General features: G+C 51.7%; 45 protein-coding genes and 2 pseudogenes. 25 read left to right on the forward strand and 22 right to left on the reverse strand.

All coding sequences use genetic code 11. From position 1 onward, the window contains the following. Positions 1 to 69 precede the first annotated feature (69 nt). The 3 genes and pseudogenes from OQV04_RS13245 to cueR form a co-directional block, all read left to right on the forward strand. Positions 70 to 1,779, forward strand: a pseudogene (locus tag OQV04_RS13245) (type I secretion system permease/ATPase); the annotation flags it as partial. After that, positions 1,776 to 2,951 carry an HlyD family type I secretion periplasmic adaptor subunit gene (locus tag OQV04_RS13250; RefSeq protein ID WP_032280420.1) on the forward strand — a complete coding sequence of 392 codons (1,176 nt, stop codon included), beginning with the start codon at positions 1,776 to 1,778 and terminating at the stop codon, positions 2,949 to 2,951. The pseudogene OQV04_RS13245 and the gene OQV04_RS13250, both read left to right, overlap by 4 nt. Continuing rightward, the gene (gene cueR, locus OQV04_RS13255; RefSeq protein ID WP_001026752.1) at positions 2,948 to 3,355 is read left to right on the forward strand and encodes a Cu(I)-responsive transcriptional regulator; all 408 of its coding nucleotides are present in this window, start codon (positions 2,948 to 2,950) and stop codon (positions 3,353 to 3,355) included. The genes OQV04_RS13250 and cueR overlap by 4 nt, the downstream gene beginning before the upstream one ends. 3 nt (positions 3,356 to 3,358) lie before the next feature. On the opposite strand, the gene OQV04_RS13260 is transcribed toward cueR, so the two are convergent. The 3 genes from OQV04_RS13260 to OQV04_RS13270 all read right to left on the reverse strand — a co-directional run bounded on the left by OQV04_RS13260 (position 3,359) and on the right by OQV04_RS13270 (position 5,083). Further along, positions 3,359 to 3,562, reverse strand: a complete 204-nt coding sequence (locus tag OQV04_RS13260; RefSeq protein WP_000664216.1) for a hypothetical protein — start codon at positions 3,560 to 3,562, stop codon at positions 3,359 to 3,361. Next, positions 3,559 to 3,981 (reverse strand): hypothetical protein, encoded by a 423-nt coding sequence (locus OQV04_RS13265; protein ID WP_032280421.1) that lies wholly within the window; start codon positions 3,979 to 3,981, stop codon positions 3,559 to 3,561. The genes OQV04_RS13260 and OQV04_RS13265 overlap by 4 nt, the downstream gene beginning before the upstream one ends. An 85-nt stretch (positions 3,982 to 4,066) precedes the next feature. Next, positions 4,067 to 5,083, reverse strand: a complete 1,017-nt coding sequence (locus OQV04_RS13270) for a YadA family autotransporter adhesin (RefSeq protein ID WP_032280422.1) — start codon at positions 5,081 to 5,083, stop codon at positions 4,067 to 4,069. A 366-nt stretch (positions 5,084 to 5,449) separates the two neighbouring features. Here OQV04_RS13270 and OQV04_RS13275 point away from each other — a divergent pair, with 366 nt between their 5' ends. Beyond that, entirely contained in the window at positions 5,450 to 5,812 is a 363-nt protein-coding gene (locus OQV04_RS13275; protein ID WP_001001644.1) for a hypothetical protein, read from the forward strand. Positions 5,813 to 5,914: 102 nt separating this feature from the next. Here OQV04_RS13275 and OQV04_RS13280 read toward each other — a convergent pair whose 3' ends face one another. Further along, positions 5,915 to 6,373: an NfeD family protein gene (locus tag OQV04_RS13280; RefSeq protein WP_000970331.1), complete on the reverse strand. Its 459-nt coding sequence runs from the start codon at positions 6,371 to 6,373 to the stop codon at positions 5,915 to 5,917. Continuing rightward, positions 6,370 to 7,287, reverse strand: coding sequence for an SPFH domain-containing protein (locus OQV04_RS13285; protein WP_274446675.1), 918 nt, complete (start codon positions 7,285 to 7,287; stop codon positions 6,370 to 6,372). The genes OQV04_RS13280 and OQV04_RS13285 overlap by 4 nt, the downstream gene beginning before the upstream one ends. A 145-nt stretch (positions 7,288 to 7,432) precedes the next feature. Between OQV04_RS13285 and fetA the strand changes: the two genes are divergently transcribed. Together fetA and fetB are read left to right on the forward strand one after the other, a co-directional pair. Next, positions 7,433 to 8,110: an iron efflux ABC transporter ATP-binding subunit FetA gene (fetA, locus tag OQV04_RS13290; protein WP_032280425.1), complete on the forward strand. Its 678-nt coding sequence runs from the start codon at positions 7,433 to 7,435 to the stop codon at positions 8,108 to 8,110. Further along, the gene (gene fetB / locus OQV04_RS13295) at positions 8,097 to 8,876 is read left to right on the forward strand and encodes an iron efflux ABC transporter permease subunit FetB (RefSeq protein WP_032280426.1); all 780 of its coding nucleotides are present in this window, start codon (positions 8,097 to 8,099) and stop codon (positions 8,874 to 8,876) included. Before fetA ends, fetB begins: the two co-directional genes overlap by 14 nt. A gap of 62 nt (positions 8,877 to 8,938) precedes the next feature. Here fetB and cnoX read toward each other — a convergent pair whose 3' ends face one another. From cnoX to tesA, 3 genes are read right to left on the reverse strand one after another with little or no spacing between them, the layout of a single operon-like run. Then, the gene (gene cnoX, locus OQV04_RS13300; protein WP_001295322.1) at positions 8,939 to 9,793 is read right to left on the reverse strand and encodes a chaperedoxin; all 855 of its coding nucleotides are present in this window, start codon (positions 9,791 to 9,793) and stop codon (positions 8,939 to 8,941) included. 60 nt (positions 9,794 to 9,853) lie between these two features. Further along, the gene (gene ybbO / locus OQV04_RS13305) at positions 9,854 to 10,663 is read right to left on the reverse strand and encodes an NADP(+)-dependent aldehyde reductase (RefSeq protein ID WP_000148959.1); all 810 of its coding nucleotides are present in this window, start codon (positions 10,661 to 10,663) and stop codon (positions 9,854 to 9,856) included. Next, positions 10,653 to 11,276: a multifunctional acyl-CoA thioesterase I/protease I/lysophospholipase L1 gene (gene tesA / locus OQV04_RS13310; protein WP_001295836.1), complete on the reverse strand. Its 624-nt coding sequence runs from the start codon at positions 11,274 to 11,276 to the stop codon at positions 10,653 to 10,655. Before tesA ends, ybbO begins: the two co-directional genes overlap by 11 nt. On the opposite strand from tesA, the gene ybbA reads away from it, so the two are divergent. Together ybbA and ybbP are read left to right on the forward strand one after the other, a co-directional pair. Beyond that, positions 11,247 to 11,933 (forward strand): putative ABC transporter ATP-binding protein YbbA, encoded by a 687-nt coding sequence (gene ybbA, locus OQV04_RS13315; protein WP_001110573.1) that lies wholly within the window; start codon positions 11,247 to 11,249, stop codon positions 11,931 to 11,933. The two genes, tesA and ybbA, sit on opposite strands and share 30 nt — an antisense overlap. Beyond that, positions 11,930 to 14,344, forward strand: a complete 2,415-nt coding sequence (ybbP, locus tag OQV04_RS13320; RefSeq protein ID WP_032288163.1) for a putative ABC transporter permease subunit YbbP — start codon at positions 11,930 to 11,932, stop codon at positions 14,342 to 14,344. The genes ybbA and ybbP overlap by 4 nt, the downstream gene beginning before the upstream one ends. 317 nt (positions 14,345 to 14,661) lie before the next feature. Here the strand turns inward: ybbP and dinQ are convergent, their stop codons facing one another. The 3 genes from dinQ to allS all read right to left on the reverse strand — a co-directional run bounded on the left by dinQ (position 14,662) and on the right by allS (position 17,246). Next, positions 14,662 to 14,817, reverse strand: a complete 156-nt coding sequence (dinQ, locus tag OQV04_RS25070; protein ID WP_001308457.1) for a damage-inducible type I toxin DinQ — start codon at positions 14,815 to 14,817, stop codon at positions 14,662 to 14,664. Positions 14,818 to 15,156: 339 nt separating this feature from the next. Beyond that, a complete protein-coding gene (mnmH, locus tag OQV04_RS13325; RefSeq protein ID WP_032280428.1) occupies positions 15,157 to 16,251 on the reverse strand; it encodes a tRNA 2-selenouridine(34) synthase MnmH in 1,095 nt (364 codons plus the stop codon). 68 nt (positions 16,252 to 16,319) lie between these two features. Then, positions 16,320 to 17,246: an HTH-type transcriptional activator AllS gene (gene allS / locus OQV04_RS13330; RefSeq protein ID WP_000460145.1), complete on the reverse strand. Its 927-nt coding sequence runs from the start codon at positions 17,244 to 17,246 to the stop codon at positions 16,320 to 16,322. 229 nt (positions 17,247 to 17,475) lie between these two features. Here allS and allA point away from each other — a divergent pair, with 229 nt between their 5' ends. The 9 genes from allA (at position 17,476) to glxK (ending at position 28,058) form a co-directional block, all read left to right on the forward strand. Continuing rightward, positions 17,476 to 17,958: an ureidoglycolate lyase gene (gene allA, locus OQV04_RS13335; protein ID WP_000776388.1), complete on the forward strand. Its 483-nt coding sequence runs from the start codon at positions 17,476 to 17,478 to the stop codon at positions 17,956 to 17,958. Between the two features lie 77 nt (positions 17,959 to 18,035). Continuing rightward, complete coding sequence (allR, locus tag OQV04_RS13340) at positions 18,036 to 18,851, forward strand: HTH-type transcriptional repressor AllR (RefSeq protein WP_000141275.1); 816 nt, start codon at positions 18,036 to 18,038, stop codon at positions 18,849 to 18,851. Positions 18,852 to 18,940: 89 nt separating this feature from the next. Beyond that, entirely contained in the window at positions 18,941 to 20,722 is a 1,782-nt protein-coding gene (gene gcl, locus OQV04_RS13345) for a glyoxylate carboligase (protein ID WP_001096881.1), read from the forward strand. 12 nt (positions 20,723 to 20,734) lie between these two features. Next, entirely contained in the window at positions 20,735 to 21,511 is a 777-nt protein-coding gene (gene hyi / locus OQV04_RS13350; RefSeq protein ID WP_032280430.1) for a hydroxypyruvate isomerase, read from the forward strand. Between the two features lie 99 nt (positions 21,512 to 21,610). Continuing rightward, positions 21,611 to 22,489: a 2-hydroxy-3-oxopropionate reductase gene (gene glxR / locus OQV04_RS13355; RefSeq protein WP_032280431.1), complete on the forward strand. Its 879-nt coding sequence runs from the start codon at positions 21,611 to 21,613 to the stop codon at positions 22,487 to 22,489. A 168-nt stretch (positions 22,490 to 22,657) separates the two neighbouring features. Further along, positions 22,658 to 24,112 carry an allantoin transporter gene (locus tag OQV04_RS13360; protein ID WP_000401139.1) on the forward strand — a complete coding sequence of 485 codons (1,455 nt, stop codon included), beginning with the start codon at positions 22,658 to 22,660 and terminating at the stop codon, positions 24,110 to 24,112. A gap of 59 nt (positions 24,113 to 24,171) precedes the next feature. Then, entirely contained in the window at positions 24,172 to 25,533 is a 1,362-nt protein-coding gene (gene allB, locus OQV04_RS13365) for an allantoinase AllB (protein ID WP_032280432.1), read from the forward strand. A 56-nt stretch (positions 25,534 to 25,589) separates the two neighbouring features. Then, entirely contained in the window at positions 25,590 to 26,891 is a 1,302-nt protein-coding gene (locus OQV04_RS13370; RefSeq protein WP_332642051.1) for a uracil/xanthine transporter, read from the forward strand. A 21-nt stretch (positions 26,892 to 26,912) separates the two neighbouring features. Beyond that, positions 26,913 to 28,058, forward strand: coding sequence for a glycerate 3-kinase (gene glxK / locus OQV04_RS13375; protein WP_000706350.1), 1,146 nt, complete (start codon positions 26,913 to 26,915; stop codon positions 28,056 to 28,058). A 227-nt stretch (positions 28,059 to 28,285) separates the two neighbouring features. Here the strand turns inward: glxK and allE are convergent, their stop codons facing one another. Genes allE through allD form a run of 3 tightly spaced genes read right to left on the reverse strand, consistent with a single transcriptional unit; the run spans position 28,286 to position 31,388 of the window. After that, positions 28,286 to 29,071: a (S)-ureidoglycine aminohydrolase gene (allE, locus tag OQV04_RS13380; protein ID WP_000540946.1), complete on the reverse strand. Its 786-nt coding sequence runs from the start codon at positions 29,069 to 29,071 to the stop codon at positions 28,286 to 28,288. A 10-nt stretch (positions 29,072 to 29,081) separates the two neighbouring features. Then, positions 29,082 to 30,317: an allantoate deiminase gene (allC, locus tag OQV04_RS13385; protein WP_028132645.1), complete on the reverse strand. Its 1,236-nt coding sequence runs from the start codon at positions 30,315 to 30,317 to the stop codon at positions 29,082 to 29,084. A 21-nt stretch (positions 30,318 to 30,338) separates the two neighbouring features. Next, complete coding sequence (allD, locus tag OQV04_RS13390; protein ID WP_000703913.1) at positions 30,339 to 31,388, reverse strand: ureidoglycolate dehydrogenase; 1,050 nt, start codon at positions 31,386 to 31,388, stop codon at positions 30,339 to 30,341. A 316-nt stretch (positions 31,389 to 31,704) separates the two neighbouring features. On the opposite strand from allD, the gene OQV04_RS13395 reads away from it, so the two are divergent. From OQV04_RS13395 to OQV04_RS13410, 4 genes are read left to right on the forward strand one after another with little or no spacing between them, the layout of a single operon-like run. After that, positions 31,705 to 33,372 carry an acyl-CoA synthetase FdrA gene (locus OQV04_RS13395; RefSeq protein ID WP_032280434.1) on the forward strand — a complete coding sequence of 556 codons (1,668 nt, stop codon included), beginning with the start codon at positions 31,705 to 31,707 and terminating at the stop codon, positions 33,370 to 33,372. Between the two features lie 9 nt (positions 33,373 to 33,381). Further along, positions 33,382 to 34,641 (forward strand): DUF1116 domain-containing protein, encoded by a 1,260-nt coding sequence (locus tag OQV04_RS13400; protein ID WP_032280435.1) that lies wholly within the window; start codon positions 33,382 to 33,384, stop codon positions 34,639 to 34,641. Positions 34,642 to 34,651: 10 nt separating this feature from the next. Further along, a complete protein-coding gene (locus OQV04_RS13405; protein ID WP_032280436.1) occupies positions 34,652 to 35,467 on the forward strand; it encodes a DUF2877 domain-containing protein in 816 nt (271 codons plus the stop codon). Next, positions 35,464 to 36,357, forward strand: a complete 894-nt coding sequence (locus tag OQV04_RS13410) for a carbamate kinase (protein WP_000855378.1) — start codon at positions 35,464 to 35,466, stop codon at positions 36,355 to 36,357. Before OQV04_RS13405 ends, OQV04_RS13410 begins: the two co-directional genes overlap by 4 nt. Positions 36,358 to 36,493: 136 nt before the next feature. Here the strand turns inward: OQV04_RS13410 and purK are convergent, their stop codons facing one another. The 4 genes from purK to ppiB all read right to left on the reverse strand — a co-directional run bounded on the left by purK (position 36,494) and on the right by ppiB (position 39,404). Then, complete coding sequence (purK, locus tag OQV04_RS13415; protein WP_247806756.1) at positions 36,494 to 37,561, reverse strand: 5-(carboxyamino)imidazole ribonucleotide synthase; 1,068 nt, start codon at positions 37,559 to 37,561, stop codon at positions 36,494 to 36,496. Continuing rightward, positions 37,558 to 38,067: a 5-(carboxyamino)imidazole ribonucleotide mutase gene (gene purE, locus OQV04_RS13420; protein ID WP_001295318.1), complete on the reverse strand. Its 510-nt coding sequence runs from the start codon at positions 38,065 to 38,067 to the stop codon at positions 37,558 to 37,560. Before purE ends, purK begins: the two co-directional genes overlap by 4 nt. Positions 38,068 to 38,184: 117 nt before the next feature. Then, a complete protein-coding gene (gene lpxH, locus OQV04_RS13425; protein ID WP_000212253.1) occupies positions 38,185 to 38,907 on the reverse strand; it encodes a UDP-2,3-diacylglucosamine diphosphatase in 723 nt (240 codons plus the stop codon). Positions 38,908 to 38,909: 2 nt separating this feature from the next. Then, positions 38,910 to 39,404: a peptidylprolyl isomerase B gene (ppiB, locus tag OQV04_RS13430; protein ID WP_000256002.1), complete on the reverse strand. Its 495-nt coding sequence runs from the start codon at positions 39,402 to 39,404 to the stop codon at positions 38,910 to 38,912. A 173-nt stretch (positions 39,405 to 39,577) separates the two neighbouring features. Here ppiB and cysS point away from each other — a divergent pair, with 173 nt between their 5' ends. Then, a complete protein-coding gene (gene cysS, locus OQV04_RS13435) occupies positions 39,578 to 40,963 on the forward strand; it encodes a cysteine--tRNA ligase (RefSeq protein ID WP_000912345.1) in 1,386 nt (461 codons plus the stop codon). Positions 40,964 to 40,998: 35 nt separating this feature from the next. Here cysS and OQV04_RS13440 read toward each other — a convergent pair whose 3' ends face one another. From OQV04_RS13440 to folD, 3 genes are all read right to left on the reverse strand, one after another. After that, on the reverse strand, positions 40,999 to 41,520 hold the full coding sequence (locus OQV04_RS13440) for a metal-dependent hydrolase (protein ID WP_001143547.1): 522 nt from the start codon (positions 41,518 to 41,520) through the stop codon (positions 40,999 to 41,001). 107 nt (positions 41,521 to 41,627) lie between these two features. Beyond that, complete coding sequence (gene ybcJ, locus OQV04_RS13445; RefSeq protein ID WP_000190288.1) at positions 41,628 to 41,840, reverse strand: ribosome-associated protein YbcJ; 213 nt, start codon at positions 41,838 to 41,840, stop codon at positions 41,628 to 41,630. Position 41,841: 1 nt separating this feature from the next. Next, on the reverse strand, positions 41,842 to 42,708 hold the full coding sequence (gene folD / locus OQV04_RS13450) for a bifunctional methylenetetrahydrofolate dehydrogenase/methenyltetrahydrofolate cyclohydrolase FolD (protein WP_000729155.1): 867 nt from the start codon (positions 42,706 to 42,708) through the stop codon (positions 41,842 to 41,844). A 470-nt stretch (positions 42,709 to 43,178) separates the two neighbouring features. Here folD and fimA point away from each other — a divergent pair, with 470 nt between their 5' ends. From fimA to fimD, 3 genes and pseudogenes are all read left to right on the forward strand, one after another. Beyond that, positions 43,179 to 43,721 carry a type 1 fimbrial major subunit FimA gene (gene fimA, locus OQV04_RS13455; RefSeq protein WP_032280440.1) on the forward strand — a complete coding sequence of 181 codons (543 nt, stop codon included), beginning with the start codon at positions 43,179 to 43,181 and terminating at the stop codon, positions 43,719 to 43,721. A 219-nt stretch (positions 43,722 to 43,940) separates the two neighbouring features. Beyond that, positions 43,941 to 44,633 (forward strand): type 1 fimbria chaperone FimC, encoded by a 693-nt coding sequence (fimC, locus tag OQV04_RS13460; RefSeq protein ID WP_000988364.1) that lies wholly within the window; start codon positions 43,941 to 43,943, stop codon positions 44,631 to 44,633. Positions 44,634 to 44,663: 30 nt separating this feature from the next. Then, a pseudogene (fimD, locus tag OQV04_RS13465) lies at positions 44,664 to 46,904 on the forward strand (outer membrane usher protein FimD); the annotation flags it as partial. Positions 46,905 to 46,920: 16 nt separating this feature from the next. Here fimD and OQV04_RS25075 read toward each other — a convergent pair. Next, positions 46,921 to 46,977, reverse strand: a complete 57-nt coding sequence (locus OQV04_RS25075; protein WP_003032489.1) for an IS1 family transposase — start codon at positions 46,975 to 46,977, stop codon at positions 46,921 to 46,923. Positions 46,978 to 46,980 lie beyond the last annotated feature (3 nt).

The following is a 46,980-nucleotide window of genomic DNA, read 5'->3' on the forward strand; positions in this document are numbered from 1 at the left end:
ATCGGCTCAAACATGAAGAAATGAAATGACTGAGTCAGCCGAGAAGAATTTCCCCGCTTATTCGCACCTTCCCTAAAAGACTGGCGGCGCTATGGCGATATTATGCTGGCGTCACTGGTGGCGAACGTGCTGGCGCTGGCAGCGATGATTTTCTCGATGCAGGTTTACGACCGGGTGGTTCCGGCGCAATCGTACCCGACGCTATGGGTGCTGTTCGCCGGGGTGATGATGGCGATCCTGTTTGAGTTCTGTATGCGCATGGTGCGCACGCATCTTTCTGATGTGATCGGCAAGCGGGCGGATCTGCGTATTTCGGATCGCGTTTTTGGTCACGCATTACGGCTGAAAAACAACGTGCGATCGAAATCCACCGGCTCGTTTATCTCGCAGATCCGCGAACTGGAATCGGTGCGGGAGCTGATTACTTCCACCACTATCGGCGCGGTGGCGGATCTGCCGTTCTTCCTGCTGTTTGTTTTTATTCTGTGGATGATCGGCGGCTGGCTGGTGCTGGTGGTTTTGCTGGCGCTGCCGTTGCTGGTGATCCCCGGCCTGCTGGTGCAACGCCCGCTGGCGCGGCTGGCGAACGAAGGAATGCGCGAGTCAGCGGTACGCAACGCTACGCTGGTGGAAGCCGTGCAGTCGATTGAAGATATTAAACTGCTGCGCGCCGAACAGCGTTTCCAGAATCAGTGGAATCACACCAACGATGTGGCCTCGTCCATCAGCATGAAGCAACGTTTTCTCACCGGGCTACTGCTCACCTGGACCCAGGAAGTGCAATCCATCGTCTACGTCGTGGTGCTGTTGGTGGGCTGCTTTATGGTGATGAACGGCGACATGACCACCGGCGCACTGGTCGGGACGACGATCCTGGCTTCGCGCACCATCGCGCCGCTGTCGCAGATATCCGGCGTGCTCTCGCGCTGGCAGCAGGCGAAAGTAGCACGTAACGGCCTTGATGAACTGATGAAGCGTCCCGTGGATCAGCCGGAACACGGCAAACTGGTGCATAAAGCGGTGCTGCACGGTAATTATCAGTTCAGCAACGCGGTGTTTTATTACGACGAAGAAGAGAAGATTGCCGATGTAGCGATTGGCAAACTCAACATTCAGGCTGGTGAGAAAATCGCCATTCTCGGGCGCAACGGCGCGGGTAAATCGACGCTACTGCAAATGCTCGCCGGAATGCGTATCGCCCAGCAGGGGCAGGTGTTGCTGGATAACATCAGTATCGGGCAGCTTGATCCGGCGGATCTGCGGCGCGACATGGGGCTACTCAGCCAGACCGGGCGACTGTTCTTTGGTTCGCTGCGGGAAAACCTCACCATGGGGATGCCGGAAGCCAGCGATGAAGATATCGAACGCGCGTTAACCCTCAGCGGAGCGCTGCCCTTTGTGCAGAAGCAGAAAAACGGTCTCAACTACATGATTCAGGAAGGAGGATTTGGCCTCTCTGGTGGCCAGCGGCAAACGCTGCTGCTGGCGCGGCTACTCATCTCTCAACCCAATATCGTGCTGCTCGACGAACCCAGCGCCTCGCTGGACGAAATGGCGGAAGCGTATTTAATCGAACAACTGAAACAGTGGATTGGGCATCGCACGCTGGTCATCGCCACTCACCGCACGGCGATGCTGCAACTGGTGGACCGCATTATCGTGATGGATCAGGGGCGGATTGTAATGGACGGCGCGAAAGAGGCCATTTTGCGTGAACAGGGCGAACCCACGGCGCGACGGGTGGTGTTGCAGGAAAAGAATAAGGGGTCTGCCGCATGAACGGACAACTGCAATATAACCGTGGCCTGACTGAACCCCGCCTGCCGCGTTCGGCGTTGGCGGTACGCGTTACTGCTGTGATGCTGTTTTGTTTTCTTGGCTGGGCGTGGTACTTCCAGCTTGATGAAGTCACCACCGGCAGCGGCACGGTAGAACCTTCCGGGCGCGAACAGGTGGTGCAGTCGCTGGAAGGCGGAATTCTGTATCATCTGAACGTGAAAGTTGGCGATATAGTTGAACAGGGCCAGCCGCTGGCGCAGCTTAACCGCACTAAAACGGAATCCGACGTCCAGGAAGCGATGTCGCGGCTGTACGCTGCGCTGGCAACCTCGGCGCGGCTGCGGGCGGAAGTGAGCAATAAACCGCTGGTCTTCCCTGACGAACTGAATAAATTCCCCGAACTTATCGAGTCGGAAACGGCGTTGTACAACACTCGCCGCGACGGGTTGAACAAAGCCACCACCGGGCTGACGCAGGGGAGCAGTCTGGTCAATCGCGAACTGGCGATGACCCAGTCGCTGGTAAAACAGGGGGCAGCGAGCAGCGTCGAAGTACTGCGCCTGCAACGCCAGGTCAATGAACTGGAAAACAAACTTAGCGACGTGCGCACGCAATACTACGTACAGGCGCGGGAAGAGTTAGCGAAAGCCAATGCGGAAGTGGAAACCCAGCGTTCGGTGATCCGTGGGCGTGAAGACTCCCTCACCAGGCTCAACTTTACTGCGCCAGTTCGTGGCATTGTTCAGGATATTGACGTCACCACAGTTGGCGGCGTCATTGCCCCCGGTGGTAAACTGATGACCATCGTGCCGCTGGATGAGCAACTGCTGATTGAGGCAAAAATCTCCCCGCGCGATGTGGCGTTTATCCATCCGGGGCAAAAATCGCTGGTGAAAATAACTGCCTACGATTACTCCATCTACGGCGGCCTGCCGGGAGAAGTAGGGGTGATATCACCAGACACCGTGCAGGATGAAGTGCGGCGCGATGTTTATTACTATCGGGTGTACATTCGCACTTTCAGCAACCATCTGGAAAACAAAAGCAAACAGCAGTTTCCGATATTCCCCGGTATGGTGGCGACGGTCGATATCCGCACCGGCAAAAAAAGCGTGCTGGATTATCTGTTGAAACCCTTTAACAAAGCACAGGAGGCGTTGCGCGAACGATGAACATTAGCGATGTAGCAAAAATTACCGGCCTGACCAGCAAAGCCATTCGCTTCTATGAAGAGAAGGGGCTGGTGACGCCGCCGATGCGCAGCGAAAATGGTTATCGAACCTACACGCAGCAGCATCTCAACGAATTGACCTTACTGCGCCAGGCGCGCCAGGTGGGCTTTAACCTGGAAGAGAGCGGCGAGCTGGTGAATCTGTTTAACGACCCGCAGCGTCACAGTGCCGACGTCAAACGTCGTACGCTGGAGAAGGTGGCGGAGATCGAACGGCATATCGAAGAACTGCAATCTATGCGCAACCAGCTACTGGCGCTGGCGAATGCCTGCCCCGGTGATGACAGCGCCGACTGTCCGATTATCGAAAATCTCTCCGGCTGCTGTCATCATCGGGCGGGGTGAAAATCAGTTAATTCCCGTTTGCACCGAAAGAATATGCTGCAAACTTTCTACCATAATGCGCCCCGACTGAAATAAGCCTTCCTGGATTTCATTGTTAACATTCACAGCGTGAACCAGGGAGGCTAATAATACTACTTGCAAGAAGGCAAAAATAAACGCACCGATAATCATAATATGCGTCAGGGGTATTTTCCTTTGTTCCTTCATTTTAAATAACCCACAAACTGGCCTTCTTTCATTAAGGCGACTTTTCCTGTGTGATGATAAACAATGACGTTATACAGACCTGACTGATAAACAGTGGCATCTTTATTGTCTTCATCAATTGCACATAATGAATCATTGAGATAAGCAAAGTTTTTACTGCTCATTCTAAAGGTCATGCCAAATCCTTTATAAATGGCTTTCTTTGCCGCCTGGGCGTGTTGTGCGGCTTCTGCATTTTTAAATGCCTGTGCCTCGGATGCACTTAAAATAGCCGCCTGACGCTGCTGTTCTGCGAGATAACAGGTGTCATGGCTGACGCCCTGCGCCTGGCAATCTGCGATGCGGGAAGCGGGTGAGCTACAGCCAGCCAGTAATATAACCGCCAGCAGGGAAAACGATTTAATGGAGCTATTCATCATTGTTAACCTTAAATAATGTACAAATTAATGAAGAGGTGAAAACCGGCAAGCTTCCTTGCTCTTATTTATATTGAGGATTGAAATATTAGAACGAATATCCCACGCCGACACCCGCGCCGAAATCAGATTGTGTATCCGCAGAGACACCGGCTTTAATCACGGTATGCGTTCCGGCATTAAAAGATGTTCCTACAGACACCGCAGATTCACCGTTGAAGGTTCCCGCTCCCGCTGACACCATCATCAAGTCACCGGTTTTCACCTGGGGTTGTGAGGCGATAGCGATGGCAGATGCAGTTCCCGCATTGGCTTCTTTACGATTATCCTCAACTTCGTTTTTCAGCGAACTGAAATGGTTATTGAGCGTGTTAATTTGCTGGCTGTTATCTGCAACCCGTTTTTGGGTGTTGGTTAACTGTTGGTGCGTTTGGGTTACGTCTTGTGACAGGCTGTCAATTTGTTCATGTGCCTGGGCAGACTCCTGCGCCAGACTTTGCATTTGTTTATCGTATTGAGTCCTTTCATTTTGCTGTTGTGCTGCCACATCGGTTGTCAGCGCATTCATTTTCTGCCCTTGTTCAGTGGTGGTGCGCTGATAAGCCTCATTTTGAGCCGCCAGTCTGGCATTAATCATCTCCTGATAATGCGCGGTATTTTGCGTATCTCCAGTCGCGGCGAGCGTTTTTTGTGTGGCTACGATCTGCGCCTGTTGCTCTGTAATTTGCGTTTGCTGGGCGTCAGTTACCGCAGACTGTCGGGCGTTGATCATGCTCTGATAACGGGCAGTTGTCTGTACATCACCTGTAGCGGCAACGGTTTTTTGTCCTGCGTCAGGATCTGTCTGGACAGTGGGAGTCTGAGTGGTATCAGGTGTTTCAGAAGGGATGTAGTGATGTTCAGTCAAATAGGTATACGCAGCGGGGCTGTTGTCTGTGCGTTCTAAAAAGCGGGTAATCTTCTGCTCAATCTCCGATTGCGACATGCCAGAGTTAATGGCTGAAAGCTCTGTTGCCGCCGCTTCAATGGTATCACCAGCTAAAACAACAGGGCTAGATGTTGCTGAAATTATGAGTGCCAGTAAAGCTACGTTTACAGTTTTCATTCATTTTCTCTTGTTCAAAATAAGTCGTATTAATGTTTCTATAAGAAACAAATAATATTGTTTTAAGAAATAAACTGCGTTGCAATTTGATCGAAATCTACGCCGCCATTTATGTGATGTAAAGCGCATTTTTGTTTGGTGTAAGCGTAAATACCACCAATAAGAAACAAAAATTGTTTCTTTTATAAATAAAAAAGGAAAACATTTCGTGCTCTTTCAATGTAAAAAAGAGTAAAGACTAGTTTTGATAAGCGAAATAAATTCTGTTTCTGGACTAAACGTGAAGCGGTTCCTGATGTGTGCTAAAATGCGTTTCTTTGATAAATCTCAATTTTTAAGAGGTTTACGCCAGGCAGGAAAATTTAAATGAATGAATTTGAGAAGATTTTTAATGAAATGAATCTGGACCGGGCATTGCTACCGATCCTTTTTCGTTCGAACCGGTCGACAGTGTGGAAGTATTTAAGCGGCGATAGTACGGCTCCTGCCTCTGCCATGTCGCTGATTATGCTGTTGCAGTTGATACAGAAACGAAACCCCGATCTGTTAGCCGAATGGTTAACGCTTTCTGATTTCACCATTCCGCCAGAAGTTTACCTGGACCAGCCTGATTACTGGAAAGGGTGGGTGTATACCCAACACAAGGTCAATAAAAACGTCCTGGAATATCTAAAAAAACACTATCCGGATGAAGACCAAAAAAGTATGGGTAAAGGCAGGGAAGAGTAATTTTGCCTCTACTCGGCTATATGCCGGATGCGGCGCAAGCGCCTTATCTGGCCTACGATTCGGGCATATTTTGTAGGCATGATAAGACGCGTCAGCGTCGCATCAGGCGATGACCGCACGGATGATCAGCGTTATCCCTTCTATCGCAATGACTTCAACATGCGTACCTGCGCCGAGATCCTCGCTGGCGCTGACAGGCCATGAACTGTCACCGACGCGCATATGACCGCGCCCGTTGACCAGCGGAGATTCCAGCACAAAACGTCGGCCAATCAGCTGCTGCCCGCGCTGGTTTAAATGACTGTCGCTGTGCTTTTGTTCGCGCACCCGCCGCGACAACCATTTCCACCACAGCCAGGCGGCGAGCAGCGTCAGGACGGCAAACATCACCCCTTGCCACTCCCAACCCAGCGGCACCAGCCAGACCACCAGGCCGGTAATCACCGCTGCCACGCCACTCCACAACAAATAACCATTTCCGCCCAGCATCTCGGCTGCTAGCAGCAACCCGCCGAGACTGAGCCAGAAAATATGTGGATGAACGACCATTAACTCCATCATTGCTGAGTCCGTTTGTTGGCGCTGTCTTTCACCAGCTCGGCAATCCCGGCAATCGACCCCATCAGGTTGCTGGCCTCTAATGGCATCATCACTACTTTGCTGTTACTGGAGGAACCGATCTGCTGTAACGCTTCGGTGTATTTCTGCGCTACGAAGTAATTCACCGCCTGAATATCGCCGGAGGCAATGGCTTCAGACACCATTTTGGTGGCGCGGGCTTCTGCTTCAGCGGAACGTTCACGCGCTTCAGCCTGTAAAAACGCCGACTGACGTTCGCCTTCCGCTTTCAGGATCTGCGACTGTTTTTCACCTTCGGCTTTGAGGATTTCCGCCTGACGGATCCCTTCCGCTTCAAGAATGTAAGCGCGTTTGGTACGTTCCGCTTTCATCTGCGCGTTCATTGAAGAGATAAGCTCTGCCGGTGGGCGCACGTCGCGAATTTCAATACGGGTGACTTTAATCCCCCACGGGTTGGTGGCTTCATCGACAATACGCAGCAGGCGTGAGTTGATGCTGTCGCGCTGAGAGAGCATTTCGTCAAGTTCCATTGAACCCAACACGGTACGGATGTTAGTCATGGTCAGGTTGATGATCGCCAGCTCCAGATTGCTGACTTCATAGGCAGCGCGTGGCGCGTCAATCACCTGAATAAAACAGACTGCGTCGATGGTAACGTTGGCGTTATCTTTCGAGATAACTTCCTGGGAAGGGATATCGAGCACTTGCTCCATCATATTGATCTTGCGACCAATGCGATCCATAAACGGCACCACCAGACTGAGCCCCGGCTGTAACGTTTTGGTATAGCGACCAAAACGTTCTACCGTCCATTGATAGCCCTGCGGCACGATTTTGACGCCCGCGCCGACAATGACCAGCGCGACAAAAATGAGAATCGGGATAAAGATAAGCATCGGAAAAACCTCCTGTTGTACCGTCCATAATCAGCAAAATTGCTGCTTGATTAAACAAATTATACCTGATTACTGAAAGAGAGTTCCCCCTTATTCCTGCGAAGGATAAACTGTTTTTAGTAAAAATCAGAAAAAGGGAACAGCGATGCAGGAAAATAGTCCTTTGCTTCAGCTACAAAACGTAGGATATCTGGCGGGTGATGCGAAGATTCTTAATAACATCAATTTTTCGCTGCGTGCTGGCGAATTTAAGTTAATTACCGGTCCTTCTGGTTGTGGCAAAAGTACGCTGCTAAAAATAGTTGCTTCATTGATCAGCCCAACCAGCGGAACGTTACTGTTTGAAGGGGAGGATGTCAGCACACTAAAGCCAGAAATCTACCGCCAGCAAGTTTCTTACTGCGCCCAGACGCCGACGCTGTTTGGCGATACGGTATACGATAACCTGATTTTTCCCTGGCAGATCCGTAACCAGCAGCCTGACCCGGCCATTTTTCTCGATTTTCTCGAACGCTTCGCTTTGCCGGACAGCGTTTTGACGAAGAATATCGCCGAGCTATCTGGTGGTGAAAAACAACGCATCTCATTGATTCGTAACCTGCAATTTATGCCGAAGGTTTTATTGCTGGATGAAATAACCAGTGCGCTGGATGAAAGTAATAAACATAACGTCAATGAGATGATCCATCGTTATGTGCGCGAGCAAAATATTGCCGTGCTGTGGGTGACACACGATAAAGACGAAATTAATCATGCGGATAAAGTGATTACACTGCAACCGCATGCCGGAGAAATGCAGGAAGCACGCTATGAACACGCATAATATTACTAACGAATCATTAGCACTGTCATTAATGCTGGTGGTGGTGGCAATCTTAATTAGCCATAAAGAAAAACTGGCGCTGGAGAAAGATATTCTCTGGAGCGTCGGGCGAGCGATAATTCAGCTGATTATTGTCGGCTATGTGCTGAAGTATATTTTCAGCGTGGATGATGCCAGCCTGACATTATTGATGGTGTTATTTATCTGCTTTAATGCGGCGTGGAACGCGCAAAAACGCAGTAAATATATTGCTAAAGCTTTTATCTCATCGTTTATTGCCATTACGGTCGGGGCGGGAATTACCCTGGCGGTGCTGATTCTCTCAGGGTCGATTGAATTTATCCCGATGCAGGTGATCCCTATCGCCGGGATGATAGCCGGTAACGCCATGGTAGCGGTGGGGTTGTGTTACAACAATTTAGGGCAACGGGTGATTAGCGAACAGCAACAGATTCAGGAGAAACTGAGTCTTGGCGCGACGCCGAAGCAGGCTTCAGCGATATTGATTCGCGACAGTATTCGCGCGGCTTTAATTCCGACGGTCGATTCAGCAAAAACGGTTGGCTTAGTGAGTTTACCAGGAATGATGTCCGGGCTGATATTTGCCGGGATTGATCCGGTGAAGGCGATTAAATATCAGATTATGGTAACTTTTATGCTGCTCTCAACCGCCAGCTTGTCGACCATTATTGCCTGCTATTTAACCTATCGTAAGTTTTATAATTCGCGCCACCAGTTGGTGGTGACGCAATTGAAGAAGAAATGATGCGATGCCGGATGCGCAGCATCGCATCCGGCGTTGTGGTTCATGTGCCGATCAACGGAATATCAATACAACAATGCATACAGCTGGCGGCGATACTTCGACGCCAGTGCATCACCCGTACCCAGCGCAGCGAGGATCTCCTGGAACGTTTTACGCGTCTGACCGTCTGCGGCGGTGAGATCTTTACGCAGATGCCCGAACAGCAACTCCAGCGCCTCTTCATTGCGCCCAACCTGATGCAGTTGCAGCGCCAGTTGCGTCGCCAGTGCGGCATCTTCTGGATTCTCCGCCACCTGCTGTTGCAACTGTTGAATTTCCGGCGTATCAGCCGCCTGCTTCAGCAGTTCGATTTGCGCCACCAGCCCCTGGTAGCGGGTGTCCTGATCCTGTAACGGAATGGTTTTCAGCACCGCTTCTGCATCTTCAGAACGGTTCAGCGCAATCAGCGTTTCTGCCAACAGCAGGCCGATCTCCCCGTTCTGATTCGACAACTGCCAGGCGTCTTTCAGCAATGGCAGGGCATCGGTGTAATTGCCTTCCTGCATCAGTTGCATCGCCTGCTGCGCTTTCAGCTCTTCTTCGCGCGGCAGCACTTTATCCAGCAGGGCGCGGATCGCCTCTTCCGGTTGCGGCCCCTGGAAGCCGTCTACCGGTTGCCCGTTCTGGAACAGATATACGGTCGGAATCGCGCGCAGACCAAACTGGGCGGCAATCATCTGCTCCGCGTCGCAGTCCAGCTTCGCCAGAATAAATTGCCCGTTGTACTGCGCCGCAAGGCTTTCCAGAATTGGGGTTAACTGCAAACAGTGCTGGCTACGTTCAGACCAAAAATAGAACAGCACCGGAGTGGTCATCGACTGTTCAAGAACCTGTTGCAGGTTAGATTCGTTAATGTTGACAATATTTTCTACGGACATGGAGTCGCTCTCTGTTGTCGATATTTTCTTTGACATGGGGGCTTAAGCGCGCGCTTCAACTCACCCCTGCAATATTTTGTCCATCACGCGCCCCGGCAGCAGGCGCTTAAGTACCATTACCGCCCAGGTCACCAGCGTTACCGGATAGCGCATCTTCGGCTTCTCGCTAATAAAAGCATGGCGCACTTTGTCCACCACCGCTTCCGGCCCCAACGTAAAGCGAGCAGCGATGCCGGGATTTTCGACTGGTTTATCACTTTGCGTCTGGTTGACGTTGTCGGTGAAGCGAGTACGAATGGGACCGGGTTCGATCAGGCTGACTTTAATTCCGCTGTGGCGTAGCTCCATGCGCAGCGCGTCTGACCACGCCTCCAGCGCATATTTACTGGCCGCGTAAGCGCCACGACCCGGCGTGGAGATTAATCCCATCACCGATGAGGTCATCACAATACGCCCTTCACCGTGCGGTAACATCGCGGGTAACAGGCGCATGGTGAGCTGGTGTGCGCCGAAAAAGTTGGCGGAAAACTGCTGTTCCATCTGCGCACGGCTGATGGTGGAAAGGGGGCCATACATGCCGAATCCGGCATTGTTAAAGATCCCATACAGACAATTATCGGTCAGGGCGATCACCTCGTCGGCTGCGCGATCAACACTTTCTGGTGAATCCAGATCGATCAACACGCCGGTAAATCCCATGCTGTTCATGCGCTCAACATCATCCGGTTTCCGGCAACCTGCCAGCACATGAAAACCCTGGCGTTTTAATTCGAGCGCGCTTTCCAGGCCAATTCCACTGGAACATCCGGTAATTAAGACCGATTTTTGCATAACTTTACCTGTCAGGATCTCCGTTGCTTTATGAGTCATGATTTACTAAAGGCTGCAACTGCTTCGCCATCCAGTCGGCAATAAACGGCTGGGCGTCGCGGTTGGGATGAATACCGTCATCCTGCATCCATTGTGGCTTGAGGTAGACCTCTTCCATAAAAAAGGGCAGCAGCGGAACATCAAACTCTTTGGCGAGTTTGGGGTAAATGGCGCTAAAGGCTTCATTATAACGGCGACCATAGTTTGCAGGCAGACGTATTTGCATTAACAATGGTTCAGCGTTGGCGGCTTTGACATCCTGCAAAATCTGACGCAGCGTTTGCTCGGTTTGCTGTGGCTGAAAACCACGCAAACCGTCATTGCCGCCCAGTTCAACCAGCACCCAGCGCGGCTGATGCTGTTTCAGCAGAGCCGGAAGGCGCGCCAGCCCTTGTTGCGAGGTGTCGCCGCTGATGCTGGCATTAACTACCGACGTTTTACTCTGCCACTTATCATTCAACAAGGCAGGCCAGGCCGCGCTGGCAGACATTCGATACCCGGCGCTCAGGCTATCACCCAGAATCAATAACGTGTCCGCTGCGGCGGCACGGAAGGTTAACAGGACCAGGAACAGGAAGGGCAAATGCCAGCGGAAAACATTGTTGAAGTTCATCATCTTAAGAAGTCCGTCGGTCAGGGGGAGCATGAACTCTCCATCCTCACCGGAGTTGAGTTGGTTGTCAAACGTGGCGAGACCATCGCACTGGTGGGCGAGTCGGGATCGGGTAAGTCAACCTTGCTGGCGATCCTCGCCGGGCTGGATGACGGCAGCAGTGGCGAAGTGAGTCTGGTGGGACAACCGCTACATAATATGGACGAAGAAGCGCGGGCAAAGTTGCGCGCGAAGCACGTCGGCTTTGTTTTTCAGTCATTTATGTTAATTCCTACCCTTAACGCGCTGGAAAACGTCGAGCTTCCGGCGCTGCTGCGCGGTGAGAGTAGCGCGGAAAGTCGTAACGGAGCGAAAGCGTTGCTCGAACAGTTAGGTCTGGGTAAACGTCTGGATCATCTTCCGGCACAGCTTTCCGGCGGTGAACAGCAACGAGTGGCGCTGGCACGAGCCTTTAACGGTCGACCTGATGTGCTGTTTGCCGACGAACCCACCGGCAACCTTGACCGCCAGACCGGCGATAAAATTGCCGACCTGCTGTTTTCCCTCAACCGTGAGCATGGCACCACGTTGATAATGGTGACCCACGACCTGCAACTGGCGGCACGCTGCGACCGCTGCTTACGGCTGGTGAACGGGCAGTTGCAGGAGGAAGCATGATTGCACGTTGGTTCTGGCGCGAATGGCGCTCGCCGTCGCTATTAATTGTCTGGCTGGCGCTAAGCCTGGCGGTGGCCTGCGTGCTGGCGCTGGGCAATATCAGCGATCGCATGGAGAAGGGCTTAAGCCAGCAAAGCCGTGAGTTTATAGCGGGCGATCGGGCGCTGCGCAGTTCGCGCGAAGTGCCGCAAGCATGGCTGGAGGAAGCGCAAAAGCGCGGCCTGAAAGTCGGCAAGCAGCTGACTTTCGCCACCATGACATTTGCAGGCGACACACCGCAGCTGGCGAACGTTAAAGCGGTGGATGATATCTACCCGATGTATGGCGATCTGCAAACCAATCCCCCTGGCCTGAAACCGCAGGCGGGCAGCGTATTGCTGGCCCCACGCCTGATGGCACTGCTTAACCTGAAAACGGGCGACACCATTGACGTGGGCGATGCCACCTTGCGGATTGCCGGAGAAGTGATTCAGGAACCGGATTCCGGTTTTAACCCCTTCCAGATGGCTCCGCGTCTGATGATGAATCTGGCGGATGTCGATAAAACCGGAGCCGTGCAGCCGGGGAGTCGGGTCACCTGGCGCTATAAATTCGGCGGCAGCGAGAACCAGCTCGACAGCTATGAGAAATGGTTGTTACCTCAGCTTAAACCCGAACAACGCTGGTACGGTCTGGAACAGGACGAAGGCGCGCTGGGGCGATCGATGGAACGCTCGCAACAGTTCCTGCTGCTTTCGGCGCTTCTGACCTTGCTGCTGGCAGTGGCAGCAGTGGCGGTAGCGATGAATCATTACTGTCGCAGTCGCTACGATCTGGTGGCGATCCTCAAAACGCTGGGGGCAGGGCGAGCGCAACTGCGTAAGCTAATCGTCGGTCAGTGGTTGATGGTGCTGACGCTTTCAGCCGTTGCCGGTGGGGCGATAGGCCTGTTGTTCGAAAACGTGTTGATGGTGCTGCTCAAGCCCGTTCTGCCTGCTGCACTACCGCCAGCCAGCCTCTGTCCGTGGCTGTGGGCGCTCGGCACCATGACAGTCATCTCGCTGCTGGTGGGGCTACGACCGTACCGCTTGTTGTTGGCAACGCAGCCTTTACGCGTATTACGTAATGATGTGGTAGCGAACGTCTGGCCGCTGAAGTTTTATCTGCCGATTGTCAGTGTGGTGGTTGTGCTGCTGCTCGCCGGATTAATGGGTGGCAGTATGCTGCTCTGGGCGGTGCTGGCGGGCGCGGTAGTACTGGCTTTGCTGTGCGGTGTGCTGGGCTGGATGCTGCTGAATGTACTTCGCCGCATGACGCTGAAATCGCTGCCTCTGCGCCTGGCGGTTAGCCGCCTGTTACGTCAGCCGTGGTCAACGTTAAGCCAGCTTTCGGCATTTTCGCTCTCCTTTATGCTGCTGGCACTGCTACTGGTGCTGCGTGGCGATTTGCTCGACCGCTGGCAGCAGCAGCTACCGCCAGAAAGCCCGAACTACTTTTTAATCAACCTCGCCACAGAACAGGTAGCACCGCTAAAAGCGTTCCTCGCGGAACATCAGATAGTCCCGGAATCGTTTTATCCGATGGTGCGGGCACGGCTGACGGCGATTAACGATAAGCCGACAGAAGGTAATGAAGATGAGGCGCTTAACCGCGAACTCAATCTTACCTGGCAAAATACGCGGCCCGATCATAATCCGATTGTCGCCGGTAACTGGCCGCCAAAAGCCGATGAAGTGTCGATGGAAGAGGGGCTGGCGAAACGCTTAAACGTTGCCCTCGGCGATACTGTGACTTTTATGGGCGATACCCAGGAGTTCCGCGCTAAAGTGACCAGCCTGCGCAAAGTGGACTGGGAAAGTCTGCGGCCTAATTTCTATTTTATTTTCCCTGAAGGGGCATTAGACGGGCAACCGCAGAGCTGGCTTACCAGTTTCCGCTGGGAGAATGGCAACGGCATGTTGACGCAACTCAACCGCCAGTTCCCTACCATTAGCCTGTTAGACATTGGCGCGATTTTAAAACAGGTCGGTCAGGTGCTGGAGCAGGTAAGTCGGGCGCTGGAGGTGATGGTGGTGCTGGTCACCGCCTGCGGTATGTTGCTGTTGCTGGCACAGGTGCAGGTGGGAATGCGTCAGCGTCATCAGGAGCTGGTGGTGTGGCGCACACTCGGTGCGGGGAAAAAACTGCTGCGTACCACGTTGTGGTGTGAGTTCGCCATGCTTGGGTTTGTTTCCGGCCTGGTGGCCGCAATTGGTGCGGAAACGGCACTGGCAGTGTTGCAGGCGAAAGTGTTTGATTTTCCGTGGGAGCCAGACTGGCGATTGTGGATTGTTCTGCCGTGCAGCGGTGCGCTGCTGCTGTCGCTTTGCGGCGGCTGGCTGGGCGCACGACTGGTTAAGGGTAAGGCGCTGTTCAGGCAGTTTGCGGGGTGATGACAGGTGTTAGATTGCCTGATGCGCTACGCTTATCAGGCCTACGAATATCGTGCAATATATTGATTTTGCAAGATTTTGTAGGCCGGATAAGGCGTTTGCGCCGCATCCGGCAGTTGTGCGGCGGTGCCTGATGCGACGCTGGCGCGTCTTATCATGCCTACAAAACTGCACTCAACCGTAGGCCGGATAAGGCGTTTACGCCGCATCTGGCATGAACAGTGTGCATTTTGGCAATAAATATGAAACCAACTGTCATGTCGGTTTTTTTAAAGGCCGAAGGTGGTAAACCTTCGGCCTTAGCGACGTTTCCTCAGTTATTCAATAAACTGACGGATCAGTTCCAGCAGCGCGATTAGCGCCTTAAGAACGATGAGAACTTTATCGAGAAAAGTTTTCATCCGTTGCTCCCTTAAGGGAGAAAGACAATCACAGCTTACCCTTACGTTGCCTGTAACTATGATTTTCTTCATGTGCTAGATGAGGACTGCCTCTCTCCAAATTAGAGCACCAGAATCAGCACCACCTGTATCCTGACCAGGACTTAAAAGTACTTTTCCGCACTGCGGTAATCCCTTGAGGCAGTATCACTACTAGCGTCGGGATTGTATCGCCAACATAGCTGTTTGAATATGTAGGCATCCTGACTTATAATTCACTTGCTAGATGAGGACTGTTTCATTTCTGCCCGGAACCACCAAGTCTTGGGCGGAAAAAATAAAAAAAACGACTGTCATGTCGGTTTTTTTATATCTGTATTCTGGTGCAACCATTCTGTTCTCACGACAATCGCCGTTTCAGAATACCGCCCATCACTGCGCCTTAACCCATTCCGCCACTTCCGCCCACTCACCGCGAAAGACAACTTTTTCCGCTTTTTTCTCAAGCTGATAGCGATACATTGGGTCGTAATACTCTTCAAGTAACGGCACCAGCCAGGCCAGATGACCGTCGGTGCTGCCGGTGGTGAGTTGCGTTGTCAGCGCTGCATCCAGCCTTGCAGCCAGTTCGTTATATCGCTGTAGCCCCAGCCGACGCTTAATAGCCGAAAGTCCGTGATGCAGGTATTCGCAATACTCCTGCCAGCCCTGTTCGTCGCCGTACGCGTGGGTAAAATCATGATGCATACGCAAGAAATACTCTTCGTTCAGGCGCTCAAGACGGATCTCAAACGGATCTTCTACCACCGCAATCGCCGCCTGAGTCATTCGCTCGCGCAGGCATTCCGGCAGGTGATTCGAACCGATCATCCGGCTTTCGTCTTCCAGCACCCACAGGCGCAAATTCTGACGGGCGTCGGTTTTTAGCATTTCGGCAGCCAGCAGGTTTTCAAAACTCGCCTGGCTAAGTTGTGGTTGTAAGGTGCGACCAAACGCCGAACCGCGATGACGCGCCAACCCTTCCAGATCAACACCGTTCGGCTGTTGCTGCACCAACAGCGTTTTACCGCTGCCGGTACAACCGCCAATCAGCACTATCGGTTTTTGTGTCAGTTCAATGGTCGCCTGAATCGCGGTCTGGCGCAGTGCCTTATAACCGCCTTCCACCAGCGGATAATCAATCCCCGCTGCATGCAACCAGCTTTGCACAATATGTGAGCGCTGACCGCCACGGGCGCAGCAGAGAATACCTTGCGGATTTTGCAGGCACGCTGCCCGCCAGGCGTCCATGCGCTGCTGACGAATTTCACCCGCAACCAGTTTATGTCCCAGCGCCAGCGCTGCGTCTGAGCCTTGCTGTTTATAGCAGGTGCCAACGGCGGCGCGTTCATCGTTATTCATTAACGGCAGATTGATAGCGGCGGGCATTGCGCCTTGCTCAAACTCTATAGGGGCGCGAACATCAATAATGGGCGTATCAGCAATCAGCAGGGCACGATAGTCCTGTTCCGTGTGTCTCTCTTGCATAGTTAAAAGTGAACCTCAAATCAGCTTGCGCGCTATTTTACGCGCCAACGCGCAAGGAAACTTGATTTTTAACTGCGTGGGTTGCCGAAAATTTCTAAAAATCCGCTGATTTCCGGCCTGCGCTGGGTAAACAAGGTCACAATATCTTCTACCGCTTTGCCGCTGCCAAATTTGCGCCATGCCAGACTCAATGGCGAAGGAGGGCGCATCGTTGGGATTACCCGGCTGACCAGTTGTTGATTATCGATCATTGACTGGCAAAGCGATTTTGGCAAAAAACCAATGCCAACGCCCGCCAGATGGGCGGCGATTTTCGTTTCCATATCGGGAACAATAATCTCTTTTTGACCCGGCAATCGCCAGGCGACGCGTTTGGTTAAGGTGCGGGCGCTGTCTTCAATATTGACCGCCGGAAAGCGCCGCAACTGCGCTTCTGTTAGCGGCTCTTCAACGTTCGCCAGCGGATGATCCGCCGCCATGACAAATCGCCATTGCACCGATCCTAAGGGATCAAGACTAAAGGTATTTGCCAGCGCCTCAGTTCCCGTGACGCCGATAGCCAGCGAAAAACCTTCGTACAATAGCGAGTCCCAGACGCCCATATAGATTTGTCGGGAGATGTGAAACTGGGTAAAGGGGTAACGCTCATTCAGCCACGCCAGCAACTGGGCGACGGCCTGGGGGTTATAGAGCAGGTTGTTGATGACAATATTCACCTGGCGTTCCACGCCATCATTCACCTGTTGCAGCTCGCTGGGCATACTTTCCAGCCAGCTCAGCCAGTCTCTGGCCTGGGAAAGTAGATGCTCGCCAGCCGCTGTCAACGTTACGCTACGAGTCGTACGGAAAAACAGCGCTACTCCGGTATTCTCTTCCAGAAGTTTAATGCGATAACTGATCGTCGCCGTGGTTTTACATAATCGTTCTGCCGCTTTTGAAAAACTTCCTGTTTCAGCAACCGCAATGAAAGTTCGCAAGGTTTCTGGATCGAACATCTTCAGGTATCCCCTTTTAAATCCGCAAGTTGCGTGATTTTCTTATCCTCTGATTTATCAGTATTTTTACATGATAACCCTGTTCAATTTGTGGACTAAATCTAGTTTTGGAAAAATATTCCAACTTTTGTATTGATGTTGTTCTCTTAAGGTTTTAGATTGCCTGTTATTGAAACCAAGCTGACCGGTCGGCGGTGGTTGAACGGAATTATGTTACAAGGACAAAAAGATGAAACTTCAGGTATTACCGTTAAGTCAGGAAGCCTTTAGTGCTTATGGCGACGTAATCGAAACGCAGCAACGGGATTTTTTCCATATTAACAATGGCCTGGTGGAGCGTTACCACGATTTGGCGCTGGTTGAGATTCTTGAGCAAGACCGTACGCTTATCAGCATTAACCGCGCGCAACCGGCGAATCTGCCGCTGACCATTCACGAACTCGAACGTCATCCGCTGGGTACTCAGGCCTTTATCCCGATGAAAGGTGAGGTGTTTGTGGTGGTCGTGGCGTTAGGTGACGACAAACCAGACCTGTCAACCCTGCGGGCGTTTATTACCAACGGCGAACAGGGAGTGAATTACCATCGTAACGTCTGGCATCACCCACTTTTCGCCTGGCAGCGCGTCACCGATTTTCTGACCATCGATCGCGGCGGCAGTGACAACTGTGATGTTGAAAGTATTCCTGAACAGGAACTCTGTTTTGCGTGACGCCTGCAACCGACTTGCATAAGATAAACTAATTGTTCATTGTTTATGCTCACTTGTAGGTCGGAGTTAACGTAGGTATGACGGAAGTTAGACGGCGCGGCAGGCCAGGACAGGCGGAGCCTGTGGCACAGAAGGGCGCACAGGCATTAGAGCGGGGAATTGCGATTCTGCAATATCTGGAAAAAAGTGGGGGAAGTTCGTCGGTTAGCGATATTTCTCTCAATCTGGATTTGCCGCTCTCCACGACCTTTCGCTTGCTGAAGGTTTTACAGGCAGCGGATTTTGTCTATCAGGACAGTCAGTTAGGCTGGTGGCATATAGGATTAGGTGTCTTTAACGTCGGTGCAGCGTACATCCATAACCGCGATGTCCTCTCCGTCGCCGGGCCGTTTATGCGCCGCCTGATGTTACTTTCCGGCGAAACGGTCAATGTCGCGATCCGTAACGGCAATGAAGCGGTATTAATTGGTCAGTTAGAGTGTAAATCGATGGTCAGGATGTGCGCGCCACTGGGCAGTCGTCTGCCACTGCATGCTTCCGGTGCGGGCAAAGCGCTGCTTTATCCGCTGGCGGAAGAGGAGTTGATGAGCATCATTCTGCAAACCGGTTTGCAGCAGTTTACGCCAACTACGCTTGTGGATATGCCCACCCTGCTGAAGGACCTGGAACAAGCGCGTGAACTGGGCTATACCGTAGATAAAGAAGAGCATGTTGTAGGCCTGAATTGCATAGCTTCAGCAATTTATGACGATGTCGGTAGTGTTGTTGCCGCTATCTCCATCTCCGGGCCTTCATCAAGACTGACAGAAGATCGTTTTGTCAGTCAGGGTGAGCTGGTCAGAGACACCGCCCGCGATATCAGCACGGCGTTGGGACTGAAAGCACATCCATAATGTCTGTCGCATCCCGCTCTGCGGAGCGGGTTTTTTTGACAAAATTTGAAAGTTGGAAAATTTTTCCAATTAATAGAGGTAGGAATAAAATGGCAAAAATGAGAGCCGTTGACGCGGCAATGTATGTGCTGGAGAAAGAAGGTATCACCACCGCCTTCGGTGTTCCGGGAGCTGCAATCAATCCGTTCTACTCAGCGATGCGTAAGCACGGCGGTATTCGTCACATTCTGGCGCGTCATGTGGAAGGTGCTTCGCACATGGCGGAAGGTTATACCCGCGCAACGGCAGGGAATATCGGCGTATGTCTGGGGACTTCCGGTCCTGCGGGCACGGACATGATCACCGCGCTCTATTCTGCTTCTGCTGATTCCATTCCTATTCTGTGCATTACCGGCCAGGCTCCGCGCGCCCGTCTGCATAAAGAAGATTTTCAGGCCGTAGATATTGAAGCAATTGCTAAACCGGTCAGCAAAATGGCGGTTACAGTACGTGAAGCGGCGCTGGTGCCTCGCGTGCTGCAACAGGCATTTCACCTGATGCGTTCTGGTCGTCCGGGTCCGGTACTGGTGGATTTACCGTTCGACGTTCAGGTTGCGGAAATCGAGTTTGATCCTGACATGTACGAACCGCTGCCGGTCTACAAACCTGCTGCCAGCCGTATGCAGATCGAAAAAGCTGTAGAAATGTTAATCCAGGCCGAACGTCCGGTGATTGTTGCCGGGGGCGGGGTAATCAATGCTGACGCAGCTGCACTGTTACAACAGTTTGCTGAACTGACCAGCGTTCCGGTGATCCCAACGCTGATGGGCTGGGGCTGTATCCCGGACGATCATGAACTGATGGCCGGGATGGTCGGTCTGCAAACCGCGCATCGTTACGGTAACGCAACGTTGCTGGCGTCCGACATGGTGTTTGGTATCGGTAACCGTTTTGCTAACCGTCATACCGGTTCGGTAGAGAAATACACCGAAGGGCGCAAAATCGTTCATATCGATATTGAGCCGACGCAAATTGGTCGCGTGCTGTGTCCGGATCTCGGCATTGTCTCTGATGCTAAAGCGGCGCTGACACTGCTGGTTGAAGTGGCGCAGGAGATGCAAAAAGCGGGTCGTCTGCCGTGTCGTAAAGAATGGGTCGCCGACTGCCAGCAGCGCAAACGCACTTTGCTGCGCAAAACCCACTTCGACAACGTGCCGGTGAAACCGCAGCGCGTGTATGAAGAGATGAACAAAGCCTTTGGTCGCGATGTTTGTTATGTCACCACCATTGGCCTGTCACAAATCGCTGCGGCACAAATGCTGCATGTCTTTAAAGACCGCCACTGGATCAACTGTGGTCAGGCTGGTCCGTTAGGCTGGACGATTCCGGCGGCGCTGGGGGTTTGTGCCGCTGATCCGAAACGCAATGTGGTGGCGATTTCTGGCGACTTTGACTTCCAGTTCCTGATTGAAGAGTTAGCCGTTGGCGCGCAGTTCAACATTCCGTACATCCATGTGCTGGTGAATAACGCCTATCTCGGCCTGATTCGTCAGTCACAACGCGCCTTTGACATGGACTACTGCGTGCAACTCGCTTTCGAGAATATCAACTCCAGCGAAGTGAACGGTTACGGCGTCGACCACGTAAAAGTAGCGGAAGGTTTAGGTTGTAAAGCGATTCGCGTCTTCAAACCGGAAGATATTGCACCGGCCTTTGAACAGGCGAAAGCCTTAATGGCGCAATATCGGGTACCGGTAGTCGTGGAAGTTATTCTCGAGCGTGTGACCAATATTTCGATGGGCAGCGAACTGGATAACGTCATGGAATTTGAAGATATCGCCGATAACGCAGCGGATGCACCGACTGAAACCTGCTTCATGCACTATGAATAAGGGAGATAAATAATGTTACGTTTCTCTGCTAATTTATCGATGTTATTTGGTGAATATGATTTTCTCGTCCGTTTTGAGAAAGCTGCGCAGTGTGGTTTTCGCGGCGTTGAATTTATGTTCCCTTATGACTACGACATTGAAGAATTAAAACAGGTACTGGCGAGTAATAAACTCGAACATACGCTGCACAATTTACCGGCAGGTGACTGGGCGGCGGGCGAGCGGGGTATTGCCTGTATTCCTGGCCGTGAAGAAGAGTTTCGGGATGGCGTAGCAGCAGCGATTCGTTATGCTCGTGCGCTGGGTAATAAAAAAATTAACTGTCTGGTCGGTAAAACGCCGACTGGTTTCAGCAGTGAACAGATTCACGCAACGCTTGTAGAAAACCTGCGTTATGCCGCGAATATGCTGATGAAAGAAGATATTTTATTACTGATTGAACCTATTAACCATTTTGATATTCCTGGTTTCCATCTCACCGGAACTCGGCAGGCGCTGAAATTGATTGATGATGTTGGTTGCTGCAATTTGAAAATTCAGTATGACATTTATCACATGCAGCGGATGGAAGGTGAATTAACCAACACCATGACTCAGTGGGCCGATAAAATTGGTCACCTGCAAATTGCCGATAATCCGCATCGCGGCGAACCGGGGACCGGAGAAATTAATTATGATTATCTCTTTAAGGTAATCGAAAATTCTGACTACAACGGTTGGGTTGGTTGTGAATATAAACCCCAAACTACCACGGAAGCCGGTTTACGCTGGATGGATCCGTACCGTTAAAACGTAACGCTGTTCAGGCAATGCTTTTTTAGGCCGCTAAGTTGGCAGGGGATCGTGTTGTCTGAATCCAGGAAAAGCAAAATTTAAAAGAGGTTAATTATGAAACTGGGATTTATTGGCTTAGGCATTATGGGTACACCGATGGCCATTAATCTGGCGCGTGCCGGTCATCAACTGCATGTCACAACCATTGGTCCGGTTGCTGATGAATTACTGTCACTGGGTGCCGTCAGTGTTGAAACTGCGCACCAGGTAACGGAAGCATCGGACATCATTTTTATTATGGTGCCGGATACACCACAGGTTGAAGAAGTTCTGTTCGGTGAAAATGGTTGTACCAAAGCCTCGCTGAAGGGCAAAACCATTGTTGATATGAGCTCCATTTCCCCGATTGAAACTAAACGTTTCGCTCGTCAGGTGAATGAACTGGGCGGTGATTATCTCGATGCGCCAGTCTCCGGCGGTGAAATCGGCGCGCGTGAAGGGACGTTGTCAATTATGGTTGGCGGTGACGAAGCGGTATTTGAACGTGTTAAACCGCTGTTTGAACTGCTCGGTAAAAATATCACCCTTGTGGGCGGTAACGGCGACGGTCAAACCTGCAAAGTGGCAAATCAGATTATCGTAGCGCTCAATATTGAAGCGGTCTCTGAAGCTCTGCTGTTTGCTTCAAAAGCCGGTGCAGACCCGGTACGTGTGCGCCAGGCGCTGATGGGCGGCTTTGCTTCCTCACGTATTCTGGAAGTTCACGGTGAGCGCATGATTAAACGCACCTTTAATCCAGGTTTCAAAATTGCGCTGCACCAGAAAGATCTCAACCTGGCACTGCAAAGTGCGAAGACACTGGCGCTGAACCTGCCAAACACCGCGACCTGCCAGGAGTTATTTAATACCTGTGCGGCAAACGGTGGCAGCCAGTTGGATCACTCTGCGTTAGTGCAGGCGCTGGAATTAATGGCGAATCATAATCTGGCCTGATACCCGCAATAAAAATGGCCGATATCAGAAAATGAATCGGCCAGCAATATTAAAAAAGAAAGCAGCCAAAGATGTTGCTTCAGTATTAAAAATAATATTTTTATTTTATTTGTTCCTCATAGCTAGATTAAAACAACGTTATTCGATACGTGAAATTAAGAGGGATTTATGGAACATCAGAGAAAACTATTCCAGCAACGCGGCTATAGCGAAGATCTATTGCCGAAAACGCAAAGCCAGCGGACCTGGAAAACATTTAACTATTTTACCTTATGGATGGGTTCGGTTCATAACGTTCCCAATTATGTGATGGTCGGCGGCTTTTTTATTCTCGGCTTGTCTACCTTTAGTATTATGCTGGCAATTATCCTCAGCGCCTTTTTCATTGCCGCGGTAATGGTATTAAACGGCGCTGCGGGCAGTAAATACGGCGTACCGTTTGCCATGATCCTGCGTGCTTCTTACGGCGTACGTGGCGCACTGTTTCCCGGATTATTAAGAGGCGGTATTGCTGCCATTATGTGGTTTGGCCTGCAATGTTACGCGGGGTCACTGGCCTGCTTGATTCTGATTGGCAAAATCTGGCCGGGATTTTTGACTCTCGGTGGTGATTTCACTCTATTAGGCCTTTCTCTACCGGGCTTAATTACTTTCTTACTCTTCTGGCTGGTCAACGTTGGTATAGGTTTTGGCGGTGGCAAAGTTTTAAATAAATTCACTGCCATTCTTAACCCGTGCATCTATATCGTTTTCGGCGGTATGGCGATTTGGGCGATTTCGCTGGTCGGGCTCGGTCCAATCTTTGACTACATTCCGAGCGGTATTCAGAAAGCAGAAAACAGTGGATTCTTGTTCCTGGTGGTGATTAACGCGGTAGTTGCGGTCTGGGCGGCACCGGCGGTGAGCGCATCCGACTTTACGCAAAACGCCCACTCGTTTCGTGAGCAAGCGCTGGGGCAAACGCTGGGTTTAGTTGTGGCCTATATTCTGTTTGCGGTCGCTGGGGTATGTATTATTGCCGGAGCCAGTATTCACTACGGCGCTGACACCTGGAACGTGCTGGATATTGTTCAGCGTTGGGACAGCCTGTTTGCCTCGTTCTTTGCGGTACTGGTTATTCTGATGACGACCATTTCCACTAACGCCACCGGTAATATTATTCCGGCCGGTTATCAGATTGCTGCCATTGCACCGACAAAACTGACCTATAAAAACGGCGTACTGATTGCCAGTATTATCAGCCTGCTGATCTGCCCGTGGAAATTAATGGAAAATCAGGACAGTATTTATCTGTTCCTCGATATCATCGGCGGAATGCTGGGTCCGGTAATTGGTGTCATGATGGCGCATTATTTTGTGGTGATGCGTGGGCAAATTAATCTTGATGAACTGTACACCGCACCTGGCGATTATAAATATTACGATAACGGTTTTAACCTCACCGCGTTTTCAGTAACTCTGGTGGCCGTTATTTTATCTCTTGGCGGTAAGTTTATTCCCTTTATGGAACCGTTATCGCGTGTTTCATGGTTTGTCGGCGTCATCGTCGCCTTTGCGGCCTACGCCTTATTAAAGAAACGTACAACAGCAGAAAAAACAGGAGAGCAAAAAACCATAGGTTAATTAATCCCGATATTGAACATTGAGTTAAAAACCAATCTGTATTTTACAAGGAGTTTGTTATGTCTTTTGATTTAATCATTAAAAACGGCACCGTTATTTTAGAAAACGAAGCTCGCGTTGTAGATATCGCCGTTAAAGGCGGCAAAATTGCTGCTATCGGTCAGGATCTGGGCGATGCAAAAGAAGTTATGGATGCGTCTGGTCTGGTGGTTTCGCCGGGCATGGTTGATGCGCACACCCATATTTCTGAACCGGGTCGTAGCCACTGGGAAGGTTATGAAACCGGTACTCGCGCAGCGGCAAAAGGTGGTATCACCACCATGATCGAAATGCCGCTCAACCAGCTGCCTGCAACGGTTGACCGCGCTTCAATTGAACTGAAGTTCGATGCCGCTAAAGGCAAGCTGACTATCGATGCGGCACAACTCGGTGGCCTGGTGTCTTACAACATCGACCGTCTGCATGAGCTGGATGAAGTGGGCGTTGTCGGCTTCAAATGCTTCGTTGCGACCTGTGGCGATCGCGGTATCGACAACGACTTCCGTGATGTAAACGACTGGCAGTTCTTCAAAGGTGCGCAGAAGCTGGGCGAACTGGGGCAGCCGGTGCTGGTGCACTGCGAAAACGCGCTGATCTGTGACGCACTGGGCGAAGAAGCGAAACGTGAAGGTCGCGTAACTGCCCATGACTATGTGGCTTCGCGTCCGGTATTTACCGAAGTGGAAGCGATTCGCCGCGTGCTGTATCTGGCGAAAGTTGCCGGTTGCCGTCTGCACGTTTGCCATATCAGCAGCCCGGAAGGCGTTGAAGAAGTGACTCGTGCACGTCAGGAAGGTCAGGACGTTACTTGTGAATCCTGCCCGCATTACTTTGTACTGGATACCGATCAGTTCGAAGAAATCGGTACTCTGGCGAAGTGTTCACCGCCGATCCGCGATCTGGAAAACCAGAAAGGCATGTGGGAAAAACTGTTTAACGGTGAAATCGACTGCCTGGTTTCCAACCACTCACCATGCCCTCCGGAAATGAAAGCCGGCAACATCATGGAAGCATGGGGCGGTATTGCCGGTCTGCAAAACTGTATGGACGTGATGTTCGATGAAGCGGTACAGAAACGCGGAATGTCTCTGCCAATGTTCGGCAAATTAATGGCGACTAACGCAGCAGATATTTTCGGTCTGCAGCAAAAAGGCCGTATCGCCCCAGGAAAAGATGCCGACTTCGTCTTCATTCAGCCGAATAGCAGCTATGTTCTTACCAATGACGATCTGGAATATCGCCACAAAGTCAGCCCGTATGTTGGCCGTACCATTGGCGCGCGTATCACGAAAACCATCTTACGTGGTGATGTGATTTACGACATCGAACAGGGCTTCCCTGTTGCGCCGAAAGGTCAATTTATCCTTAAACATCAGCAGTAATCTGGCCCCTGCAATGCCCGTCCTTGCGGCGGGCATTCTCCGGTTAAGGTGTGTTTATGTTCAATTTTGCAGTTAGCCGCGAAAGCCTGTTATCAGGATTTCAGTGGTTTTTCTTTATTTTTTGCAACACGGTTGTGGTTCCTCCTACGCTACTTTCTGCTTTTCAGTTGCCGCAAAGTAGCCTGCTTACGCTCACGCAATATGCTTTTCTTGCTACCGCACTGGCCTGCTTCGCTCAGGCGTTTTGCGGTCATCGTCGCGCTATTATGGAAGGGCCGGGGGGCCTGTGGTGGGGAACCATCCTAACTATCACCCTTGGCGAAGCATCGCGCAGGACACCGATCAACGATATCGCCACCAGCCTGGCAGTGGGGATTGCGCTCTCCGGCGTGCTGACGATGTTGATTGGTTTTAGCGGATTAGGCCATCGCCTGGCACGGTTATTTACGCCGTCGGTGATGGTCTTGTTTATGTTGATGCTGGGCGCGCAGCTGGCCACTATCTTTTTCAAAGGTATGCTCGGGCTGCCGTTTGGCATAGCCGACCCAAATTTTAAAATTCAGTTACCACCGTTCGCGCTCTCGGTGGCGGTGATGTGCCTGGTACTGGCGATGATTATTTTCCTGCCGCAACGTTTTGCCCGTTATGGCCTGCTGGTCGGCACCATAACCGGCTGGTTGTTGTGGGACTTTTGCTTTCCTTCTTCGCATTCGCTCTCCGGTGAGTTGCACTGGCAGTGGTTCCCGCTCGGCAGTGGCGGTGCTTTGTCTCCGGGGATTATTCTGACGGCGGTGATTACAGGTCTGGTGAATATCAGCAATACCTACGGTGCGATTCGGGGCACGGATGTTTTTTATCCGCAGCAGGGCGCGGGGAATACGCGTTATCGTCGTAGCTTTGTGGCGACCGGATTTATGACGCTGATAACCGTACCGCTGGCGGTAATTCCATTTTCACCGTTTGTTTCATCCATTGGTTTATTAACCCAGACTGGCGATTACACGCGGCGTTCGTTTATTTATGGCAGCGTTATTTGCCTGCTGGTGGCGCTGGTTCCTGCACTCACGCGACTGTTTTGCAGTATCCCTTTACCCGTGAGTAGTGCGGTCATGCTGGTTTCTTATCTGCCTTTACTCTTTTCCGCGCTGGTGTTTAGCCAGCAAATAACGTTTACCGCTCGCAATATTTATCGACTCGCATTGCCGTTATTTGTCGGCATATTTTTAATGGCATTACCGCCTGTGTATCTGCAAGACCTTCCATTAACGCTTCGTCCTCTGCTCAGTAACGGCTTATTGGTCGGGATTTTACTGGCTGTTCTTATGGATAACCTTATTCCGTGGGAACGCATCGAATAATTTGTTGAAAAAGGATTGATAATGAAGATTGTCATTGCGCCAGACTCTTTTAAAGAGAGCTTAAGTGCAGAAAAATGTTGTCAGGCAATTAAAGCCGGGTTTTCGACCCTCTTTCCCGATGCGAACTATATCTGTTTGCCGATAGCGGATGGCGGCGAAGGGACGGTGGATGCGATGGTCGCCGCGACGGGCGGCAACATCGTGACGCTTGAAGTCTGCGGGCCGATGGGCGAAAAAGTGAATGCTTTTTATGGCATTACCGGCGACGGGAAAACGGCGGTGATTGAGATGGCGGCAGCAAGTGGCCTGATGCTGGTCGCGCCTGAAAAGCGTAATCCGTTGCTGGCCTCCAGTTTTGGTACGGGGGAGTTAATTCGTCATGCGCTGGATAACGGCATTCGCCATATTATTCTCGGCATTGGCGGCAGTGCGACGGTCGACGGCGGTATGGGCATGGCGCAGGCGCTCGGTGTGCGTTTCCTTGATGCCGACGGTCAGGTGCTGGTGGCTAACGGCGGCAATTTAGCGCGCGTGGCAAGCATTGAGATGGAGGAATGCGATCCGCGTCTGGCGAACTGCCATATTGAAGTAGCATGTGACGTTGATAACCCGCTGGTAGGGGCACGCGGCGCGGCGGCGGTGTTTGGCCCGCAAAAAGGGGCAACGCCGGAGATGGTCGAAGAACTTGAACAGGGGCTGCAAAATTACGCCCGTGTTTTACAACAGCAAACTGAAATTAATGTCTGCCAGATGGCGGGCGGCGGCGCTGCGGGCGGTATGGGTATTGCGGCGGCGGTATTTCTCAATGCGGATATTAAACCGGGTATTGAGATTGTACTGCGTGCGGTCAACCTGGAGCAGGCGGTGCAGGGGGCAGCACTGGTGATCACCGGGGAAGGGCGCATTGACTCGCAAACGGCAGGCGGTAAAGCGCCGCTGGGCGTTGCGTCGGTGGCGAAGCAGTTTAATGTACCGGTGATTGGGATTGCTGGCGTATTGGGTGATGGCGTGGAAGTGGTGCACCAGTACGGCATTGACGCGGTATTCAGCATTTTGCCACGTCTGGCACCTTTAGCCGAAGTGCTCGCCAGCGGTGAAACCAATCTCTTCAACAGCGCGCGAAATATTGCCTGCGCCATTAAAATAGGTCAGGGAATTAAAAACTGACCCTTACCTTTAAAGCGGATGCTATTTATTTCGTATAAGAGCGCAGTGCTCATGCCGGATGCTGCATGAGCACTATATCCTTCCTGAAAATCGCGCAAATTCTATATATTGCAGAGATCATGTAGGCCTGATAAGCGAAGCGCATCAGGCAATGTTACAAAAAAAGCCACGGTATAAACCGTGGCAAAATCCAACATAGCTAAAAATAATCAGGCGAGTGGTATGACTTAAATCTCTACGTCGCGGTTGCAATCTTTCGAGTAAATATAGCTGAACGCTTCACCACGCCCTACGCCATAACCAGCCTGTAAAGAATAAGCGCCCATAAAGATGTAATCGCCTTTTTTCACCGGGATCCAGTTATTGTCGAGGTTATAAACCCCCTGACCGGAAAGAATATAGGCACCGTGTTCCTGAACGTGTGTTTCGATATAACCATGGCTGGCACCTGGTGCAAAAGAGAGGATATGCATGTTCATATCAAAACCTAACTCTTTGGGCAGAAAATCCAGCAGGATCACATCATCCATACCTTCATAGTGAATGCGTTCCAGTTCGCTGGCATTGCCAGAAACCAGCCACGGTGCATGGCCTTCTACCGGAACATAGCGGCGCTTATATAAAAAGATTTGGCTGTCTTCGGCCTGGGCGTTAACAAACGTCATTAAGGAGCCTGGCGGGCAATAAAGATAGCCACCTTCGCTTAAGGCAAATGTTTTGCCTTCGGCTTTGGCAGTGATATTTCCAGAGATCACATACAGGAACGTTTCAATGCCTTCGCCACCGAAGCCCTGTTGGTTGCCACCGTTTTGATGCAGTGTGACCAGATAATCAACAAAAGAGGCACCCAGCTTTGGCGTGGAGAGGATTGTCGCGTCACAATTTTCAAAGCCCGGAATAATATTTTTTACCAGACCGTCTGGTGTTAACAGTGCGAAATTACCGTGTTTCACAATCGCACGGTTAGCCAGTAAATCATCGCGGTAACCGGTGACGTTATTTAAATATCCCATTTATGACTCCTTATTTCTGCCAGGCAAGTTGATAAAGCATGAGTGCCAACGTTTTGACCCCTTCGGCAAGGTCGGTAATATTGGTGCGTTCCGCCGGGTTATGGCTGATCCCGTTGATGCTGGGGATAAAAATCATGCAGGTTGGTACGCGAGGCGCGAAAATTTGCGCGTCGTGCCCGGCACCACTGTGCATCACCCGGTAATTCAGTTTTTCACTTTCACACAATTCTGTCAGGGTGGCGACCAGGTCCTTATTCATCGGCACGGGTTCTTCGTCCATCCATAAATCGATATCAATACCAATGTCCATTTCATCGCAAATCGCCCGCATGTCGTTTTCTAACTGTTGGGTGAAATCACGCAGCACGGCGGCGTCGGTATGACGACAATCAATGGTGAACGTGGTTTTACCCGGCACCACATTCACCGTATTCGGGCGCGGCTCTACTTTCCCAAAGGTCAGAACCAGCGGATCGCCCATCTTTTTCGCTTTTTCGATCGACTGATGGCAAATGCGACTGAAAGCGTAAACCGTATCACGACGATAACCCATCGGCGTGGTGCCTGCATGGTTTGATTCGCCGTTCAGCGTCACCGTATAGCGACGTTGCCCGACAATTGCATTCACCACGCCAATTGATTGCCCATTACTTTCCAGCACACAGCCCTGTTCGATATGCAGTTCGACAAAGGCTTTAATATCCTGACGCGGAGTTAGCGGGGCGTCCGGCAGAGTAAATCCGCAAGCCTTCATCGCATCGACAAAACTATTTCCTTTGGCATCACAGATATTCCGCACGTCGTCAGGATTCGCCAGCCCAAAGATATTTTTACTGCCCCAGAAAACATACGGGAAGCGGCTGCCTTCTTCTTCTGCCATCGCCACCACTTCAACCGTACGCAGCGGTGCGCCGTATTGCGTTTTCAGCCAGTCAATTGCCAGCCACGCCGCCAGCGCGCCGAATTGCCCGTCGAGGTTACCGCCGTTAACCACGGTATCGATATGCGAACCGCTCAGAACCACTTCCTGTGGATATTCGGTGCCATTCAGGCGACCGTATAAATTCCCCACTTCATCGAAACGTGTTTCCAGCCCGCTTGCTGCCATTCTTTTTTTAAATTGCTGCTGGGTTTCCAGCCATTCCGGCGAATAAAGTAAACGGGTCATCCCACCCGTTGGGTCAGCGCCAAATGAGGAAAGCCAGGGCAGCGCTTCTTCTATGGCTTGACGAAAATGTGTAATCATAAGAAAGTCCTGTCTCAATAATTATTGCGCAAAGGGATTTTTCGTTTCGTATGACGTGTTATAAAGCGCGTCGGAAATTAAATACTGGTAAATATCATCAACAATTTCGATGCCTTCGACGGCGGCTTTGCGTTGTTTAATATCCTGATCCTGTCCGGGATAATAAACCTGATTAAAACCGGGCGCGGGGGTAATGGCATTTAATTCGCGCATGGTCTGGCTAAGATGTTGACGGAATAATTCGCTGGAGGAGAAAAAGTTCGGGTTAATAACTACATGTAATTGCCCCAAATTACGCCCGGCGTGTAAATCGTCATACATCGAACTAACCTGTCGCCCGAACGGTAAGCCGAGTAAGACGCCTGAGAGGACGTCAATCATCATCATCAGGCCATACCCTTTCGGCCCGGCTGCGGGGAGCAGAGCATGTACCGCGAACGGATCGGTTGTTGGTGCACCGTTTTTATCGACCGCCCAGGTATCCGGGATAGACATATTACGCGAGCGGGCGTCGAGCACTTTTCCCCATGCCTGTACGGTAGTCGCCATATCAAAGGTAAGGATCTCGTCGCCTTCTCCCGGCGCGGCAAAGGCCAGTGGGTTAGTACCGTAGTAAATTTCCGCGCCGCCAAACGGCACCACCATTGGATCGGACTGGCACATCGAAATGCCAATTAATCCGGCGCGGGCTGCCTGCTGCACAAAATAAGAGATTGCGCCGCTGTGACCCATCCGGCTGATACCGACCACCGCAACGCCATTTTGCTGGGCGGTTTTGATGGCATGTTCCATACCCATTTTCGCCGCGACCTGTCCGGCGGCATTGTCGGCATGTAAAATTGCCGAGCACGGCCCGGTTTCCTCAAGACGAAACTCCGGTTCGCGGTTGGTGCCGCCTTTTGAAATGCGTTCCGCGTAGTATTCCACGCGCACCGCGCCATGAGAGTGGATCCCTCTGGCATCGGCGTAAACCAATACTTCAGCCACGGTTGCAGCGTGCTCACGTTTTAACCCAGCCTGGCAGAGCTTATTCTCGATTAGCTGGTGGAGTGTTTCCCGACTGATTTTCATCTGTCTTCCTTTTTAACGACGGTGTGAAGCATGACTGCAATTAACATACAGGGAAAATATCTGGATTATGTGATCCAGACAGGCAAAAAAATATAGTTAGAATTTATTTGATAATCTTCGCGCTTTTAACCTGGTTTTTAAAACAACCATGCTTATTAAAAAATAACGCGTAATAGTCTGGCGGTTATTTGAATTCTTTTGTTAATAATCCCTGTGTGATATTCATCACCTTATTTACTCGTTGTCATCGATACCGTAATCGCCACATTAACACTGCTCGTGCAATTGCCATGGGTGCAATTTTTAAGGAGTTGTTATGAACCACGCCTTTATTAAAAAAGGGTGTTTTCAGGATTCGGTCAGTTTAATGATTATTTCACGAAAACTCAGCGAATCAGAAAATGTTGATGATGTTTCCGTAATGATGGGTACGCCCGCCAATAAAGCGTTATTAGATACCACAGGTTTCTGGCATGACGATTTTAATAACGCCACGCCGAACGATATTTGCGTGGCAATTCGTAGCGAAGCGGCGGATGCGGGGATCGCGCAGGCGATTATGCAGCAGCTTGAAGAGGCGCTAAAACAACTGGCGCAGGGGGCAGGCAGCAGCCAGGCGTTGACGCAGGTGCGTCGCTGGGACAGTGCCTGTCAGAAATTACCCGATGCCAATCTGGCGCTGATTTCAGTGGCTGGCGAGTATGCGGCGGAGCTGGCGAATCAGGCGCTGGATCGCAACCTCAACGTGATGATGTTCTCCGATAACGTCACGCTGGAAGATGAAATCCAACTTAAAACCCGCGCGCGGGAAAAAGGCTTGCTGGTGATGGGGCCGGACTGCGGTACGTCGATGATTGCCGGCACGCCGCTGGCTTTTGCTAACGTGATGCCGGAAGGCAACATTGGCGTCATTGGCGCTTCCGGTACCGGGATTCAGGAGCTGTGCTCGCAGATTGCGCTGGCAGGGGAGGGAATTACTCACGCGATTGGCCTTGGCGGCCGCGACCTCAGCCGTGAAGTGGGCGGCATCAGTGCGCTAACAGCGCTGGAAATGCTCAGTGCAGACGAGAAAAGCGAAGTGCTGGCATTTGTTTCAAAACCACCTGCCGAAGCTGTGCGTCTGAAAATTGTTAATGCCATGAAAGCAACCGGCAAACCGACGGTGGCGCTGTTTTTAGGTTATACCCCGGCGGTGGCCCGCGACGAGAATGTCTGGTTTGCCTCCTCGCTGGATGAGGCCGCACGCCTGGCTTGCCTGCTTTCACGCGTTACGGCGCGACGTAACGCGATAACGCCTGCCAGCAGCGGATTTATTTGCGGTTTGTATACCGGCGGTACGCTGGCTGCCGAAGCGGCGGGATTACTTGCCGGACACCTTGGCGTGGAAGCCGATGATGCCCATCATCACGGCATGATGCTCGACGCCGATGGTCACCAGATTATTGACCTCGGCGATGATTTCTACACCGTCGGGCGTCCCCATCCGATGATCGACCCAACCTTACGCAACCAGTTAATTGCCGATCTCGGCGCTAAACCGTCAGTGCGCGTATTGCTACTTGATGTCGTGATTGGCTTCGGCGCGACCGCCGATCCTGCCGCCTCGCTGGTAAGCGCCTGGCAAAAAGCCTGTGCTGCGCGTTCAGACAATCAACCACTGTATGCCATTGCCACGGTGACAGGCACTGAACGTGACCCGCAATGCCGCTCGCAGCAAATCGCCACGCTGGAAGATGCGGGGATTGCGGTCGTGAGTTCGCTACCGGAAGCCACCTTGCTGGCGGCAGCGTTAATTCATCCGCTCTCGCCTGCCGCACAGCAACACACACCGTCATTACTGGAAAACGTCGCCGTGATTAACATCGGATTACGCAGTTTTGCGCTGGAGCTACAAAGCGCCAGCAAACCGGTTGTGCATTACCAATGGTCGCCAGTCGCCGGCGGCAATAAAAAACTGGCTCGTTTATTAGAACGTTTGCAATAAGGGGTTCCCATGTTTACATCAGTGGCGCAAGCCAATGCTGCGGTTATCGAACAAATTCGTCGCGCTCGTCCACACTGGCTGGATGTGCAACCGACTTCTTCACTTATCAGCGAACTAAACCAGGGCAAAACACTGCTTCACGCCGGGCCGCCAATGCGCTGGCAGGAGATGACCGGACCCATGAAAGGGGCGTGCGTGGGCGCATGTCTGTTCGAAGGTTGGGCGAAAGATGAAGCGCAGGCGCTGGCAATACTGGAGCAGGGGGAAGTGAACTTCATTCCTTGTCACCATGTGAATGCCGTCGGGCCAATGGGCGGCATTACTTCTGCCAGTATGCCGATGCTGGTGGTCGAGAATGTGACCGACGGCAACCGGGCGTACTGCAACCTCAACGAAGGTATCGGCAAAGTGATGCGTTTTGGCGCTTACGGCGAAGATGTCCTGACTCGCCATCGCTGGATGCGCGATGTGTTAATGCCAGTATTAAGCGCGGCGCTGGGGCGCATGGAGCGCGGTATCGATCTTACCGCGATGATGGCGCAGGGCATTACCATGGGCGATGAGTTCCATCAACGCAATATTGCTTCCTCAGCACTGTTAATGCGTGCGCTGGCCCCACAAATTGCTCGCCTCGATCATGATAAACAGCACATCGCGGAAGTGATGGATTTCCTCAGCGTGACCGATCAGTTCTTCCTCAACCTCGCGATGGCTTACTGCAAGGCGGCGATGGATGCTGGCGCGATGATCCGCGCAGGCAGCATCGTCACGGCAATGACCCGCAACGGCAATATGTTCGGGATTCGGGTAAGCGGGCTGGGCGAACGCTGGTTTACTGCGCCTGTAAACACTCCGCAAGGTCTGTTTTTCACCGGCTTCTCGCAGGAGCAGGCGAACCCGGATATGGGCGATAGCGCGATTACCGAAACCTTTGGTATCGGAGGTGCGGCAATGATCGCAGCGCCTGGCGTAACGCGCTTTGTCGGTGCGGGTGGCATGGAAGCGGCCAGGGCGGTATCTGAAGAGATGGCGGAAATTTACCTTGAACGCAATATGCAGTTGCAGATCCCAAGCTGGGATTTTCAGGGCGCGTGCCTGGGACTGGACATTCGTCGCGTGGTAGAAACCGGCATTACGCCACTCATCAATACCGGTATCGCCCATAAAGAGGCGGGGATCGGGCAGATTGGCGCAGGCACCGTGCGGGCACCGCTGGCGTGCTTTGAACAGGCGCTGGAAGCACTGGCTGAAAGCATGGGTATTGGTTGAGGAACGCGCAATGACGATCATCCATCCTCTGCTTGCCAGTAGTAGCGCACCGAATTATCGCCAGTCCTGGCGGTTAGCGGGAGTGTGGCGGCGGGCGATTAACCTGATGACGGAAAGCGGCGAACTGTTAACGCTGCATCGTCAGGGTAGTGGTTTCGGCCCCGGAGGATGGGTGCTTCGCCGCGCGCAATTCGATGCGTTATGCGGTGGATTATGCGGCAATGAACGACCGCAGGTTGTGGCTCAAGGTATTCGCCTCGGGCGTTTCACGGTTAAACAGCCACAGCGTTATTATTTGCTGCGTATTACGCCGCCTGCGCATCCTCAACCGCTTGCAGCTGCATGGATGCAACGCGCGGAGGAAACCGGGCTTTTCGGGCCACTGGTGTTGGCGGCAAGCGATCCGCTGCCTGCTGAATTACGCCAGTTTCGTCACTGTTTTCAGGCCGCGCTCAATGGCGTTAAGACCGACTGGCGGCACTGGCTGGGTAAAGGCCCCGGATTAACGCCAAGTCATGATGACACGCTGAGCGGAATGCTGCTGGCGGCCTGGTATTATGGTGCTTTAGATGCGCGCTCCGGTTGCCAGTTTTTTGCCTGTTCCGACAATCTTCAACTCGTTACCACAGCGGTGAGCGTCAGTTATTTACGTTATGCCGCGCAAGGATATTTCGCCTCGCCACTCCTGCACTTTGTTCATGCTCTGAGTTGCCCGAAACGTACCGCTGTTGCGATTGATTCGCTGCTGGCGCTGGGGCATACGTCAGGGGCAGATACACTGCTGGGGTTCTGGCTTGGTCAACAATTATTACAAGGAAAACCATGAAAACACTGGTTGTAGCTCTTGGGGGCAATGCCTTGCTTCAGCGCGGTGAGGCGCTGACGGCAGAAAATCAATATCGCAATATCGCCAGTGCTGTACCCGCGCTGGCACGCCTGGCCCGTTCTTATCGGCTGGCGATTGTTCACGGCAACGGGCCGCAGGTGGGGCTGCTGGCGTTACAGAATCTGGCGTGGAAAGAGGTAGAACCGTATCCGCTGGATGTGCTGGTGGCGGAAAGCCAGGGGATGATTGGCTATATGCTGGCGCAGAGTTTGAGCGCACAGCCGCAGATGCCGCCTGTCACGACGGTGCTGACGCGCATTGAGGTTTCGCCTGATGATCCGGCGTTTTTGCAGCCAGAGAAATTTATTGGTCCGGTTTATCAGCCAGAAGAACAAGAGGCACTGGAAGCGGCTTACGGCTGGCAGATGAAACGTGATGGTAAATATTTGCGCCGGGTGGTGGCGTCTCCGCAACCGCGTAAAATTCTCGACAGCGAAGCCATCGAGTTGTTGCTCAAAGAGGGGCATGTGGTGATTTGCAGTGGCGGCGGCGGTGTGCCTGTGACGGATGACGGAGCAGGGAGTGAAGCAGTGATTGATAAAGATCTCGCCGCTGCGTTGCTCGCCGAGCAAATTAACGCCGATGGACTGGTGATCCTCACCGATGCTGATGCGGTATATGAAAACTGGGGAACGCCGCAGCAACGTGCCATTCGCCATGCCACACCGGATGAGTTAGCGCCATTTGCCAAAGCCGATGGTTCGATGGGGCCGAAGGTAACGGCGGTGAGTGGTTATGTCAGAAGCCGTGGTAAACCCGCGTGGATTGGGGCGTTATCGCGAATTGAAGAGACGCTGGCGGGCGAAGCGGGGACCTGTATTTCGCTGTAGTGATGAGAGCATCCGGCAATCGGTGCACCATGCCTGATGCGACGCTTGACGCGTCTTATCAGGCCTACAATGGGTACCGGAGCGGTAAGCCGGATAAGGCGTTCACGCCGCATCCGGCAATCAAATGAGCACCAGGTTAACTGAACTTACTCTGTGCCCACATCACACCGCTGGCATACTCCGGCGGCAGTAGCGGGATTAAGGCTTCCAGCGTCGCGGACAGACGCGATGTGTCGCTGTCGGTCAAATTCAGATGCCCCACTTTACGGCCCGGACGGACTTCTTTGTCGTACCAGTGCAGATGCACCAGCGGCAGTTTCAGCCAGTCATAATTCACATCGCTACCAATCAGGTTGATCATCACCGACGGACTATTTACTACCGGTTGCGGTAACGGCAGATCGGTAATCGCCCGCAGATGCAGCTCAAACTGGCTGATGCTGGCACCGTTTTGTGTCCAGTGACCGCTGTTATGCACACGCGGAGCCAGTTCGTTGATCAGCAGACCTTGCGGGGTGACAAAACACTCCATCGCCATCACGCCCACATAGCCCAGCTCCTGCATAATCGCCGACAGCATCTCTTCGGCTTGCGCTTGCTGCTGCGCATTGGCCTGCGGAAAAGCGACGCTGGTGCGCAAAATACCGTCCTGATGCAGGTTATGCGTCAGCGGATAAAACACGGTGCTGCCATCAAAACCGCGCGCGCCAACCAGCGACACTTCACCAGAGAAGTTTATGCCCTGCTCGACTATACATTCGCCGTAGCATTCAGCCGGTAACTGTTCGGTTTCATCGGCGCGTAAACGCCATTGACCGCGACCGTCATAGCCACCAGTGCGACGCTTAACAATCGCCAGCTCACCTAAACGATCAAACACCGCAGGCCACTCGCTGCGATCGGCAAGTAACTGCCACGGTGCGGTTGGCAGGTGGAGCTTGTCGAAAAGCTGCTTCTGAGTCAGACGGTCGGCAATAATCGGGAACACATCGCGGTTCACAAAGGCCGGATGGCGCGCCAGTTCGCGGGTTAATGCGGTTTCCGGCCAGCATTCTATCTCAGCGGTAATCACGCTTTGTTGAAAAGGCACCGCCGCCGGTTCAGCGTCCAGCCCGACTGGCCAGACAGCAATGCCTAACGGTTCGCCTGCCTGACGCAGCATACGGCCTAACTGCCCGTTACCGAGGACGCAAACCTGTTTCATGCCGCACCTCGCGGGTCCGGGTTTTCCAGCACTTCGTCGGTCTGGGCTTTGCGCCAGTCATTCAGACGCTGGTGCAGTTCTTTATCATGAGTCGCAAGAATTTGTGCTGCCAGTAACGCCGCGTTTGCCGCGCCAGCTTTACCAATCGCCAGCGTACCCACCGGAATGCCGCGCGGCATTTGTACGATGGAGTAGAGGCTATCGACACCGCTCAGTGCGGCGCTCTGTACTGGCACGCCCAGCACTGGCACCAGCGTTTTGGCGGCAATCATGCCTGGCAGGTGCGCTGCGCCGCCTGCGCCCGCAATAATCACCTGATAACCGTTCTCTTCGGCACTTTCGGCGAAGCTGAATAGTTTATCGGGGGTGCGGTGAGCAGAAACCACTTCAACGTGGTGCGGGACATTCAGGATTTCGAAGATTTCGGCGGCGAACTGCATGGTAGCCCAGTCGCTTTTGGACCCCATCACGATGGCGACACGCGCCGGATTATTGCGGGAAGACATGCGTCTTAAAACTCCTGTGGTGCACAACTCTCGGCTTTAGAGGGCACAGAGAATAGCACGGAAAGAGAGCAAGGAAAACGGTTGCGTGGCTGTGAAATCAGCAAAGTTGCGGGTTTTTTAAAACGGAAAATGAATTAGCTCAACGTCATCCGCCGTGACTTTCACCATCGAACCTTCCGTATGCCAGGCACCCAGTACCACGCGAAAAGCAGGTTGCTGATTGGCGATAAGTTCATGCACCGCCGGGCGATGGGTATGCCCGTGGATCAGCCATTGCACCTGATGTTTTTCCATCGCACTGACCACAGCGTTTTGGTTAACGTCCATGATCGCCAGCGATTTACTGCTGTTGGCTTCTTTACTGTTCGCGCGCATTCGCGCGGCAATGCGTTTGCGCACAAACAACGGCAGGGCGAGGAATAGCGTCTGCAGCCAGGGTTTGTGGACCTTGGCGCGAAAAGCCTGATAACCCGCGTCATCGGTACACAGCGTGTCGCCATGCATAATCAGCACCCGGCGGCCATAAAGTTCGAGCACCTTTTCTTCCGGCAATAACGTCATGCCGCTTTCACGGGCAAAGCGTTTGCCGAGCAGAAAATCACGGTTGCCATGAATGAAATAACAGGGAACGCCGGAATCGGACACCGCTTTGATCGCTGCCGCCATCTGGCGATGGAGTGGGTTGGGATCGTCGTCGCCAATCCATGCTTCAAACAGATCGCCAAGAATATACAGCGCGTCGGCCTTGCGGGCTTCTCCCGCTAAAAAACGCAGAAAACCGGCGGTGATCGCCGGTTCTTCCACGCAGAGATGAAGATCTGCAATAAAGAGTGTCGCCACGATTACTCGCTAACGGTCACGCTTTCAATGATAACGTCTTCTTTTGGCACGTCCTGGTGCATACCGCTACGACCGGTTGCAACACCTTTGATTTTGTCTACCACGTCCATGCCTTCAACCACTTCAGCAAACACGCAATAGCCCCAACCTTGCAGGCTTTCGCCAGAGAAGTTCAGGAAGTCGTTATCAACCACGTTGATGAAGAACTGTGCAGTTGCAGAGTGCGGAGCCTGAGTACGGGCCATTGCCAGCGTACCACGGGTATTTTTCAGACCGTTGTTGGCTTCGTTTTTGATCGGTTCTTTGGTGGCTTTTTGTTTCATGCCCGGTTCAAAACCGCCGCCCTGAATCATAAAGCCGTTGATAACACGGTGGAAAATGGTGTTGTTGTAAAAACCTTCGCGGCAGTAGTCCAGGAAGTTTTTAACTGTTTCAGGTGCTTTATCGTCAAAAGTTTTGATGACAATATCGCCGTGATTGGTGTGGAAAGTAACCATTTTTGCATCCTGTTCCGTTTGATTGGTGCTTCAACCCAGTTCGGGTCATATATAGGGTGGTGTTATAGCATAACCGCACGATCGGATCATCACGCAATGTATGCTGATTCGCGCGGGAAATATGGGTATTATACGCAACTCAATTACCCACACATGTCTAAACGGAATCTTCGATGCTAAAAATCTTCAATACTCTGACACGCCAAAAAGAGGAATTTAAGCCTATTCACGCCGGGGAAGTCGGCATGTACGTGTGTGGAATCACCGTTTACGATCTCTGTCATATCGGTCACGGGCGTACCTTTGTTGCTTTTGACGTGGTTGCGCGTTATCTGCGTTTCCTCGGCTATAAGCTGAAGTATGTGCGCAACATTACCGATATCGACGACAAAATCATCAAACGCGCCAATGAAAATGGCGAAAGCTTTGTGGCGCTGGTGGATCGCATGATCGCCGAAATGCACAAAGATTTTGATGCGTTGAACATTCTGCGCCCGGATATGGAGCCGCGCGCGACGCACCATATCGCAGAAATTATTGAACTTACTGAACAACTGATCGCCAAAGGTCACGCTTATGTGGCGGACAACGGCGACGTGATGTTCGACGTCCCGACCGATCCGACTTATGGCGTGCTGTCGCGTCAGGATCTCGACCAGCTGCAGGCAGGTGCGCGCGTTGACGTGGTCGACGACAAACGCAACCCGATGGACTTCGTTCTGTGGAAGATGTCGAAAGAGGGCGAACCGAGCTGGCCGTCTCCGTGGGGCGCGGGCCGTCCTGGCTGGCACATTGAATGTTCGGCAATGAACTGCAAGCAGCTGGGTAACCACTTTGATATCCACGGCGGCGGTTCAGACCTGATGTTCCCGCACCACGAGAACGAAATCGCGCAGTCCACCTGTGCCCATGATGGCCAGTATGTGAACTACTGGATGCACTCGGGGATGGTGATGGTTGACCGCGAGAAGATGTCCAAATCGCTGGGTAACTTCTTTACCGTGCGCGATGTGCTGAAATACTACGACGCGGAAACCGTGCGTTACTTCCTGATGTCGGGCCACTATCGCAGCCAGCTGAACTATAGCGAAGAGAACCTGAAGCAGGCGCGTGCGGCGCTGGAGCGTCTCTACACTGCGCTGCGCGGCACAGATAAAACCGTTGCGCCTGCCGGTGGCGAAGCGTTTGAAGCGCGCTTTATTGAAGCGATGGACGACGATTTCAACACCCCGGAAGCCTATTCCGTGCTGTTTGATATGGCGCGTGAAGTGAACCGTCTGAAAGCAGAAGATATGGCAGCGGCGAATGCAATGGCATCTCACCTGCGTAAACTTTCCGCTGTATTGGGCCTGCTGGAGCAAGAACCGGAAGCGTTCCTGCAAAGCGGCGCGCAGGCAGATGACAGCGAAGTGGCTGAGATTGAAGCGTTAATTCAACAGCGTCTGGATGCCCGTAAAGCGAAAGACTGGGCGGCGGCAGATGCGGCGCGTGACCGTCTTAACGAGATGGGGATCGTGCTGGAAGATGGCCCGCAAGGGACCACCTGGCGTCGTAAGTAATTGCGCTATTGCCGGATGCGAGTTTTCGCATCCGGTTATCGTCTGCGCCACCACAACATTCCCATCAGTAGCATCCCCGGCAACCACACCCACATCAATTCAGAAATAATCACCTGATGCCCGTACGCTGTGGTGTAACGAGACAATGCAAACGGCGCGACTTTAATCACCTGCCAGGGAGCGAAAAAGCGTTCATCTGACCACGGCCACAGCCAGCCAACGCCCTTACCGCCAGTGGTTACTGAATCCAGCAAGCTGTGCGATAGCAACGAGACGGTTAAAAACAGCCAGCAGCGAATCAGCCCAGCCCTGAACCATCGGCGTCCAATCAGCACACATAACAGCGGGACAACAAACGCAAACACCAGCGAATGGGTAAACCCGCGATGACCAAAAACATTGCCGTAAGCAACGCCAAATTTAAACGACAATACGTCGGCGTCGGGCAGCATCGCCAGGATGATTCCGGCAAATAACAGACGCGGAGGGATGACTTTCGAACCCAACCCTAAACCAATGCATAGGGGAACGGCGGCGTGCGTAATAACGGTTGGCATGATGGTCGCTTCGGCAAAATGTCGATGCTATCAGCATGGATGAACGGGGCGTAGAGGGCAACAGTCTGAAAAGAGAACCGGCCTGTTGATACAGGCCGGGAAAGGGATCAGGCAACAACCTGTACGCTGTGACCTGCAAAACTCACTGTCTGCCCGGCGACGATTTTGCAGCGTTTGCGCGTTTCAACCGCGCCATCAACTTTCACCTGGCCTTCGGCAATCGCGATTTTCGCCTGCGCGCCGCTTTCGCTCCAGCCTTCCAGTTTCAGCAAGTCGCACAGCTCAACGTGCGGATGTTTACCTAAAGAAAATGTCGCCATGTTACTCACCCTGTGGATCATGATATTCAACGCACGCCTGAAGCGTGTTTTCAATCAGCGTGGCAACCGTCATCGGGCCAACGCCGCCGGGAACAGGCGTAATGTATGAGGCGCGTTTAGCCGCGTCTTCAAACACGACGTCGCCCACAACTTTGCCATTTTCCAGACGGTTGATGCCGACATCAATCACAATTGCGCCTTCTTTGATCCAGTCACCAGGAATAAAGCCCGGCTTGCCGACGGCAACGATCAGTAGATCGGCATTTTCTACGTGGTGACGCAGATTTTTAGTGAAACGGTGAGTCACGGTGGTGGTGCAACCTGCCAGCAGCAGTTCCATGCTCATCGGGCGGCCAACGATATTCGATGCGCCAATCACCACGGCGTTGAGGCCGAAGGTATCAATGTTGTAACGCTCAAGCAGCGTGACGATACCGCGCGGGGTGCAGGGACGCAGACGCGGCGCGCGCTGGCACAGACGACCGACGTTATAAGGATGGAAACCGTCCACGTCTTTGTCCGGATGAATACGTTCCAGCACTTTGACGTTATCAATACCCGCCGGTAACGGCAGTTGAACCAGAATGCCATCGATGGTGTTGTCGGCATTCAGCGCATCGATAAGCTCCAACAGCTCCGCTTCGCTGGTGGTTTCCGGGAGGTCATAAGAGCGGGAGACGAACCCGACTTCTTCACAAGCCTTGCGTTTGCTTGCGACATAAATTTGCGATGCAGGGTTACTACCCACCAGCACAACGGCCAGTCCTGGTGCCCGCAGTCCGGCTGCAATACGCGCCTGAACTTTTTGAGCAACTTCAGAGCGCACCTGCTGCGCAATCGTTTTACCGTCAATAATCTTTGCTGCCATCAGAGAGAGGATTCCATCTGTTACGTAGGTCGAAGGGGATGCGCCTATTTTGTCAGAAGCGGGGCGCGCTGTCAGGTTTCGTTTCAGATTTATCGCGTGAAGCGACCTCTTGCGAAGGTGAGGCGCACTGTCGCTGAGATTGAAAGCTTCATTTTTCGTCCATGATGGCGTTGTAAATCTGGAACTGATTTATTTCCTTGTCTAAGGATTAAGATAATTTAAGAAATACCTGACAATATAAAAAGAATTTTCAGCCTGGTAATTTACCGCTTCAGGTCTATATTTGTGTTGAATATATTTTGCGCGGAAGTATTCATCTAACGGGGCGCTCTATTTTTTAGAATAGAGTGCATATTTTCAATTAAGACATTCTTAGAGGATAAAAAGGAATTTAATACTATCAGTGTCTTAAATAAAGTAATCGGTTATATACGGATGTGGAGTCGATAAATGAGATTGAAGGAATATATATGAAATTAAGATTTATTTCGTCTGCGCTGGCTGCCGCACTATTCGCCGCTACGGGTAGTTATGCTGCCGTTGTAGATGGCGGTACAATTCACTTTGAAGGCGAACTGGTGAATGCTGCCTGTTCAGTGAATACTGACTCGGCAGACCAGGTTGTCACACTCGGTCAATATCGTACCGATATTTTCAATGCTGTTGGTAATACCTCTGCATTAATTCCATTCACTATACAGTTGAACGACTGCGATCCTGTTGTTGCCGCTAATGCTGCCGTTGCATTTTCTGGTCAGGCTGATGCAATCAATGATAATTTATTGGCCATTGCATCCAGTACCAATACAACAACAGCAACGGGTGTCGGTATTGAAATACTTGATAATACATCCGCAATTCTCAAACCTGATGGGAATAGCTTCTCAACCAACCAGAACTTGATCCCCGGGACCAACGTTCTTCCTTTTTCTGCACGTTATAAAGGCACCGGTACAAGTGCATCAGCAGGGCAAGCAAATGCTGACGCGACTTTTATTATGAGATACGAATAATAAAAACCACGTTGTTTTGAATTATATACCACGTCTTATAACAAAGTAATGTACCGGTTGTCTGAAGCGGTATGGTGGCAATGTAAATCGAAATCATGTTCACTTTGTATCATGCCGCTTTATTAAATGAAAAGGGAATGATGTGTTGTAAGAAACCAAAGCAATCATTTCTTTATATTTCTTATTTTTGCCGTCAGGAATACACAAGGCGTATTAACTATGATGACTAAAATAAAGTTATTGATGCTCATTATATTTTATTTAATCATTTCGGCCAGCGCCCATGCTGCCGGAGGGATCGCATTAGGTGCCACGCGTATTATTTATCCCGCTGATGCTAAACAGACTGCGGTATGGATTAGAAATAGCCATACCAATGAGCGCTTTCTGGTCAATTCGTGGATTGAAAACAGCAGCGGTGTAAAAGAAAAGTCATTCATCATTACACCGCCACTGTTTGTTAGTGAACCCAAAAGCGAAAATACTTTGCGTATTATTTACACCGGTCCACCGCTGGCAGCAGATCGTGAGTCTCTGTTCTGGATGAATGTTAAGACGATCCCTTCGGTAGATAAAAATGCATTGAACGGCAGGAATGTTTTGCAACTGGCGATTTTATCGCGCATGAAGTTATTTCTCCGTCCAATTCAACTACAAGAATTACCCGCAGAAGCGCCGGACACACTCAAGTTTTCGCGATCCGGTAACTATATCAATGTTCATAATCCATCACCTTTTTATGTCACCCTGGTTAACTTACAAGTGGGCAGCCAAAAGTTGGGGAATGCTATGGCTGCACCCAGAGTTAATTCACAAATTCCCTTACCCTCAGGAGTGCAGGGAAAGCTGAAATTTCAGACCGTTAATGATTATGGTTCAGTAACCCCGGTCAGAGAAGTGAACTTAAACTAACCGAATCATCTGACAATATCAGAGCTAATTATGAAAATACCCACTACTACGGATATTCCGCAGAGGTATACCTGGTGTCTGGCCGGAATTTGTTATTCATCTCTTGCCATTTTACCCTCCTTTTTAAGCTATGCGGAAAGTTATTTCAACCCGGCATTTTTATTAGAGAATGGCACATCCGTTGCTGATTTATCGCGCTTTGAGAGAGGTAATCATCAACCTGCGGGCGTGTATCGGGTGGATCTCTGGCGTAATGATGAGTTCATTGGTTCACAGGATATCGTATTTGAATCGACAACAGAAAATACAGGTGATAAATCAGGTGGGTTAATGCCCTGTTTTAACCAGGTATTCCTTGAACGAATTGGCCTTAATAGCAGTGCATTTCCCGAGTTAGCCCAGCAGCAAAACAATAAATGCATCAATTTACTGAAAGCTGTACCTGATGCCACAATTAACTTTGATTTTGCAGCGATGCGCCTGAACATCACGATTCCTCAGATAGCGTTGTTGAGTAGCGCTCACGGTTACATTCCGCCTGAAGAGTGGGATGAAGGTATTCCTGCTTTACTCCTGAATTATAATTTCACCGGTAACAGAGGTAATGGTAACGATAGCTATTTTTTTAGTGAGCTCAGCGGGATTAATATTGGCCCGTGGCGTTTACGCAACAATGGTTCCTGGAACTATTTTCGCGGAAATGGATATCATTCAGAACAGTGGAATAATATTGGCACCTGGGTACAGCGCGCCATTATTCCGCTGAAAAGTGAACTGGTAATGGGAGACGGCAATACAGGAAGTGATATTTTCGATGGCGTTGGATTTCGTGGTGTACGGCTTTACTCTTCCGATAATATGTATCCTGATAGCCAGCAGGGGTTTGCCCCAACGGTACGTGGGATTGCCCGTACGGCGGCCCAGCTAACGATTCGGCAAAATGGTTTTATTATCTATCAAAGCTATGTTTCCCCCGGCGCTTTTGAAATTACAGATTTGCACCCGACATCTTCAAATGGCGATCTGGACGTCACCATCGACGAACGCGATGGTAATCAGCAGAATTACACAATTCCGTATTCAACAGTGCCAATTTTACAACGCGAAGGGCGTTTCAAATTTGACCTGACGGCGGGCGATTTTCGTAGCGGTAATAGTCAGCAATCATCGCCTTTCTTTTTTCAGGGCACGGCACTCGGCGGTTTACCACAGGAATTTACTGCCTACGGCGGGACGCAATTATCTGCCAATTACACCGCCTTTTTATTAGGGCTGGGGCGCAACCTCGGGAACTGGGGCGCAGTGTCGCTGGATGTGACCCATGCGCGCAGCCAGTTAGCCGACGACAGTCGTCATGAGGGGGATTCCATTCGCTTCCTCTATGCGAAATCGATGAACACCTTCGGCACCAATTTTCAGTTAATGGGTTACCGCTATTCGACACAAGGTTTTTATACCCTTGATGATGTTGCGTATCGTCGAATGGAGGGGTACGAATATGATTACGATTACGACGGTGAGCATCGCGATGAACCGATAATCGTGAATTACCACAATTTACGCTTTAGCCGTAAAGACCGTTTGCAGTTAAATATTTCACAATCACTTAATGACTTTGGCTCGCTTTATATCTCTGGTACCCATCAAAAATACTGGAATACTTCGGATTCAGATACCTGGTATCAGGTGGGGTATACCAGCAGCTGGGTTGGCATCAGTTATTCGCTCTTATTTTCGTGGAATGAATCTGTAGGGATCCCCGATAACGAACGTATTGTCGGACTTAATGTTTCAGTGCCTTTCAATGTTCTGACCAAACGTCGCTACACCCGGGAAAATGCGCTCGACCGCGCTTATGCCTCCTTTAACGCCAACCGTAACAGCAACGGGCAAAATAGCTGGCTGGCAGGCGTTGGTGGGACCTTACTGGAAGGCCACAACCTGAGTTATCACGTAAGCCAGGGCGATACTTCGAACAATGGGTACACGGGCAGCGCCACGGCAAACTGGCAGGCCGCTTACGGTACGCTGGGGGTCGGGTATAACTACGACCGCGATCAACATGACGTTAACTGGCAGCTGTCTGGTGGTGTGGTCGGACATAAAAATGGCATAACGCTGAGCCAGCCTTTAGGGGATACCAATGTTTTGATTAAAGCGCCTGGCGCAGGCGGTGTACGCATTGAAAATCAAACTGGCATTTTAACCGACTGGCGCGGCTATGCGGTGATGCCGTATGCCACGGTTTATCGGTATAACCGTATCGCGCTTGGGTAATGACTCCAACTTATTGATAGTGTTTTATGTTCAGATAATGCCCGATGACTTTGTCATGCAGCTCCACCGA

Source organism: Escherichia sp. Lx600-2 (genome assembly GCF_036662595.1).
In the GTDB taxonomy this organism is placed as follows: domain Bacteria; phylum Pseudomonadota; class Gammaproteobacteria; order Enterobacterales; family Enterobacteriaceae; genus Escherichia; species Escherichia coli.

Coding starts and splice junctions, on each gene's coding strand:
- fimA (WP_032280440.1), top strand. CDS start 43,179: ATGAAATTAAGATTTATTTCGTCTGCGCTGGCTGCCGCACTATTCGCC.
- gcl (WP_001096881.1), top strand. CDS start 18,941: ATGGCAAAAATGAGAGCCGTTGACGCGGCAATGTATGTGCTGGAGAAA.
- OQV04_RS13410 (WP_000855378.1), top strand. CDS start 35,464: ATGAAAACACTGGTTGTAGCTCTTGGGGGCAATGCCTTGCTTCAGCGC.
- glxR (WP_032280431.1), top strand. CDS start 21,611: ATGAAACTGGGATTTATTGGCTTAGGCATTATGGGTACACCGATGGCC.
- folD (WP_000729155.1), bottom strand. CDS start 42,708: ATGGCAGCAAAGATTATTGACGGTAAAACGATTGCGCAGCAGGTGCGC.
- allC (WP_028132645.1), bottom strand. CDS start 30,317: ATGATTACACATTTTCGTCAAGCCATAGAAGAAGCGCTGCCCTGGCTT.
- fetA (WP_032280425.1), top strand. CDS start 7,433: ATGCAGGAAAATAGTCCTTTGCTTCAGCTACAAAACGTAGGATATCTG.
- tesA (WP_001295836.1), bottom strand. CDS start 11,276: ATGAACTTCAACAATGTTTTCCGCTGGCATTTGCCCTTCCTGTTCCTG.
- ybbA (WP_001110573.1), top strand. CDS start 11,247: ATGCCAGCGGAAAACATTGTTGAAGTTCATCATCTTAAGAAGTCCGTC.
- OQV04_RS13275 (WP_001001644.1), top strand. CDS start 5,450: ATGAATGAATTTGAGAAGATTTTTAATGAAATGAATCTGGACCGGGCA.
- ybbP (WP_032288163.1), top strand. CDS start 11,930: ATGATTGCACGTTGGTTCTGGCGCGAATGGCGCTCGCCGTCGCTATTA.
- mnmH (WP_032280428.1), bottom strand. CDS start 16,251: ATGCAAGAGAGACACACGGAACAGGACTATCGTGCCCTGCTGATTGCT.
- ybcJ (WP_000190288.1), bottom strand. CDS start 41,840: ATGGCGACATTTTCTTTAGGTAAACATCCGCACGTTGAGCTGTGCGAC.
- allD (WP_000703913.1), bottom strand. CDS start 31,388: ATGAAAATCAGTCGGGAAACACTCCACCAGCTAATCGAGAATAAGCTC.
- OQV04_RS13285 (WP_274446675.1), bottom strand. CDS start 7,287: ATGCTTATCTTTATCCCGATTCTCATTTTTGTCGCGCTGGTCATTGTC.
- OQV04_RS13260 (WP_000664216.1), bottom strand. CDS start 3,562: ATGAAGGAACAAAGGAAAATACCCCTGACGCATATTATGATTATCGGT.
- fimC (WP_000988364.1), top strand. CDS start 43,941: ATGATGACTAAAATAAAGTTATTGATGCTCATTATATTTTATTTAATC.
- OQV04_RS13270 (WP_032280422.1), bottom strand. CDS start 5,083: ATGAAAACTGTAAACGTAGCTTTACTGGCACTCATAATTTCAGCAACA.
- OQV04_RS13250 (WP_032280420.1), top strand. CDS start 1,776: ATGAACGGACAACTGCAATATAACCGTGGCCTGACTGAACCCCGCCTG.
- OQV04_RS13360 (WP_000401139.1), top strand. CDS start 22,658: ATGGAACATCAGAGAAAACTATTCCAGCAACGCGGCTATAGCGAAGAT.
- OQV04_RS13395 (WP_032280434.1), top strand. CDS start 31,705: ATGAACCACGCCTTTATTAAAAAAGGGTGTTTTCAGGATTCGGTCAGT.
- OQV04_RS13370 (WP_332642051.1), top strand. CDS start 25,590: ATGTTCAATTTTGCAGTTAGCCGCGAAAGCCTGTTATCAGGATTTCAG.
- ppiB (WP_000256002.1), bottom strand. CDS start 39,404: ATGGTTACTTTCCACACCAATCACGGCGATATTGTCATCAAAACTTTT.
- ybbO (WP_000148959.1), bottom strand. CDS start 10,663: ATGACTCATAAAGCAACGGAGATCCTGACAGGTAAAGTTATGCAAAAA.
- OQV04_RS13400 (WP_032280435.1), top strand. CDS start 33,382: ATGTTTACATCAGTGGCGCAAGCCAATGCTGCGGTTATCGAACAAATT.
- cnoX (WP_001295322.1), bottom strand. CDS start 9,793: ATGTCCGTAGAAAATATTGTCAACATTAACGAATCTAACCTGCAACAG.
- dinQ (WP_001308457.1), bottom strand. CDS start 14,817: ATGAAGAAAATCATAGTTACAGGCAACGTAAGGGTAAGCTGTGATTGT.
- allS (WP_000460145.1), bottom strand. CDS start 17,246: ATGTTCGATCCAGAAACCTTGCGAACTTTCATTGCGGTTGCTGAAACA.
- glxK (WP_000706350.1), top strand. CDS start 26,913: ATGAAGATTGTCATTGCGCCAGACTCTTTTAAAGAGAGCTTAAGTGCA.
- OQV04_RS13405 (WP_032280436.1), top strand. CDS start 34,652: ATGACGATCATCCATCCTCTGCTTGCCAGTAGTAGCGCACCGAATTAT.
- fetB (WP_032280426.1), top strand. CDS start 8,097: ATGAACACGCATAATATTACTAACGAATCATTAGCACTGTCATTAATG.
- OQV04_RS13265 (WP_032280421.1), bottom strand. CDS start 3,981: ATGATGAATAGCTCCATTAAATCGTTTTCCCTGCTGGCGGTTATATTA.
- purE (WP_001295318.1), bottom strand. CDS start 38,067: ATGTCTTCCCGCAATAATCCGGCGCGTGTCGCCATCGTGATGGGGTCC.
- purK (WP_247806756.1), bottom strand. CDS start 37,561: ATGAAACAGGTTTGCGTCCTCGGTAACGGGCAGTTAGGCCGTATGCTG.
- allA (WP_000776388.1), top strand. CDS start 17,476: ATGAAACTTCAGGTATTACCGTTAAGTCAGGAAGCCTTTAGTGCTTAT.
- cueR (WP_001026752.1), top strand. CDS start 2,948: ATGAACATTAGCGATGTAGCAAAAATTACCGGCCTGACCAGCAAAGCC.
- hyi (WP_032280430.1), top strand. CDS start 20,735: ATGTTACGTTTCTCTGCTAATTTATCGATGTTATTTGGTGAATATGAT.
- cysS (WP_000912345.1), top strand. CDS start 39,578: ATGCTAAAAATCTTCAATACTCTGACACGCCAAAAAGAGGAATTTAAG.
- OQV04_RS13440 (WP_001143547.1), bottom strand. CDS start 41,520: ATGCCAACCGTTATTACGCACGCCGCCGTTCCCCTATGCATTGGTTTA.
- allR (WP_000141275.1), top strand. CDS start 18,036: ATGACGGAAGTTAGACGGCGCGGCAGGCCAGGACAGGCGGAGCCTGTG.
- allE (WP_000540946.1), bottom strand. CDS start 29,071: ATGGGATATTTAAATAACGTCACCGGTTACCGCGATGATTTACTGGCT.
- OQV04_RS13280 (WP_000970331.1), bottom strand. CDS start 6,373: ATGATGGAGTTAATGGTCGTTCATCCACATATTTTCTGGCTCAGTCTC.
- allB (WP_032280432.1), top strand. CDS start 24,172: ATGTCTTTTGATTTAATCATTAAAAACGGCACCGTTATTTTAGAAAAC.